42 protein-coding genes (1 of these 42 running past the window's edge) are annotated in these 57,671 nt (G+C 37.7%); 24 read left to right on the top strand and 18 right to left on the bottom strand.

The window, feature by feature from the left end; translation table 11 throughout:
• Window positions 1-915: PKD domain-containing protein (locus tag H4O18_RS18010; RefSeq protein ID WP_187587218.1), on the top strand; the 915-nt coding region annotated here is incomplete at its 5' end.
• 397 nt (window positions 916-1,312) lie between these two features.
• On the opposite strand, the gene H4O18_RS18015 is transcribed toward H4O18_RS18010, so the two are convergent.
• Together H4O18_RS18015 and H4O18_RS18020 are read right to left on the bottom strand one after the other, a co-directional pair.
• A complete protein-coding gene (locus H4O18_RS18015; protein ID WP_187587220.1) occupies window positions 1,313-2,053 on the bottom strand; it encodes a tyrosine-protein phosphatase in 741 nt (246 codons plus the stop codon).
• A 129-nt stretch (window positions 2,054-2,182) separates the two neighbouring features.
• On the bottom strand, window positions 2,183-2,911 hold the full coding sequence (locus H4O18_RS18020; protein WP_246474410.1) for a tyrosine-protein phosphatase: 729 nt from the start codon (window positions 2,909-2,911) through the stop codon (window positions 2,183-2,185).
• Between the two features lie 409 nt (window positions 2,912-3,320).
• On the opposite strand from H4O18_RS18020, the gene H4O18_RS18025 reads away from it, so the two are divergent.
• Window positions 3,321-4,631, top strand: a complete 1,311-nt coding sequence (locus tag H4O18_RS18025; RefSeq protein ID WP_246474412.1) for a phosphoribosylamine--glycine ligase — start codon at window positions 3,321-3,323, stop codon at window positions 4,629-4,631.
• 33 nt (window positions 4,632-4,664) lie between these two features.
• On the top strand, window positions 4,665-5,114 hold the full coding sequence (locus tag H4O18_RS18030; protein WP_187587224.1) for a GNAT family N-acetyltransferase: 450 nt from the start codon (window positions 4,665-4,667) through the stop codon (window positions 5,112-5,114).
• Between the two features lie 80 nt (window positions 5,115-5,194).
• Here H4O18_RS18030 and H4O18_RS18035 read toward each other — a convergent pair whose 3' ends face one another.
• Both H4O18_RS18035 and H4O18_RS18040 read right to left on the bottom strand, forming a co-directional pair.
• Entirely contained in the window at window positions 5,195-6,460 is a 1,266-nt protein-coding gene (locus tag H4O18_RS18035) for an MFS transporter (RefSeq protein WP_187587226.1), read from the bottom strand.
• Between the two features lie 101 nt (window positions 6,461-6,561).
• Entirely contained in the window at window positions 6,562-7,140 is a 579-nt protein-coding gene (locus H4O18_RS18040) for a PhnA domain-containing protein (RefSeq protein WP_187587228.1), read from the bottom strand.
• A gap of 191 nt (window positions 7,141-7,331) precedes the next feature.
• On the opposite strand from H4O18_RS18040, the gene H4O18_RS18045 reads away from it, so the two are divergent.
• A complete protein-coding gene (locus tag H4O18_RS18045) occupies window positions 7,332-7,736 on the top strand; it encodes a pyruvate kinase (RefSeq protein WP_187587230.1) in 405 nt (134 codons plus the stop codon).
• 133 nt (window positions 7,737-7,869) lie between these two features.
• Here the strand turns inward: H4O18_RS18045 and H4O18_RS18050 are convergent, their stop codons facing one another.
• The 4 genes from H4O18_RS18050 to H4O18_RS18065 all read right to left on the bottom strand — a co-directional run bounded on the left by H4O18_RS18050 (window position 7,870) and on the right by H4O18_RS18065 (window position 15,138).
• Complete coding sequence (locus tag H4O18_RS18050) at window positions 7,870-10,101, bottom strand: TonB-dependent receptor (protein WP_187587232.1); 2,232 nt, start codon at window positions 10,099-10,101, stop codon at window positions 7,870-7,872.
• A gap of 175 nt (window positions 10,102-10,276) precedes the next feature.
• Window positions 10,277-10,732 carry a hypothetical protein gene (locus H4O18_RS18055; protein WP_187587234.1) on the bottom strand — a complete coding sequence of 152 codons (456 nt, stop codon included), beginning with the start codon at window positions 10,730-10,732 and terminating at the stop codon, window positions 10,277-10,279.
• Window position 10,733: 1 nt separating this feature from the next.
• A complete protein-coding gene (locus H4O18_RS18060) occupies window positions 10,734-14,885 on the bottom strand; it encodes a non-ribosomal peptide synthetase (protein WP_187587236.1) in 4,152 nt (1,383 codons plus the stop codon).
• Window positions 14,886-14,901: 16 nt separating this feature from the next.
• Entirely contained in the window at window positions 14,902-15,138 is a 237-nt protein-coding gene (locus tag H4O18_RS18065; protein ID WP_187587238.1) for an acyl carrier protein, read from the bottom strand.
• Between the two features lie 494 nt (window positions 15,139-15,632).
• Between H4O18_RS18065 and H4O18_RS18070 the strand changes: the two genes are divergently transcribed.
• Genes H4O18_RS18070 through H4O18_RS18085 form a run of 4 tightly spaced genes read left to right on the top strand, consistent with a single transcriptional unit; the run spans window position 15,633 to window position 24,766 of the window.
• Window positions 15,633-16,907: a HupE/UreJ family protein gene (locus tag H4O18_RS18070; protein WP_187587240.1), complete on the top strand. Its 1,275-nt coding sequence runs from the start codon at window positions 15,633-15,635 to the stop codon at window positions 16,905-16,907.
• A gap of 27 nt (window positions 16,908-16,934) precedes the next feature.
• Window positions 16,935-21,581: a non-ribosomal peptide synthetase gene (locus H4O18_RS18075; RefSeq protein ID WP_187587242.1), complete on the top strand. Its 4,647-nt coding sequence runs from the start codon at window positions 16,935-16,937 to the stop codon at window positions 21,579-21,581.
• A gap of 6 nt (window positions 21,582-21,587) precedes the next feature.
• Window positions 21,588-23,993 (top strand): condensation domain-containing protein, encoded by a 2,406-nt coding sequence (locus H4O18_RS18080; RefSeq protein WP_187587244.1) that lies wholly within the window; start codon window positions 21,588-21,590, stop codon window positions 23,991-23,993.
• A 35-nt stretch (window positions 23,994-24,028) separates the two neighbouring features.
• Window positions 24,029-24,766: a 4'-phosphopantetheinyl transferase family protein gene (locus tag H4O18_RS18085; protein WP_187587246.1), complete on the top strand. Its 738-nt coding sequence runs from the start codon at window positions 24,029-24,031 to the stop codon at window positions 24,764-24,766.
• Between the two features lie 14 nt (window positions 24,767-24,780).
• Here H4O18_RS18085 and H4O18_RS18090 read toward each other — a convergent pair whose 3' ends face one another.
• A complete protein-coding gene (locus H4O18_RS18090; protein WP_187587248.1) occupies window positions 24,781-27,177 on the bottom strand; it encodes an alpha/beta hydrolase family protein in 2,397 nt (798 codons plus the stop codon).
• Between the two features lie 359 nt (window positions 27,178-27,536).
• Between H4O18_RS18090 and H4O18_RS18095 the strand changes: the two genes are divergently transcribed.
• Complete coding sequence (locus H4O18_RS18095) at window positions 27,537-27,836, top strand: hypothetical protein (RefSeq protein ID WP_187587250.1); 300 nt, start codon at window positions 27,537-27,539, stop codon at window positions 27,834-27,836.
• A gap of 90 nt (window positions 27,837-27,926) precedes the next feature.
• On the opposite strand, the gene H4O18_RS18100 is transcribed toward H4O18_RS18095, so the two are convergent.
• Complete coding sequence (locus H4O18_RS18100; RefSeq protein ID WP_187587252.1) at window positions 27,927-28,187, bottom strand: hypothetical protein; 261 nt, start codon at window positions 28,185-28,187, stop codon at window positions 27,927-27,929.
• A gap of 408 nt (window positions 28,188-28,595) precedes the next feature.
• Here H4O18_RS18100 and H4O18_RS18105 point away from each other — a divergent pair, with 408 nt between their 5' ends.
• The 4 genes from H4O18_RS18105 (at window position 28,596) to H4O18_RS18120 (ending at window position 34,986) form a co-directional block, all read left to right on the top strand.
• Window positions 28,596-30,389 carry an arylsulfatase gene (locus tag H4O18_RS18105; RefSeq protein WP_187587254.1) on the top strand — a complete coding sequence of 598 codons (1,794 nt, stop codon included), beginning with the start codon at window positions 28,596-28,598 and terminating at the stop codon, window positions 30,387-30,389.
• 69 nt (window positions 30,390-30,458) lie between these two features.
• Window positions 30,459-31,922 (top strand): sulfatase family protein, encoded by a 1,464-nt coding sequence (locus tag H4O18_RS18110; RefSeq protein WP_187587257.1) that lies wholly within the window; start codon window positions 30,459-30,461, stop codon window positions 31,920-31,922.
• Window positions 31,923-31,969: 47 nt separating this feature from the next.
• On the top strand, window positions 31,970-33,505 hold the full coding sequence (locus tag H4O18_RS18115; RefSeq protein WP_246474415.1) for a sulfatase family protein: 1,536 nt from the start codon (window positions 31,970-31,972) through the stop codon (window positions 33,503-33,505).
• A 20-nt stretch (window positions 33,506-33,525) separates the two neighbouring features.
• Window positions 33,526-34,986, top strand: a complete 1,461-nt coding sequence (locus H4O18_RS18120; RefSeq protein WP_187587259.1) for a sulfatase family protein — start codon at window positions 33,526-33,528, stop codon at window positions 34,984-34,986.
• Window positions 34,987-35,108: 122 nt separating this feature from the next.
• On the opposite strand, the gene H4O18_RS18125 is transcribed toward H4O18_RS18120, so the two are convergent.
• Window positions 35,109-37,307, bottom strand: a complete 2,199-nt coding sequence (locus H4O18_RS18125) for a xanthine dehydrogenase family protein molybdopterin-binding subunit (protein ID WP_187587261.1) — start codon at window positions 37,305-37,307, stop codon at window positions 35,109-35,111.
• A gap of 32 nt (window positions 37,308-37,339) precedes the next feature.
• The gene (locus H4O18_RS18130) at window positions 37,340-37,804 is read right to left on the bottom strand and encodes a (2Fe-2S)-binding protein (RefSeq protein ID WP_187587263.1); all 465 of its coding nucleotides are present in this window, start codon (window positions 37,802-37,804) and stop codon (window positions 37,340-37,342) included.
• 458 nt (window positions 37,805-38,262) lie between these two features.
• On the opposite strand from H4O18_RS18130, the gene H4O18_RS18135 reads away from it, so the two are divergent.
• Window positions 38,263-39,024, top strand: a complete 762-nt coding sequence (locus H4O18_RS18135) for a hypothetical protein (protein ID WP_187587265.1) — start codon at window positions 38,263-38,265, stop codon at window positions 39,022-39,024.
• Window positions 39,025-39,082: 58 nt separating this feature from the next.
• Window positions 39,083-39,631, top strand: coding sequence for a hypothetical protein (locus H4O18_RS18140; protein WP_187587267.1), 549 nt, complete (start codon window positions 39,083-39,085; stop codon window positions 39,629-39,631).
• Between the two features lie 250 nt (window positions 39,632-39,881).
• On the opposite strand, the gene H4O18_RS18145 is transcribed toward H4O18_RS18140, so the two are convergent.
• Window positions 39,882-40,481: an RNA polymerase sigma factor gene (locus H4O18_RS18145; RefSeq protein WP_187587269.1), complete on the bottom strand. Its 600-nt coding sequence runs from the start codon at window positions 40,479-40,481 to the stop codon at window positions 39,882-39,884.
• A 110-nt stretch (window positions 40,482-40,591) separates the two neighbouring features.
• Between H4O18_RS18145 and H4O18_RS18150 the strand changes: the two genes are divergently transcribed.
• From H4O18_RS18150 to H4O18_RS18175, 6 genes are all read left to right on the top strand, one after another.
• Window positions 40,592-41,758, top strand: coding sequence for a FecR family protein (locus H4O18_RS18150; protein WP_187587271.1), 1,167 nt, complete (start codon window positions 40,592-40,594; stop codon window positions 41,756-41,758).
• A 168-nt stretch (window positions 41,759-41,926) separates the two neighbouring features.
• The gene (locus H4O18_RS18155; RefSeq protein ID WP_246474418.1) at window positions 41,927-45,307 is read left to right on the top strand and encodes a SusC/RagA family TonB-linked outer membrane protein; all 3,381 of its coding nucleotides are present in this window, start codon (window positions 41,927-41,929) and stop codon (window positions 45,305-45,307) included.
• Window positions 45,308-45,354: 47 nt separating this feature from the next.
• Window positions 45,355-46,875 (top strand): RagB/SusD family nutrient uptake outer membrane protein, encoded by a 1,521-nt coding sequence (locus H4O18_RS18160; protein WP_187587273.1) that lies wholly within the window; start codon window positions 45,355-45,357, stop codon window positions 46,873-46,875.
• Window positions 46,876-46,976: 101 nt separating this feature from the next.
• Window positions 46,977-48,452, top strand: coding sequence for a sulfatase (locus H4O18_RS18165; protein ID WP_187587275.1), 1,476 nt, complete (start codon window positions 46,977-46,979; stop codon window positions 48,450-48,452).
• Window positions 48,439-49,917: an arylsulfatase gene (locus H4O18_RS18170; RefSeq protein ID WP_187587277.1), complete on the top strand. Its 1,479-nt coding sequence runs from the start codon at window positions 48,439-48,441 to the stop codon at window positions 49,915-49,917. Before H4O18_RS18165 ends, H4O18_RS18170 begins: the two co-directional genes overlap by 14 nt.
• A gap of 190 nt (window positions 49,918-50,107) precedes the next feature.
• Window positions 50,108-51,505, top strand: coding sequence for a sulfatase family protein (locus tag H4O18_RS18175; RefSeq protein WP_187587279.1), 1,398 nt, complete (start codon window positions 50,108-50,110; stop codon window positions 51,503-51,505).
• Window positions 51,506-51,887: 382 nt separating this feature from the next.
• On the opposite strand, the gene H4O18_RS18180 is transcribed toward H4O18_RS18175, so the two are convergent.
• Window positions 51,888-52,244: a hypothetical protein gene (locus H4O18_RS18180; RefSeq protein ID WP_187587281.1), complete on the bottom strand. Its 357-nt coding sequence runs from the start codon at window positions 52,242-52,244 to the stop codon at window positions 51,888-51,890.
• Between the two features lie 120 nt (window positions 52,245-52,364).
• Here H4O18_RS18180 and H4O18_RS18185 point away from each other — a divergent pair, with 120 nt between their 5' ends.
• Window positions 52,365-52,946: a MiaE family protein gene (locus H4O18_RS18185; RefSeq protein ID WP_187587283.1), complete on the top strand. Its 582-nt coding sequence runs from the start codon at window positions 52,365-52,367 to the stop codon at window positions 52,944-52,946.
• A gap of 752 nt (window positions 52,947-53,698) precedes the next feature.
• On the opposite strand, the gene H4O18_RS18190 is transcribed toward H4O18_RS18185, so the two are convergent.
• The 4 genes from H4O18_RS18190 to H4O18_RS18205 all read right to left on the bottom strand — a co-directional run bounded on the left by H4O18_RS18190 (window position 53,699) and on the right by H4O18_RS18205 (window position 55,984).
• Window positions 53,699-54,121, bottom strand: a complete 423-nt coding sequence (locus H4O18_RS18190; RefSeq protein ID WP_187587285.1) for a hypothetical protein — start codon at window positions 54,119-54,121, stop codon at window positions 53,699-53,701.
• A 262-nt stretch (window positions 54,122-54,383) separates the two neighbouring features.
• Window positions 54,384-54,884, bottom strand: coding sequence for a hypothetical protein (locus H4O18_RS18195; RefSeq protein WP_187587287.1), 501 nt, complete (start codon window positions 54,882-54,884; stop codon window positions 54,384-54,386).
• 88 nt (window positions 54,885-54,972) lie between these two features.
• Complete coding sequence (locus H4O18_RS18200; protein ID WP_187587289.1) at window positions 54,973-55,410, bottom strand: Hsp20/alpha crystallin family protein; 438 nt, start codon at window positions 55,408-55,410, stop codon at window positions 54,973-54,975.
• Between the two features lie 94 nt (window positions 55,411-55,504).
• Window positions 55,505-55,984, bottom strand: coding sequence for an Hsp20/alpha crystallin family protein (locus H4O18_RS18205; RefSeq protein ID WP_187587290.1), 480 nt, complete (start codon window positions 55,982-55,984; stop codon window positions 55,505-55,507).
• Between the two features lie 440 nt (window positions 55,985-56,424).
• Between H4O18_RS18205 and H4O18_RS18210 the strand changes: the two genes are divergently transcribed.
• Both H4O18_RS18210 and H4O18_RS18215 read left to right on the top strand, forming a co-directional pair.
• Window positions 56,425-57,183, top strand: coding sequence for an RNA polymerase sigma factor (locus tag H4O18_RS18210; protein WP_187587292.1), 759 nt, complete (start codon window positions 56,425-56,427; stop codon window positions 57,181-57,183).
• A 448-nt stretch (window positions 57,184-57,631) separates the two neighbouring features.
• Window positions 57,632-57,671: the 5' portion of a hypothetical protein gene (locus tag H4O18_RS18215; protein ID WP_187587294.1), read on the top strand. 119 nt of this gene lie beyond the right edge of the window; only the first 40 of its 159 coding nucleotides appear in the window; the start codon lies at window positions 57,632-57,634; its stop codon lies off the right edge, out of view.

Here is a 57,671-nt window from a genome sequence, read left to right on the forward strand (position 1 = left end):
TATGCTGTAGAGGTAACGGTAACGGACGACGGTACTCCTGCGGAGTCAACCACGGTCTCCTTTACCTGGAACGTAACGGATGTGCCTGTGAACCAGGCACCAGTGGTCACCAATCCAGGTGTACAGAACAGTCTTGTGGGTAATACGGTTTCCCTACAGGTTGTCGCCACCGATATGGAGGACGATGGTATGACCTATTCGGCCATTACATTGCCGACGGGGCTATCCATAGATACGGCAACAGGTCTTATCAGTGGTACTATAGTCACGGGTGCAGCCGCGAACAGTCCTTATGCTGTAGAGGTAACGGTAACGGACGACGGTACTCCTGCGGAGTCTACCACGGTCTCCTTTACTTGGAACGTAACGGTGGGTCCTAGCAACGGAGCTCCGGTAGCTGTTGCTACTGCTAATATAGATTCAGGTTCAGCACCTTTAACGGTGACCTTTACGGGCAGCAATTCTATGGACGATGTAGGTATAACGTCATATTTATGGGATTTTAAGGATGGTACACCTACGAGTTCTACGACCGATCCAGTTCACGTTTTTGAAGAACCTGGTATTTACAGAGTTGAACTAACGGTTTCCGATGGTTTCTTAACAGATACAGAGTTTATAACAATAACCGTTACGCAACCTGAGTCAGAGGAAGAATTGAAGGCGATTATCGCGCCGAATCCTACTAAGGAGAGCGCTAACGTCTTCGTAATCAATGCTCCTGATGACCAATCGGTAAAGGTAATATACGTACATGATTCTACTGGAAGATATATAGGGGTTATCCTGAATCCAGTATTAATGGACGATCACTACGTTGTTCCCATTTACTCATTGACAGATGGTGTTTATTATATCACGCTGGTAATGGACAATGATGTGTTGTTGCCTGTTAGGCTCGTGGTAAGGAATTAAAAGAAAATCAAATAAATTATGAAAAGGGAACGGACATTTTTATGTCTGTTCCCTTTTTTATATGATGGGTGTTCAAAGCCTTTTTATTCCAAAAAGATTAAAGCTTTATATCTATTTGAAAGATGCCAAATGTGATTGGCGAGAGATTTTTATTTGAACCTATAATTGGCACGTTAAATAACAAACGATTGCTCCTATAAAATTAACAAAAGTGTGCATTCGCAATTGGTCCTAATTGAAACAAAATAGGTTAATTTGAAATTGAGTAAGTATTGGTCAGTAGTTAATATAGGGTACTATGGTTGAAAATATAAGCAAGTATTAAATGCGTTAATTAGATAATAAGGAAGAAGTAAAGTCTCATATGAGGGTTAAGGAAAATTAAAACTTAATCGTATTAATCAAAATTAATATTAGTGTTTTCAATTAGAGGTAATAGCTGTGTCAGCAATTTATCTGTGATCTTAATGTTCTTTAGCAATGTGAGTTGATGTAAATTGTGTACGTCGGATGCTACAAAGTCAATTAATCCTTCCTCCATTAATCTTATAGCTGTTTTTTGAACTTCTTTACCATAATAATCACTTAAAGACAAAAGGTTCAACTGAAACAAAATGCCTTGTTTTTTGTATTTCTTATATTTTGAAAAATTATTATGAAGATAACCATAGCGTTCTGGGTGTGCCAATATTGGAAAATAGTGATGTTCTGCTATTTTCAATATGGCATCTTTAAAATTTATGGATGGCTGTAAATACGACATTTCTATTAATAAGTACTTCTTATTTAAAGGCATTATTGCTTCATTTTCCAAGAGATGCTCAAAGTTGGCATCTATCATATGTTCTGCGGAAGCGTTTATATTAAACTTATCCATACCGGTTTTAGTCAAAGCTTCCTTTAAGGAGCAGAAAGCTTTTTCAATGGTTTCAGGTGTATTGGGATAATAGTTATGTATAACGTGTGGAGTGAAAATAAATTTGTTAACCCCAAAATCTGAAAATCCCTTTATCAATATCAAAGAATCGTCAACATTTTTGGCACCATCGTCAATTCCAGGAAGAATGTGATTATGGATATCTATAAAATTTTCAAGGGAGTCAACTAGGAATTTTTTCTTTTGAAAAAAATGTAACATGAATGGTAATTTCCCGCAAAGGTAGGATTTAATTAATTAGTTTTTATGAATATCCATCACTGCATTAGTGTTTTTGACTACAAATTTAAATGAATGCCCATATGTTTTGATTTGCGGTCAAGAGAAAATTTAATAGAAGGTTTCCACGTTCCTATTTAGAATGGGAATTAGCCTATTTAAGGTACTATTACTAAGTTTTATATTTTTGAGTAATTCCAATTGTTGTACATTGTGTATATCCGTACCAGCAAAGTCTATATAATTGTCCAACAGAAGCTTTTCTGCAATTTTGAACACTTGCTTTCCATAATAGTTACTGAGTGACAATAAATTTAATTGCAGAAAAATTCCTTTGGATTTAAAGTCGTGGTATTTTCTGTAATCGGTATGGAGAAAGAAGTAGCGTTCTGGATGGGCCAATATAGGAAAGTACCCCCTAGCCGCAATTTTGAATATAGCTTGGTCAAAGTTGATTGGTGTTTGTAGAAAAGGTATTTCTACCAACAAAAATTTATTGCGAATTGGCATAAACATTTTTTGGTCCAATAAATTCTCAAAATTAGAATCGATCATATATTCTGAAGATGATTCCAATGCAATGTGCTTCATGCCTAAATTTAATAATTCGTTTTGAACCTTTTTATGTGCAGAATTTATAGATTCGGAGGTGTTTGGGTAGTAATTTTGACTTACATGTGGTGTAGTTATAATATGCGAAATTCCTATTTCATCAAAACCTTTTATTATGTTTAAGGAGTCCGTAGTGTTTTCTGCCCCATCATCTATTCCCGGTAAAATATGGTTATGGATATCTACGAAGTGTCCTAGATAGTCAACCAGAAATTTTCTCTTATTCAATATTTGGAACATTTGAAGAATTTGATATTTATGAAGTATATCAATAGGTTTAATAAAGTGGATGGTCAGATCTCACTATTTGGCTATACAAGTCCGCTATTGGACTAGTTTTGTGTATAATATTCTACCTTATATTTTAATTAGATATTTAATTTTCACATATATTTGTTTCAAAATTATATACTATTGGGCACTAGCTTAGTAAATTGAAACCTACACTTAAATTCGGGCATACTTTGGTTGTGCTAAACGGTCCAAAATATTGGACGCCGAATTACATTAACGAAGATTTATCAAAATTGTTTTGTTTTAGAGGGGAAATCGCTGGTAATCAGGCTGTTTTTTTACTATTAACTTGTATAAATTCGATTTATTTTCTAATTAACACTAAAAAAAATATCATAATAAATTGAAAAAAGAGAAATTAAAAAATCAAATAGAGATTAGTCGAAATTTCTTGATTGTCTCCCGTTGGGGAGAAACATTGGATATGGCCGTAGCCATACTGGGCGAAGGCCATGCTGTTAAAATGTACATTGAGGATAAACCCTCCAGGGAAATTGGGTATGGATTTGTTCAAAAGGTAAAAGATTGGAGAAGTCAGGTCGATTGGGCCGATGTTCTGATATTTGACTACACAGGATATGGTAAAATATGTTCGGAATTAAGGGCACAAGGTAAATTAGTAGTGGGAGGTACGGAATATTCCGATCTTTTGGAGTTAGACCGAAGTTTTGGTCAGGCAGAATTGAAAAAGCAGGGAATTAAAATATTACCATCCAAAGAGTTTTTTAATTTTCAGGATGCAATAGATTATGTCAAGACCCATCCAAATGCCTATGTGATAAAACCATCAGGCGAAACCCAGGAATACAAACAATTGCTTTTTGTGGGAAGTGATGATGAAGGGCTGGATGTAATTCGGGTTTTAAAGGCTTATGAGAAATCTTGGGGAAATGATTTTGGTAATTTTCAACTGCAGCGGAAGGTAAAAGGAGTGGAGGTATCGGCTTCTGCCTATTTCAATGGCAAGGAGTTTATTTATCCCATAAATATTACATTCGAACACAAAAAACTATTTCCAAAGGAATTGGGTGTATCTACAGGGGAAATGGGGTCCAGTATGTTTTGGACCAAAGATTCCCCTATTTTCGAGGCTACTTTGAAAAAGTTCGAAAGCAATTTGGCCAAGGGAGGTTTTATAGGTCAATTGGATATTAATTGTATAGTAAATGGCAACGGTATTTATCCCCTTGAATTTACCTCCAGATTTGGATATCCACAGATATTTATACAACGGGCCGGAATTTTGGAACCCCTAGGAAACATGTTTTATAAATTAGCTGCCGGACAGAATTTTAAGATTAACGTTAGAAAAGGATTTCAGGTCGGCGCATATATGGTGGTACCCCCTTTTCCCTTTGAGGATAAAAAAACCTTTGAACTATTTTCAAAAGATTCTGTAATCGTATTTAAGAAGGATATGAAAGAAGGCGTGCATCCAATGCACCTTAAGAAAATTAATGACGAATGGTTAATTACAGGTAATACGGGTATTGCCCTTTTGGTTACTGGTACTGGATTAACTATGAAGGATGCCCAAAAAATGATGCAGAATAGGATAAGCAATATTATTATAAATAACGTTTATTACAGAACGGATATTGGGGATAGATGGTCCGATGATTTTGACCGCCTTTGGTCATGGGGTCTGTTATAAGAGGGGGATATAAATGATGGCAAATCATTTTCTATGGAGTTGATAAATATTGGATCCGATGGTCGGGATTTTTTTAAAATTCTACCCAAAGATTGGCAGGATATAATTGTTCCCATATGGGAAGATTATAAAAGGGGTGCCCGTATCTATGTTTTTAAAAATGATGGGGAATTAGCGGCAGGAGGCATTGTCTTTAATGGGGCTCCTCCAAATATGACGGTTTTTGAAATTGAAGAGGGCCAAAAATACGTGGAATTGGGCTTTCAATATATCGGCTTTTTATTCGTAGATCCCAAATACAGAAATCAAGCTTTGGGCTCCAAATGGCTTATGGCGTTAAAAGTAAAATTTCCAAATCAATCTTATTGGCTCACTATTGAGGAGGAGGGTCTACGATCTTTCTACGAGAAAAATGGATTTAAATGTGTTACTGAAAGCAAGGATCCCAACAATCCGGAATGGATACTTATTTATAAACCATAATAGGCAATGTGTAAGTGCTGTTTGGAATACGAAATTATCTTCTCCCTCTAATCGTTTCTTACCAATGGAATCCAATACTACTAACTGCTTTCGTGTTCTTCCATATCCTTCCGCAGATCTAATTTTCTAAAAGTAGGGGAGATGGCTCCCGTGAAAAACACTGTAATTAAGGTCATACATCCACCAAAAACTACTGCTGTAACCGTTCCCATCAATTTAGCTGTAAGTCCACTCTCGAAGGCGCCCAATTCATTCGAGGACCCTACGAACATGGAATTCACTGAAGCTACCCTGCCACGCATATGATCTGGTGTCCTTAGTTGTAAAATAGTTTGTCTTATGATCATGGAAATTCCATCGGTAACTCCACTGAAAAAGAGCGCGATTACCGAAATCCAAAACCAGGTGGAAAGTCCGAATACAATTATGCAAAGCCCAAACCCAAAAATGGATCCCAGTAGTTTTAGACCAGCACGTTTATTCAAAGGAAAATAAGCGGAGGTAAACATAATAACCAATGCACCCACTGCCGGGGCAGCTCTTAGAATTCCAAACCCCTCTGGCCCAACTTTCAATATATCTTGGGCATAAATGGGCAAAAGTGCTACGGCTCCCCCAAAGAGCACAGCAACCATATCCAAGGTAATGGCTCCCAAAATAATCTTTGTTCCAAATACAAATTTTACACCCTCTTTTAAACTTTTCATGACGGGTTCGCCAATATTCGGATTTAAAATGGGTTTCTTTTCAATTTTGGTCAAAATTATAAGAGCCATTAAAGAAAAGGCAAAGATTAGACACATGGACCAATGTACCCCGATTAAATTTATGCTAAAACCCGCTAAAGCAGGCCCGAGAACAGCTGCCATTTGCCAAACAGAACTACTCCAAGTAGCTGCATTGGGATATACTTTTTTTGGAACTATCAATGCAAATAACGAAAATATGGTCGGCCCTAAAAAAGCCCTAACAATACCACCAAGAAATACCAAAAAATAGATGGAATACAAAACACTGTTCTTGGACCAATCACTTACTATTTGGGGCCAGGTAAGAAGAAACAACCCCAAGCTTATTATGGAAAAGCCTAAAATACATTTAACAAGTAAACCTTTTTTTTCTTTTTGATCAACAATGTGACCGGCGAACAAAGCCAAGGATACTGCTGGAATTACCTCCATAAGTCCTATTAGCCCTAGGGAAAGGGGATTTTTGGTCAAAGAATATACTTCCCATTCTATGACGACAAATTGCATGGACCAGGCAAAAACCATAGCAAAACGGACAAGTAAAAAAACGTTGAACTCCTTATATCTAAGCGCAGCATATGGGTCTTTTCGTGCCATGAACTATTTGATATTAACCTTGACCATAAAAAATATTTTAGTGGTCGACATTAATTAATATTATTGCTCTCTATGCTTAAGAATGTAAAAGTAAAAAGGCATTACAATTTCTTAACAAATTTCGTCAGGATAACAATTTGTTGTCCGTCTACCTTGCCTTCAATATATTCCGCATTTTCATGGTCTAAGGAAACACGCCTTACAGCAGTACCTCTTTTAGCTACCATGCTTGATCCCTTTACTGGTAAGTCTTTGATAAGAACAACGCTATCGCCGGCTTCGATAACGGCACCGTTACTGTCCCGATGAATAATTTGATTTTCGGACGGAGCACCTTCTCCTGTTGCCTTGGCCCATTCCAATATATCTTCCTCCAAATACATCATATCCAATAAATCTTGAGGCCAACCTTCCTGTCTTCGTCTGCTCAACATGCGCCAAGCGATTACCTTCACTGGAGTATGCTCGCTCCACATGCTATCATTTAAACATCGCCAGTGATTGGGGTCTGTATTGTCCGGATTTTCTATTTGATCCCTACAGATTTCACAAACTAATAGATTGTCTTCTAAATCGCGATTTCTAGGGGGTTGAACTTCCAATACGCTTAATTTTTCGGGACTTGCACATAACTCACATTGGTGATTACTCCTTTTTCCCAATTCTCGCTCAATATTCATTATAATAGTTTTTATAAGGACAAATGTAAACGAATTGAATTAATGGTAACCATGGAAATGTTAAAAATGGGTTGGCAATTTAAAGGAAAAATCTGTTTTTGCTTCATACTATGATTAGGTATTGTTTATAAGTTATGGGCGATAAGGTTTATATTACCTTAATGGAGTTTTATTTTTGTTTCCTTTTTTAGATGGAAGAATTAAAAGTAGGAGACAAATTATATAATGTAAGTCAAAACGGATTTGGCGATTTTTTCAGGTATTCTTTTTCTGAGGTGGTTCGACTTACCAAAACTTTGGCTGTTTTGGACAACGGGGAGAGATTAAGAAACAAACCTGTAAGGTCTCTTATCAATGGTGATATTGGTTTTGCACTGGCCAGCAACAGGTGGGTGTATTGGCACATTGTTTCAGGTGAAATAGAGCAATTGGCCCATGAGGAGAACGAGAAGATCGTAATAAATGATTGGTTTAAGGATCGTACTTTTAGTGCATCAGAGAAAAAAATGATTTTCAATTTATTTAAGGAAAAGGGTATTTTAAAAGGGTCTGATAAGAACTTGGATCAGACCATAGAGCTATTTAAAAAGTTATAGACCTTATGTTGATGGATATGTATTATTTAAATTGATTTAAAATCATTTATACACACCAACTAGGTCTATTTACTTTTTAAAGTATTTTAGTAACCCAATTTTGAGCATTCTAACTACTGGCATCTAGTAATCTCTAAAAATTCACAGTTACCTTTCCTCTAAGATAAAATGGACTCCCAGGTGTGAAGTGAATTTCTTCCACTGAAGATGGCTCATTTTGCAACCTACTTTCCGTTGCAAACTGTGTTTCATTCCATTCCGTGTCAAATAGATTCTCAACAATTAGACCTATAGTCCAATTTTTAATAGTGTAATTGACATTCATATCTGTAACCGTATATCCTTTGGCCACAATAGAGTTATCTTCGTTGGCCGGTCTATTTTTTATCAATCTATAATTGATACTACCTGAAAAATCACCAATATTCCTAAATGAAATGCCACCAGAAGAAGTTAAATCTGGAGATAAAGGTATATAATCTGCACCTTCGGGTTCTTCGGTACTCCTTGCATAAGTGTAATTGATATCACCGTTGAGGTATAACCAATCTGTAAATTGGTACCGCAGACCAAAATCTATACCGAAGCGTTTAGTTTTACCACTAGGCTCTACTATTCCCGCATCTCCAACATAAACAAATTCCTGCTCCAAAAAGAGTGTCCAAAGTGCTGCATTCAACATTAATTTGCCGATAGGTTTTATGATGGCCCCAATATCTGCAGAATAGGCGGCAGGAAGAATTTCTTTGCCATTATTTGCTGTTACCACCCTAGTGTCATTGGAATGAAATCCTATCCCTGTTTTCCCAAACATTTGTAACCCTTGTGATACAGCATAAATAATATTTAGCTTGGGTCCCAAAAAAAGTTTATGCTCACTTTTGTTATTATAGGTTTCGGATAATAGGTTTTCATAATCGAATTTAAAATAATCCAATCTTAGGCCTGGATTAAAAGTCCATTTGTTTTTTTTATAGGTTAAGTTGAAAAAACTGTAGCCGTTCAATTCATCTATATTTCCGTATGCCAACCTTTGCAATAATTCTTGCCTATTCTTGGTTTTGGATAATTGAACTTCATTTACGTCATCATATCTGAAACCAATGCCCGTTTCATATTTTAATTGGGAGTCGTGATCGCCTACATGGATGGAATGCTCATATTTGGTTTCTGCACCAATGATTGTTCTTTCTTCCATTTGGTGTATTTGATCCCCGTTAATAGGGTCTTCCAAGAAAAAGGTGAAGTTGGAAAACAATTCAAAATCATATTTTGATATATATGCTTTTGATAATACATTGGAATGCTCGTTAATCAGTTTTTTGTGGTTGGCTAGAAAGTTAGATCTGCTGGTATTGCCTCCTTCGGTATCGTCAATAGCTCCAAATCTCCCGATAACACCTTGGTCAATTGAACGCTGTGGTATTTGGCCAGAAGCATCCCATTTACTTTGAAAATGTGATAATGTAAGACTTAATTCCTGATTCTCCCTATTGTTGAAATTATAGCGCGCCATCATATTAATGCGATTGAAATTTTGGGGGGAATCAAATGCACCATCTGAAAGCACCAGTTCGGAAGCCACATACCCATGGCTAAAATCATCTTCCACAATTTTAAACATACCCAGGGTTCGGATAGTATTGAACATTCCGGTCTCAAGTGATAATAGGTTGTCATCTATTCTTTTTTTTGTTTTAATGTCAACATATCCAGCGGTATTAAAATTTCCCTGGTCTGCGTAATATGCCCCTTTTCCAAAATCAATATTATCAATAGTTTCTGGAATTATAAAATGCATATCGGCATAGCCCTGACCATGGGCATGGGAAACCATATTTACAGGAAGTCCATCTACATTAATGCTAATATCTGTTCCGTGATCAATATCAAATCCCCTTAAGAATATTTGCTCCGCTTTGCCACCACCGGCGTGTTGGCCAATGATTAGTCCTGGTACTTTTCTCAATATCTCCTGTGATGATTTAACGGGGTTTGCTTTAACATCTACATTTACAAATTGACTTAACGCATTGACTTTGGAAACCAAAATTACTTGATCTAGTGATACAGCTGATTCTTTAAGTATTACATCAATGGTGCCATCCAATTGATTTTCACTTATTGTAATTTGATAGTTTTGATATCCAAGACTGTAGAAGAAGATGATGTCGCCAAGCGAAATATCGTCCAATTCGAAATATCCTGAAACATTTGAATAGGTATATCCCCCAGTAGTCTTGTTATAAACACCTACCCCGTCTAAAGGTACATTGTCCTCCGAGACTATAGAGCCGTTTAGTTCATGTGCTTTTACACCTATGAAGGGAATAAAGAACACAAAAAAGATTATATAATTTTTCATAGTTTTTTATTTAGTTTACATTAGATTCAAACCATATTTTCAATGGATGATTTTACCCTGTATTTATGGGTAGTTAATTCTAATAAAGACAATGCTCTATAGGCTACCAAAAAAGCCTGTGAAATCAAATTCAATAAATTGGGAAAAGTATGAAGCCCTATTAGCATTGGCCAATTTAATGCAAGGGAGGTTTAACCGATTTTGGGAAGAAACCCTTTTGGGTATTTTTTTCGGCCATATTATAATAATTATCGGTTATAACAATATGTATGTCATATTTTAACGGCAAATTACAGAACAGGTGCTTATCTAGTTCAGTAGTAAAAAAAAATGAATTGTCGGAGCGGTTATCCTCATTGGACGCTTCGAAAAAAGAACTCACCAAATCTAGGAGTACATGATCGTGAAAAGTTTGTTCATAAAAGTGGTAGTGATTGCCGTGCAACTGTTGATGGTCAGACGGAGTTGCGTGTGGTATAACGAAATTTGGAAAATCAAGTCCATGTGAAATTTTATGAAAAACTGTAATAAATTGTTGGTGTAATGGATTCATTAAATAGCATATGCCCATTAAAATGGCCAAGAATTTAACAATAGACGGCTTAAAGCCTTTTCTGAATCCATTTTGCATATTATTCTTCCATAAGTGTTATTAAGGTTTCTTCAATATATTTAGCGTATTCGGAAATGGTTGGTAATTCAAATATTTTGTTCAAAGGAAAATTCATTTCAACTTCTTCATTTATGCGCGCCGTAACCCGAATTGCAGCCAATGAATGTCCTCCCAAGTCAATGAAATTATCGTGCATCCCTATTTTATCCAATAGTAGCACTTCCCTCCAAATTTCCTCCAATAGAACCTCGATCTCGTTTTTTGGTTCAACGTAAGGTGTGTCCATTTGGAGTTGAACAAGGTTAAGGCTTCGTAAAGCTTTCTTATCTACTTTTCCATTGCTGGTTAAGGGCAATGTTTCCATATATTTAAATGTGTTGGGCAACATATAGCTTGGAAGCTTTTTCAAGAGGTGCTGTGTTAATTCTTGATGGGGAATTTTCGTCTTTGCCGTATAATATCCCACAAGCTGTGGTCTTTTAATATCATTGTAATTAGATTCTACATATCCAATTTCTTTCATAATGCGCTTAACTTCATTCTCATCGATATATTCATTTATTTCCTCCAAAGTTTCAGTTCTAGTCTTATGTCCCATGCGCACATCCCAACTATAGGGAAAGGAATAATTGCTATATCCCCGCTGTTTTTTATGAACATAGATGCCTAATTGATTGATCAAACAATTGGTGGATCTACCCGTATCGGTTGGTCGCACCCATCCCACTTTTTCTTTGAGATAGCCAAGCATTTCCTCCAGACTAACATCGCTATACCTATAAAAGTCAACGAATTGGACTTTTTTAAACGTCTCCTCATCCTTAAACATGGATACATCCAAAAGTTGATTTACAGCATCGTTCTCTTGGTGGTACAATTTACGAGCCTCCAAAATGGTTCGGTCTATTGTAGTAGTATCGGCATCATCATTCCAGAAAAGCTCTTCTGTTAACCGTGTCTCAAAAAATTGACCCCTTGAAAGTCCTGTAATCACAAATGGAATTTTCTTGTCAAGTGCAACCTTGGTGCTCAGCGTATATATGGTCTTAAAGCATCCATTACAGACGTTATGGTGTCTATCCAGGCTGTCCACAAAAATTTTGTTCATATGGGTTGTACTACCATAAATATGGTCTACACCAAGTTTCTGAACAATTCTATCTACGTTTGCCTTGGCTTGATCTGATATGTAGCCATTATCCAAGGTAAATGCCAATACTCTTAGGCCCATATTGATTAGTCTAGCCAAAACATAGGTACTGTCCTTCCCCCCACTAAGGAGCGATAAACAATCATAGCTTGCAATTGATCCTTTCCGCGAAAAAAGCAATTGTTGCAAATCCTTTTCTGTTTTAAAATATTTATCTGTTTTTTCTTTATAATTTTTAAACGCATTACAAAGATGACAAACTCCGTCATCGTCAAAATCAGATTTAGGATAGTTACTGGGCAGTCCACATTCCGCACAGTTTAGTATTTCATTTTCCGGTAACCGTTCTTGTCCATCAATAAGGACTACCGAAGCATTATCAATTTCTTTATGTTTCAATAAATTGGCCTCAATGTCGGCCAACTCTATTCTGAATCCGTTTAATTTAATCTGTTCGTCATTACGACCTAGAAATTCCATTTCACCATCACGATTTATTCTGGCGAGATCTCCAGTTCGGTACATTTTCTTTCCAGGCCTGATAGTATCATCTATGAATTTTTGTTTTGTAAGTTCTTCCAAATTGGCATATCCTTCTGCCAGGCTGGCTCCGCTCAAGAAAAGTTCGCCTACGACTCCTTTGGGAACTAAATTTTTGTGGTTATCAAGTATATAGGCATTCATGTTGGCTATTACCTTACCAATGGGCACAGATACCTGCTGATGCTTTTTTAATTTGAATTTACTTACAATACAGCCTACGGTGGCTTCTGTTGGCCCGTATTCATTAAAAATATTGACATCCCTCCCTAAATAGTGATAAATATTTTTAGCTACGTTGACCTTAAAGTCCTCTCCTCCAACAATCATGGTCTTTATTAGTGAATCTTGTATGTTGCTTCCGTGCATAAGGTTAACATGAGCAGGGGTAAGTTTAATTGAATTAACTTTATTTTCGGACAGTACCTGAATTAAAGATATGTCGGGCCCTAACATTCCTTCTCGGTAAACTACAACCTTACCTCCATTCATTAAAGGCAAAAAAGTGGAGGATATTGTTAGATCAAAACCTATAGAAGTGAACAAAGGGAAAACGGAATTTTCATCTATTTCATAGTAGGTAGAGGCCCATTGTAAATAGTTGTTTAAGGCCTTGTGAGAAACCATAACCCCCTTGGGCATGCCGGTAGATCCTGAAGTGTATATGTAATAGGCTATACAGGACTTTTTTAATTGATGCCCAGTAGATATTTTAGGTTCAGAACTTATCCTTACCCTTTCCTCTCTTAAGTCCAATATTTTTGTTTCTCCAGTGATATTTTTCTTTAAGTCTGTTTCGGTTATTACCAATGAGCAATCAGAGTTTGAGATAAGAAATCCTATTCTACCTGCAGGCTGATCGGAAGCTATTGGAATAAATGTAGCTCCAATTTTCATTAAGGCCAAGGCACTAATAATGTAATCAGGACTTCTATATAGGTGTAGGCCTACTTTTTCATTTTCCTTAATACCGTTTTTGATAAGAAAGTTCGCCAACTGATTTGCTCTATTGTTAAGGTCCAAATAGCTTATCAAATCTTCACCATTCTCCAAAGCTATTCTTTTGGGATAATTGAGAACCGTTTTTTCGAAATGCTTCAAAAAGGTTCCCTTAAAATGGCTTGTTTCAGCGGTATTCGAAACCCCTATTAGTTCTTTTATTTCTTTTCTGGTAACCAAGGCTGGGCGTATTATAGGTTGATCCAAATCCGTTAGGAGAGCATCCAGTAGATTTAAGAAATGTTGCGGCACAAATTCAATTTCGCTTTCATCGAAGATATCCAGATTCAGGTCAAATATTATTTCCAAATTGTCCTTGGAATCAAAGTCTATAATATGACATCGTAACTGGTGTGATGGGTCGCAATGATTAGGGTGTATCCATACCGACTTAGTAGGGAGACCATTAAAACTCGGAAAAGTTGTATTAATGTAATTTAGAACAGTGTTAAAACTTCGACTAAGCTCTGCCGAAGAAGAGCCGATTTGAGCGTTTCGCAGATATTCGTTTGTCTCGGCCTTCATTTTCCCAATTACTGAGGCAAAGCTATCGTCGTCATTGAGCTCCAAGCATAGGGGGAATAGTTCAACAAATAGTCCGGGTATTATTTTAAAATCCCGTGAGACGCGATTGTTTATGGGAGAACCGATTGACAATTTTGATTGGCCACTAATGCGATATAGAAAAATAAAAAGAAGGGTGGAAAAAAGAGTATATAGACCCATATCTGTTGTCAATGAACCAATCTTTGGATTTCGTGTCAATTCTTTAAGCTTATGTGTCCGTGTTGCGCCCAGAGCTAGGTTCACTCTTTTTGTACGGGTGGTTTCAACTTTTTGCCTTGACCCGTAGAGTTGTGGGGTAGTAGGGATATCCTTAACCTTATTTTTCCAATAATTGGTAGTTTTTATATGTTCAGGAGAGATTCTTTTTTTTGCTTCGAATGCTATGAAATCACTATACGGAGGGGGAGTAGGGATGGCTGAGAGATTTTTATCCAACACTCCTTGGTATAAATTTGCCATTGAAGAAAAAAGAAGTGCAGTTGTAGTGGCGTCAGTAATTAGGTGATGTAGATTAAGGTACCAGATGTATTTGTCCTTTTCTACTTTTAAAAGTGCCGTGTCAAATAAAGGTTTGGTAAAATCAAAAGGGAATTCACTTTTTTTCTGTAGCCAGTCTTGTACCGAGGGCAAGGCCACATTCCGGGTAAAATCGAATTTTTCCAAACTGAAGGCAAATTCTGATAATATATTTTGAGTAACGGTTGTATTTTTCTCATTAAAAACAGTACGTAATATCTCCGTTCGATCAATTAGTGCTTGAATTGCTAATTCAAAAGCTTTATCTGAAATATTCCCACAGATTTCAAAAGCGTAGGGTACATTATATAAAGGAACATTAGGATTTAATTTTTGCCCAATCCAAATGAGTTGCTGGCTTTTAGTGAGTGGTAGGCTTTTTGTGGTTTTAATTGGCATGATCTATCCTTTTTAATTAGACCCGGTGACGGGACATGTAAGCAACAATTCTATCAACAGTGCTAAAGTTTTCTATGGTTAAATCTTGAAAGGGAACTTTTATTTGGCTTCTATCTTCAATAAAACCTATAAGTCGCATAATACCTAAAGAATCAAGTATCCCCAAATCGAACAACATATCGTCTCCATTAATGGTTTCGAGCCTTTTATTGGATATTTCATTTTTTATGAATTCAATTATTGATTCTTTCATTATCAATGTAAATTTAGGTGATGTATATAATAGGCATTACTGCCAGCATTTTCGAAGAATTAAAAGTTAAAGTATAGGTTTTACTATATAGTAATTTCAATGTGTTGGTTGCATTGCCTTAAAATGGAGTTCGGCATATACATTTATATTTGCCTAACTACTAAACGCTTCCTTTTTTAGGATTACGAATTAACGGTTTATTAGATGTCAGTTAAGGGGAGTAATTCATTTTCCGAATTTCAGGGAACAAGTTGTTTTATACTGTGTTCATTGGTTTAAATAGTTGAATACTCCTATTAATGTAAAGTTAATTTATTTCTAAGCGCATTACCAAATAATCTAAAGGTATGTTGTCTGATTATTTGATAAATTCATCGAAAAATTACATCTCACTTAAAAAGTTATAACAAATAATGTCATATTTATAAGTAATTTGTTAATTTACTGTGTTTTATGATATAGTATTTCCTGATTAAATAACTGCTCTACCGATTATGAAAAATATTAACTTTCCTTTAGCTTTAATTTTCTTTTTTATTTTAACAGTAAGTGGTTTTGCCCATCAACCCAACCATAGTTTTATCTATTTGAGGGTATATGAAAACCAAAATGTAGAGGGTAGATTTGAAATAGATGTCAAAGATTTGAACAAATATTTTGGTTTGCAACTTAAGGAAAACCCGAAAGCGGAAGATGTTCAGCCTTATTTGAATCAAATGAAGGATTATTTACTTGAAAACACGAGATTTTCATCTGGAAATGATGAATATAAAATCGTTTTTACAGATGAAATAAGTATAATGTCTGTAGTTAAAACCTCTTTTGCACGTTTTCATTTTTACCTGGAGAATTCGCTGGAACTTCCTGAGGAGATAGAGGTTACCTATACGGTTCTTTTTGATGAAGACCCCGATCATATAAATATGTTGGCCTTCGAATACAACTGGAAGGCCGGTTTAATTAATAATGAATCAATTATCGCCCTGGATTTTACCCCGAAAGAGAGTACAAAAATTCTGTCCCTTACTGATTCTTCCATTTGGAAGGGGTTTGTGGCCATGGTTAAACAAGGGGTATGGCATATTTGGATAGGTTTGGATCATATTCTATTCTTGCTGGCATTGATCCTTCCATCAGTTGTCCGTAGAAAAAAGAAATTAATTGAGGTTGAACCGGGGATAACCGAATCTAAATATTACATATGGGGATGGGAGCCAGTTCAGAAATTTAAACCGGCTTTCATATATATTATCAAGGTCATAACATTTTTCACCATTGCACATACCATAACTTTAACATTGGCTTCATTGGAAATCGTTAGTTTGCCTTCCCGAGTCGTGGAATCCATTATAGCTTTATCTATAGGCCTTGCCGCTTATCACAATATCACCCCAATATTTAAAGGTAGGGATTGGATAATTGCTTTTGTTTTTGGTCTGTTTCACGGTTTTGGATTTGCAAGTGTTCTTGGCGATCTTGGAATAAAAGGCGAGTTCCTCACTTTAACCTTGTTTGGTTTTAATTTAGGAGTTGAAATTGGACAAGTCGCAATCATTGCCCTCATATTTCCAATTCTATTTTTTATACGAAAAATAAAGTTTTATCCTCGTTTTCTTGTTTATTTATCTGTATTGCTGATTGTTATTTCATTATACTGGTTTGTGGAGCGCGCCTTTGATTACGATATGGTGTTGGATGAGAAAATCAGAAGATTTGGGGGGGACGTACTAAGGGCTCTTGGGCTCAGGGAAGACTATTATAAATCTTAATGTCGTAAATTTAACGGAAAAGGTACTATGTCAATTTTAAGAAGATGGAAGAATAAGGAGAAAGGGAAATTGGCCAATGACATTATAGGCAAGGTGCCCTATGGAGCAACCATTCCGCTTACTGGAGGACAACAAAGACTTTTTTTTCTCGAATCTTTATATCCCAAAAATCCGGTTTATAATTCTTCTGAAATTTATACTTTCAGAGGCCGACTTGTCATAGAAAATCTAAAAAAAAGTCTACAGACCATATTTGACCTGAACGAGGTTTTTAGGTGTTCTTTTCATTTTAAGGATGGGGTTCCATTTCAAAATGTCGAGGATTCGGTTAAAGTGAATTTGGTACAATATGATATAAGCGATCTTTTGGCCTCAGAAAAAGATTTGCGAATAGAGGAAATTATGTCTTCCGATGCGCTAAATCCTTTTGATTTGAATAATCCACCGCTAATAAGAACAACCCTTATTAAGAGACATTCCAACGAGCATATTTTGTTTATTACCATGCACCATATTATCGTTGATAAATGGTCTATGGGACTGTTGCGGGAACAATTGGCCAAATATTATAGGTCTTTACCCTCAAATTCTGAAATTTTCGAAATTCAGTCCAGAATTCAATTTCCAGACTTTGCATATTGGCAACAGAGTAGGGATAGTGACAAGAATCAATTAGAATATTGGAAAAATAAACTTTCAGGAAAAATTCCCAAGCTTGAGCTGCCAATAGATTATCCTCATCCGGCCCATCCTACCTTTAAAGGTGATTCCAACGTACAGCTTTTATCAAAATCCTTGTCCAACAAAATTTTAGAACTATCAAAAGAAGCGGAATGTACACCTTTTATATTATTGTTATCCGTTTACTATGTTTTATTGTTTCGATATAGTCGCCAAAATGATATAGTTATTGGCTCTCCGATTTCTATTCGCAATTCAAAAACGCTTGAAAATGTAATCGGTTTTTTCGATGAAACCATTGTATTAAGAACGGATTTTTCACTACCAATATCATTTCTTGATTTAGTAAAGCTCGTACGCCAAACCGTACTTGAGGCGTTTAGTAATAAAGATATTTCTTTTGATGTCTTGGTCAGAGAAGTGAAACCAGAGAGGGTAGCCGGAATCAATCCATTTTTACGGACAATGTTTATTTATCATGATGTTCTTCCTATGCCATTTTTTGGTGAAGATTTAGAACTCTCATATGATTTCTATAATACCGGTGTCTCGAAATTTGATTTAACACTTTATGTAGCAAACGAAAATGGACAGCTGTTAACAGAGTTTGAATATTCAACGGATTTGTTTGATGAAACTACCATTGAACAATTACAGGATCACTTTAGGTTAGTATTAATTGGAGTTACAGACAATCCGAAGTTTGATATTTCCGCTATTCCTATGATGACAGAAAGGGAGAAAGAAATTCTTTTACCAGAGAAAGCGACTTGCCCTGGGCCCTTTGACTCATATAAATCTATTCACGAAATTATACGTCATTCAGCATCTGATAAGAAGGATGCCATTGCATTGGTCTATGGGCCGGAACATTTAACATACGGCGAACTTGATGATTTATCAGATACTATAGCTCAACATATACTGGCATATAGCAATAATGATAGACAGATCATAGGATTGTGTATGGAACGATCAACCACCTTGATCGCTGGTTTGTTAGGTATTTTAAAAGCTGGGTGTGCTTACTTGCCTTTAGATCCAGATTACCCTTTGGGCCGTATTTCATTTATGCTGGAGGATTCCAAAGTCCCAATAGTTCTTACCCAGGCGAATTTATCGTCTAAATTTAATTCTTTTAAAGGAACCCAACTTTTAATAAATGAGATAATCAATTCCAATGAATCCCATTCAATTGCATTTCCAGATGTGAAAAGTTTCGATTTGGCATACGTGATTTATACATCTGGAAGTACAGGTAAGCCAAAAGGTGTTCCCATTACACACTCTAATATAATAAATTCTACAGAAGGCCGGCTTTCGTTTTATCCCGAAAACCCTACAGCATTTTTATTAATGTCATCCGTGGCTTTTGATAGTTCCAAGGCGGGAATTTTTTGGACACTATGCACCGGGGGCACTTTGGTAATATCCGAGAAGAGATTGGAACAGGATGTGGCCAAAATGAATGATATTATTAATGATAAAAAAATCAGCCATACGCTGATGCTGCCTTCTCTTTACAAAGTTCTTTTAGAATATAGTGACTTGTCTAAGCTAGAGTCTCTTACTACCGTTATGGTCGCAGGAGAGGCCTGTTCTGCAGCATTGTGCACCACACATTTCAGTAAGTTGCCGAATGTAGGCCTTTACAATGAATACGGCCCGACCGAAGCATCTGTTTGGTGTATGGCTTATAGGATAACAAATGAAAATTTAGGTTACATAACCCCAATCGGGAGTGCGGTCGCAAATGCCGAAATATACCTTCTTGATTCCAATCTAAATTTGGTTCCTTTTGGAGCGGTCGGTGAAATTTATGTAGGCGGACCTGGTCTGGCCAATACTTATTTGAACAGACCTGACTTAACGGATTTGGCTTACATTAATAATCCATTTTCGGAGGTAGTTGGAGATAAATTGTACAAAACCGGGGATTTGGGTAGGTACCGTAATGACGGTGAAATGCTATTCTTGGGAAGGGCGGACCAACAGGTTAAAATTCGTGGATTCCGGGTGGAGTTAAATGAAATTGAGGAGGTTATTCGCAAGAATCCAACGGTTGATAAGGCCTTAGTTGTGGTATCCGAATCTAATAAATCTGATGCCGCTAGCGGAGCTGATAATGCAGGTTATTTAATTGCTTATGTGGAATGCCAAGAAAATCTTGACATAGAGCAGCTCAAAAAAGAATTGGCAATAAGTTTACCGAATTATATGGTCCCTTCTGTAATCATCCCTATTGACAATTTTCCTCTTTTGCCAAACGGGAAAATTGATAGAAAAAGCTTGCCGAAACCTGAAAAAAATAATGTAACGACGTTATCATCTAAATTTCAAGGCCCTAGAAATGAATTGGAAATTGCATTAACCGAAATTTGGCAAGAGGTATTGAATATGACACCAATCGGTGTATACGATAATTTTTTTGAAATAGGTGGTGATTCTATATTGAGTATTCAAATTGTTGCCAAGGCGAGAAGTAAAAATATAATGTTAAAGGCCAATCAAATATTTGAGAACCAAACAATAGCAGATCTTGCGCTCTTTTCAAATATTGGAACACTTGATATAATTGAAGAGCAAAGTGTTGAAGGTAACGTTAGTTTGACGCCTATTCAACATTGGTTTTTTAATACGCACCAAAATGCCCCACATTATTGGAATCAAATGGTCCGATTGTTGAATGTGGGGAAACTAGATTGGAGTATCATTCAATTGGCAATTGAAGAATTGGTTTATTACCATGATGCTCTTCGACTCAAGTTTGTAAAGACGGAATATTGGAAAGCCATAGTAAATTCCAAAGATGAAATAAAAGTCTTTCGTTTAGAGGATGTTAGCTTCATTAGCGATACCGGTGAACAGGATATAAAAATTCAAGAACTATTAGTAGCTGTTCAAGAGTCGGCCAAATTGTCCGATGGTCAACTTTTTAAATGTATATATTTCAATTGTGGAGAAACACAGGAGAATCAAGTGTTTCTAATAGCCCATCACTTGGTAATAGACGTAGTTTCATGGAATATTCTATTTAATGATCTTAATGTTGCCATCAACCAGATTCAAGACAATAAACCATTATTATTTACGGGTAAGACAGCATCGATTGAAAAATGGGGAGAATATCTAAAAGAACTTTCCAAATCCAAACACCTCAAGGAAGAACTTTCATTTTGGAAGTCTCAGAAGAACGATATTCAAATGTTTCCTTCAGATTTTGTTTGTGAAAAGAATTATTATAAAGAGAGTACAATAGAAATAAACCAAGCTTCGCTTGGATCGGAGGATACTCTTAAGCTTCAGAAAGATGCAAATTGGGTTTATAACACGAAGATTGAGGAGTTGTTGGTAACTGCACTTCTTTCCGTCCTTCATGAATGGAGCCACTTAGATCGGATTTGTCTTGGAATGGAAAAACACGGTCGGAGTGCAGAAATTTTGGATTTGGACGTATCGGGCACCATTGGTTGGTTTACCTCGTATTTCCCAGTTGCGTTGAATGTAATAAAGCAGAGGGATATAGGCGATCAAATCAAATCTGTAAAAGAACAACTTAGAAAGGTTCCGAATAATGGTGTAGGGTATGGAATACTCAAATATCTTAACCAAGAACAAATAAATATAGAAGAACTTGATCAACAACCCCAGGTGATATTTAATTATCTGGGTAATCGAATGGTTAACGAAAACACGTCGAATATAGGGTATGACTTATTGTGGGAGGGCAGTCGTGATTCCAGAAGTGAACGAAGTTATGGATTGGAGATTAACGCATATATCCTAAATGGGCAATTGTATTCTAACTGGAGTTACAGTACTGACTTATATAAGACAACTACCATTGAAAAATTGGTTTCTGAATATAATGCCGTTTTGCATCAAATAATTTTGCACTGCAAAAACAAGGAGGTTCGAGAATATACGCCCTCAGATTTTCCTGAAGCCGATATTAGTCAAGACGATTTGGACAACCTTCTAGAGAATTTATAACCAGTTATGGACACCGGAAAAAGATCAAATATTGAAGCTATATTACCCCTAACGGAATTGCAGCAAGGTATGCTCATCCATCATTTATCCAATCCATTGCAAGATGAAGGATTTTTACATGTAGGTTTTAGATTGAAAGGGTCATTGAATACCCATTTTTTTAAGAAGGCATGGGGGCTTGCCATTGAAAGACATCAGGTTCTAAGGTCATCGGTACATTGGGAAAATATCCGTGCTCCAGTACAGTTAATACGTGGGGTAAGTGAAACAAATTGGACAACTTTGGATTGGACGGACATTAATTTAGCTGAACAATCAATTAGGCTTGAAGCGTTGAAATCGACCCAAAAAGGATTGGGTATGGATTTTAAGCAAAATCCTCTGCTTAATTTTCATCTTATCAAAATGGGCCAAGTTGAGTTTTTTTTTCTTTGGCCATGCCATCACCTTCTATTAGATGGTTGGTCTAGTAGTAACATTGTCAAAGACGTATGCACATTTTACGAAGCATTATGTAAAGGCACCAGCACGGAATTGAAAACACTCCCATCGTTAAAAACCTATTATGCTTGGCTTAAAAATAAAGAGCAAAAGGGAGCAGCTTCATTTTGGTCCAATTATTTTGAAGGTTATTCCAAATCCCACCTTTTTAAGAGGGCCAATGTTTCAACCAGGGCGAATGGGAGCATTATGGAGTGTATATCTTTATCAGAAACTGAATCAAAAAACATCACAGAGAAGGCAAGGGCCAATTTAATAAGTGTCAATACATTGATTCAAGGAGCATGGAGTTTACTTTTAAGTGCTTATTTCAATGCGGGAAATGTTGTATTTGGAACGTCGGTGTCCGGTCGTTCAAATGATTTCCCCAATATGGACCTACTTACTGGAATGTTTATGAATATCCTACCGGTAAGTAGTATAATTGATAAGCAGTGTTCCTTAAAGGTATGGTTGCAATCGTTTCAAAAACGGCAGGTAGCATGCCTGCAATATGAGGAAACCACGGCCACCGAAATTTGGTCCGAATTGAGTGAAAATAAGGGTGGTACCATGTTCGACAGCCTGTTGGTTTTTGAAAATTTCCCATGGAAAGACCTCAAATGCGGTGATGTGGAAATTAGTGACTATGGGAGTGGTATTACATCCAATTATCCGATATCCTTAATTATTGTGCCCCAAGCGCAAATGAAATTTAAATTTGTATTCAACAACGATCAATTAGATGAAAGAACTAAAAATTGGATTATAGATAATTGGGAACGTGTTCTGAAACTCATATTATCCGATGAGGTAACGCAGGTTCATGAAGTTTTAGATGGTGTTGGAATTTATCATTATGATGGTTCTGAGCAAAAAGGAATTAAAATTCCTAAAATTGAAGCTTTGTCGGCTAATTACGTTGCCCCTAGAAATGAGATTGAAGACCAGCTGGTTGATATTTGGGAAAAGCTTTTAGGAGTAGACAAAGTTGGCGTAAAGGACAATTATTTTGAACTTGGAGGTAAATCCATAATGGCAATTCAGATGTTTGCTTTGATCGAGAGTAAATTAGGAGCAAGATTACCCCTTACAACCCTACTTTTTAGCCCCACAATAGAACAAATAGCGGTGTTGCTTACTAAAAATAACAAATCGGAATTGCGGAATTGGAATTTTATTGTTCCGCTTAGGAGAACCGGAGGTGCAAAACCTCTTTTTTGTGTACACGGGGGTGAAGGGCATGTATTATTTTATAAATTGCTCCCTAAATATTTGAAGGAAGATAGACCTATTTATCTGTTGCAGCCAAAAGGAATAGACGGGGAAGGAACTATGCATGCGAGCATAGAAGCAATGAGCAAGGATTATCTTTCCGAAATTTTAGAGATTCAGGGAGATGGTCCTTACAATATTATGTTTTTTTGCTATAGTGCCCTTGCTATTGAAATGGCTTTGCTTCTCCAAGGCTTGGGCAAACAAGTAAACCTTATAATTGTGGATAGTACGGCACAGTCTCCAGCCAAAGTAAGCCAACGAAGTTTTAGGCTAAGAGTTAAAAATTATTTATTGAAAATGCGGCATGCTCCTATAATGACTTTGAAAAGTTCAATAGTATACAGATATAGACAATTATTGGAGCCTATCTATATCACTTTGACCCAGGATAAGTCAACTATTGCCCTTACTAAAATTCGGAAACATTTGGATTATGTTCATGGACAGTATGTATGGAAAAAAATAGCTAGTCCAATTACCCTTGTTTTAACCGAAAAAGAACCCACAGAAAACAGGGAAGAAAAAATACGATTATGGGAATACTGGACCAATTCAAAAGTGGAAGTATATTACAATACCGGGAACCATTTAAATCTTTTTGAAGAACCTCATGTGCGCTTATTGGCTAAAACAGTTGATGAAGCTTGTGTTTGAATACATAAGTAACATTGTAAACAATAACTAATAGAATGGGTGCTGCGCTAACTAATTATTACGATTTAGAACCAGAAACCCTACACCTATGGCATGTTGATGTAGGGACCGATTTAGATAGTCGTTATTTTAACCTTCTAAGCGAAGATGAAAAAATTAGGGCGGGGAAATATAGGTTTACCCAAGATCAACATATGTTTATTAAAGCCCGGGCGGTTTTGAGAATATTATCTGGACATTATTTACAAAAAGATCCCATCCATATTCGGTTTAAGTATGGAGCGTATGGCAGACCATACTTTCAGGATGAAAATAGTTTGCTTTTCAACGTTTCCCATTCAGAAGGCAAGGCTATTATAGGATTTGGCAAGTTTACTGAAATGGGGACGGATATTGAAAAGATCAAGAGCGATTTTAATGTACTCGATATAGCGGGTAAGTTTTTTTCCCAAAGTGAAATCAAATCGCTAACAGAAATTCCTAAGGAAGAACAGAATAGGGCGTTTTTTCGCTGTTGGACTCGAAAGGAATCGTTTATTAAAGCAAAGGGTGATGGTCTTTCCTTACCCTTGGATTCCTTTTCTGTTACGCTTGATGACGATATTAAGGCTAGACTTATTGAAACAAAATGGAACCCCTGTGAAAAGGAAAATTGGAAAATATTTTCTTACGTACAAAATGATAATTACATAGTCGCAGTTTCGGTTCAGGGAAACGTTCAAAAAATTAAATATAGGAATTGGGATGAGGTTTATAAACGCTATAATCTTTAGTTAAGAATGTCTTGTTATTCGTCCAAAGCTTGCATGAAACCGATATTATCTATTATAATTAGTCCGTTTTCAGTGCGGTCAAATAAGAAATGGATACTTGTAATATGTGTAGGGTCAAAACTGGGATTTTTCTCAAGCATTTCCTTTACTGGAAAAGCGAACAGTTGAAAAACTTTCTCCGACTGAAACTTTCCTTCCAAGTGGTCTATTTTACTGAGACTTGTTTGAATTTCTCTTTGTAAACCGGCAAAATCGCTTAGATGGAAACTAACTTGCGTTCCTATACTATCCTTTATATTGATCGAAAAATCGATAGGCGTTTTTGTATTTGTTTTTTTGTTATGGTAAGTATGTTTCCAGTCTTTGTCATTAATTAAAGTATTAACATCGGAGTTGTCAGAATTGGACTTTTTTTTCAATATTTTAACATAGTCGCCCCCTGATTCCGCTATTGAGAAGACTAGTACTGAGGAGGAGTCAACGCGGATTATTTTTGGTGGAATTTGAATGGAGTATTGTGGAATTGGGCAGCCGACAGGATGCTGCTCCTCCATATCCCCGAATTCAACTAGTGCGGTTTGTTCGCCAGCCTTGCCTTTTGATGAAATGTTTAAACAAGTGTGTTCCCAACCAATGAATACCCCTCTACTTCCTTTAAGTTCATTTTTTAGCTCAATTTCCCTTTCTTGCCAGATTGTCAAATTTTCCGAAGAAATGGCGTTTTTGCTTAAAGCTGAGGAAGTACGGTCTGCATCTTCATCAAAGGTACAGATAAAGCTTGTCCTTGAATCTTCAAATTGATTCAAATAAATAGTATTCGGCAACCAATTCCTACCTTTTCGATAATCGGCAAATAGTGGCAAAAATGTTTTGTTATCTTTAAGTGTGGTTTCTAGGAAGGCACTTATGTAAACTTTTGTAATATTCCGTTGTTCTTCGGCGGGAATTAAATCGGCTAAATTTAAAAAACCTTTATAAAAAGGGGAAAATGCATCATTTTCTCCCCATGTTGTATTGAACTGCCCATGATTGGCTCCCTTAATGTAAAGTCCCGATTTGAAATAATAAGCACTATCTGAAAAAGTGATTCGCTCAAATTGCTTTGCCCCCAAAAATGAAGGTACTTCTCCATCCAGGGATCCATGGATCGTTAGGTAGTTGATGTCCTGAAGAGCGGATTTCTTACCTCCTGGTTTATAGTTCCCGTCCACTGGGGCTATGCCAACCAGCGATTTTATAGTGTAGTTGTGATCAAGTTTTAAGTTTTCGTCATCTGGGTGCTGCTTAAGGTGGTTCATCAATGCGGCGTGCACCACCGATTCGCCGCCCTTGGAATGACCAATTAGCGCAATATTTGTTGTATCTACCTTTTTGAAAAATAGGTGATTTTCCTTTGCGTTCCAAGTGTGCCAAATTTTTAGATGTTCCAATAATAGTAATGCTCTGGCGTTGTTATCATTTTTAATTCTTCCCCTATAATCAGACCATGAATAATTAAGAAAGTTTTGGGCTACCGAAACTAGGATGAATCCGCGAGAGGCGAGTAGGTTTCCTAAATAAGCATAACCATTTTCGGAAAAATCTTTCATATCGTGATCGCCATGAACTATCAAAACTAATGGAAAAGGTCCACTTCCTTCAGGGTACCAGACATGGGCATTTAAGGGTAGGGCAGAGGTGTTGAACCCCCAATATTTTTCTCTGAACCAACCACCAAAACCGGTCCATTTCTCTATAAAATTAGTGCCATCTATAGTAGGTGTAATTATATCTGTCTCCAATCCAAACGCGGGTCTGTGTTTGTCCTTTCCACTGCCATAGCTCAAATGTTTAACTCTATGATGGCCATTCTCAGCTGGAGATGAGGTGTTAATATGGATTACATTTTCCGCCGAGGAGGCGGCTGCGTTGACTATAGGATCCATTTCCAAACCTCGAATGGAATATAGTACCAAAGTTGCCATACATATGGAAAGCCCGAAAGTAACGATTGTAAGAACAATTATTTGTTTTATAAAATGTAATGATCGCAACCCTGGTTTCCATAAATTGGAAAGCCCTGCTCCCAAAAGGGATAGTACGACCACCATGAAAATGGTAGACCTTAATTCGAAATAAAAGACTTTCAAAAAAATTGGGATGGTAATCAGAATTGCGGAAAGGTATGTTTTTGAAAAGATGTAGATTAGATGGGTCAATCTGAGCAAAACAAAAGTGAAGATTAAAATGGCCGTGATACGTGCCAGATAGTTCAAAAGAATCCAGGGGTCATTGTAGGCGAAAACGGCACTTATTGAGGAATGTAACACGAGTAGGGCGGTAGATACATATAATGCATAAGTGGCCCCGTGAATTTCAAGTTTTGTTGGCCTTAAGCTTTTTACGAATGATTGTAATTGTTTGAAAATCATGTACTGTTTTAATCTAAATGTTTTGCCTATTATAACAGAAATCCAGTTGGTAAAGGCACAAAATTTACCTCAAATTAAGATATCAAAAATTAGTCATCAAGGTTGCAAAACTTAGAGTTTAGCTAAGGAAGATACTACATTTTGCCCATTAATGGTGCTCCAAATAATGAAGGGAAAAAGTTTTTATTTCGGAATCAGAGGAAATTAAAGCTAGTCATTGTTATACTGGACTCTTTGCTAACTTAACCTTTAAAATTTTTTGGGTTTGGAAGGCACTTCGCTCCTTATAGTGGTTAAGTTATTGAACCTACTTATATTCTTTTTCTGAGGTGGTTCGACTTACCAAAACTTTGGCTGTTTTGGACAACGGGGAGAGATTAAGAAACAAACCTGTAAGGTCTCTTATCAATGGTGATATTGGTTTTGCACTGGGCAGCAACAGGTGGGTGTATTGGCACATTGTTTCAGGTGAAATAGAGCAATTGGCCCATGAGGAGAACGAGAAGATCGTAATAAATGATTGGTTTAAGGATCGAAACTTTAACATGGGGGATAAAATAATGATTTATCAATATTTTAAGGACCACGGGAGACTCGAGGGCGAAACCTTAGAGCAAATCGAACCTGGGATTTCACTTTGGGACAAATCTCTTGAATGAATTATGCGTTAATTGGGATACTATTTATGTATGTTATGCAAATTACCGTTACACCTGAATATTCATATGTCAGAAGTAAAGTAGATACTATTATTCCATTGATTTAAAATGGGCATTTTCATAATCATGAATATGAATCCAATGATGATCGCTATTATTGGCAATATGTTGCTCTACCCTGTAAAGGCTAGTTCCTTCCAATGTAGTATACATATCTATTAAAACCCGGCACATAAAAGTTTCTTCATCAACCGTTATTCCGACATTTTCACTATCCCTCTCATTTATTTTAATAATATCTCCTTGTTGAACCTTTTCTTCCAAAAACTTAATTTTCAAAATATCTTTCATAATAATCTTTTTTATAAAATTAATGTAAATTATAAGTTGATTTTCATCCCAATACAATTAAAATTAACCCAGTCGCATAGGATAATTGGAATACAGATTTATGTGATAATTTGAGTTTCATACATTAATAGTTGTGGATTTCCTCTAACATCACAAAGTATTGAGAGTTAAACAATATTGTTGTCCATTTTTTTACCTATTTAAGAATAGTTCCGGTACGATCTATATATGGCTTAACTTAATTATTTTGAGCAAAGGTTTAATATGGCTTATGGACATATATACACAAGATTTCTTTTGAATAAAGAATGGACGTAAATGACGAAACCAATATTCTTTGTGATAATTAATTTATTTTTAGCAACCTTTAGCCAATGCCTATATTTTTAAAACAATTAATAAAACCAAATGAGAATTATTAAAAAACCAGTAAAAATCATTTTCGGATTACCTTTTTTATTACTTCATCTAGTTGCTTTTTCTCAGACCCCTACGAAAGCTAAACCCAACGTCATCATTGTAATTACTGACGACCAAGGGATGGGCGATTTGGGATGTTATGGTAATCCCTATATTAAAACTCCCAACATCGATGCTTTTTATAAAGAGTCGGTCCGACTTAATAATTTTCATGTTTCCACCACATGTGCTCCTACTCGAGGTGCTATTATGACCGGGAGACACACGAATAGGATAAATGTATTCCACACTATAACAGGTAGGTCCTTGCTCTTTGAGGATGAGGTTATTTTACCTCAGATATTGGCTCAAAACGGATATACAAATGGGATGTTCGGAAAATGGCATTTGGGAGATAATTATCCATACCGCCCCGAAGATAGGGGGTTTCATGAGGTTGTCCGCCATGGTGGGGGAGGAATCACCCAAGGCCCGGATTATTGGGGTAACGATTATTTTGATGATACGTATTGGCATAATAGTGAACCTAAGAAATACAACGGTTACTGTACCGACGTCTTCTTTTCCGAAGCCATGGACTTTATAGAGGAAAACAAGGACGATCCTTTTTTCTGTTATATCGCCACCAATGCACCCCATGGCCCTTTGAACCTTCCCAAGGAATATTTGGATATGTATAAAGGTATTAAAGGCCTAGAGGAGCCCCAGCAACGTTTTTACGGGATGATCACTAACATTGATGATAATTTTAAGTTGTTGCAAAAGAAATTGGACGAATTGAAGATAGCGGACAATACCATCCTTATTTTTATGACAGACAATGGTACCGCTGGAGGAAATAAGGTTTTTGATGCGGGATTAAGGGGTCAGAAAGGAAGTGAGTATGAAGGTGGACATAGGGTTCCCCTTTTTATTCGTTGGCCCGATGGACAACTTACAGGAGGAAAAGACATTAATAAATTGGCCGCAGCATATGATTTGCTACCGACCTTTGTGGATCTCTTGGGGCTAGATTTTAATCCGGTAAAACCCTTGGATGGTAAAAGCTTGAAACCTTTGCTTTATGACCAGGCTCAGGATTGGCCTAATCGGGTGCTATATATAGATACCCAGAGACTTCAAAATTTGGTTAAATACAGGAAATACTCGGTTATGGATGACAATTGGCGGTTTGTAAACGGGACTGAACTTTATAGCATGAACAGTGATCGAAGTCAGACTAAAAATGTTATTGCACAACATCCAGAGGTGGTAGAAAAACTGGCCGAAGGTTATGAAAAATGGTGGCAGTCATTTATGGATGAAGGAGTCAACGAACGATATGCTTATATTAAAGTAGGTTCACCTAAGGAAAACCCCAGCCGTATTTCCGCCCATGATATGTTAACAGGTAAATTTGGGGATATGTGGCATCAATATGGAGCTGTAAGTGCTACCCAGGCTACCGGAAGATGGAAAGTTGAATTCGTAGAAGATGGGGAATATAAAATTAGCCTCTGCCGATTTCCAAGGGAAAGCGGATTGGCAATTAACGCAACTTTCCCGGCACAGGAAAAAATTGTGGAGTTGGACAGGACTATGCCTGCAAGTGTAAAAAATGATTTTGAAAAGGCATACTTATATGTTGCGGACGTAAATGAAACTGCTAAAATTGAAAAGGGACAAAAGGAAGTGTCCTTTACCGCCAAAATTTCGGCAGGAAGATATGATATGGAAGCACAGCTCATAGATAAGGATGACAGGGTGCACCCTGCTTACTATGTCTATATCGAAAAACTATAAAAGAAAAACTTGCCTTAGATCTTATATTGTCAGTGGTTTAATAAAAAAAATGGTAAATCGGTCTTGAATATGATTAAAAATATTACGTTTAATTACTGTTGGTTACTAATAGCGGTTTCTTTGGTAAGTTGTTTAGAAAGTCCAAATAAAGCGGCACCTGATACGACTGAAGTTGAACATCCCAATATTATCTTGTTGATGGCCGATGATCAAGGCTGGGGAGATACTGGATACAACGGTCACCCACATCTAAAGACCCCTAATTTGGATGCCATGGCCGCCAACGGAGCAGTTTTCGAACGTTTCTATGCCGCTTCGGCCGTATGTTCCCCAACCCGTGGAAGTGTAATGACCGGCAGACATCCGCTGCGCTATGGAATTTGTACGGCCAATTGTGGACATATAAAGGAACAGGAGATAACCTTAGGTGAAATGGTAAAGGCCGAAGGGTATGTTACTGGCCATTTTGGGAAATGGCATTTGGGCACCCTCACACGTGATACCTTGGATGCCAATAGGGGAGGTAAAAAAGAAAATGACCAACATTATGCCCCACCTTTGAAGCATGGTTTTGATGTAAGTTTTGTAACGGAGTCCAAAGTTCCCACTTGGAATCCCATGGTTACACCTCCAAAATCTTCGGGAGATGTAAATGGTTCTCTGGTTGAAGGACAGCCATTTGGGACTTATTACTGGAATGGTCCAGGAAAGATAGAAACCGAAAATTTGGAAGGGGACGATTCACGTGTCATTATGGATAGGGCAATTCCGTTTATTGAAAATGCCATAAAAAGTGATAAACCATTTATGAGTATTATTTGGTTTCATACTCCCCATTTACCGGTTTTGGCAGGGGAGGATGACCGAATGGCCTATGCCGAGCTTTCCGAAGATCAACAGCATTATTATGGCGTTATCACCGCCTTGGACAAGCAGGTGGGACGATTACGCGATAAACTGAAGGAATTGGGCATAGCTGAAAATACCATACTTTTCTACACCAGTGATAATGGCCCAGAAGGAAAATCGGTCACCGGTAGAACACAAGGACTTACCAAGGGATTAAAGGGTAGAAAAAGGAGCCTTTATGAAGGAGGTATTAGGGTCCCCGGCATTATGGAATGGCAGGGAAAAATTAAACCTGGTACAAAGGTGCAAATACCTTGTTTTACTTCGGATTATTTTCCTACTATAGCCAATATTTTAGGGACCGACCTAAAAAACAACCTTCGCCCTTATGATGGTATGGACCTGCTTCCCTTTGTAATTGGTAGTGTAAAAGAGAGATTAAAACCTTTGGCGTTTGAGTTTCAAGGTCAAGGGGCATTGATAGATAATGAATTCAAAATCTATAGTAAGGACAAAGGGGAAAATTTTGAATTGTACAATATTTTGGACGATGCATCCGAAAGTTATAATTTGGCGATTGAAAGACCGGAAAAACTAAAAGAAATGGTAGTCGAATGGCGAAAATGGAAAACTTCAGTGGAGAACAGTGCAGAAGGTAACGATTATGGAAATATCCCTTTATAAATAATTGACCGATCACGGATTAAGAATAAAAATTGAAAATAACTATTATGAGAATGACCAAAAGTTTAATAGCACTGTTGCTAATATTAACAGCTGCGTGTAAACCAGCTCCGAAAGACAAGGAAGCACAGGGACAAAATCCAGAAAAACCAAATATTGTTTTCCTTTTCGCTGACGACCAGACCTTTGAAAGTATTAGGGCCCTAGGCTTTGATGAAGTCCATACCCCTAATTTGGATCGCTTGGTTAATGAGGGTACTTCTTTTACCCATGCCTACAATATGGGAGGTTGGAACGGTGCCATCTGCGTGGCATCTCGAGCTATGATTATATCCGGTTCCTATATTTGGAATGCCCAAGATAAAAGTGAATTATGGTCCAAGGGAGACTCAACCGCATTGAACCAGACTTGGAGCAGATTAATGGAAAAGCAGGGTTATGACACCTATATGACCGGAAAATGGCATGTGCAGGCACCTGCGGGCACTATCTTTAATGATGCCCAACATATTCGTCCCGGTATGCCAAAAGATCATGCCAATAAATTGGGCGCATCCATAAAGAAGTGGAAAGAGGAATCGGGCGATATGAAGGATTGGAACAACTATATGCCGTTGGGCTATGGTCGGCCTACGGGCCCGGATGATACCGAATGGTCACCTACGGACACTTTGCAAGGTGGCTTTTGGGAGGGTGGAAAACATTGGAGCGAAGTGGTGCGTGACGATGCCCTGTCTTTCATAGAAACGGCCAAGCAAAAAGACGATCCGTTCTTTATGTACCTAGCCTTTAACGCCACCCATGATCCAAGACAGGCTCCCCAAAGGTTTTTGGATATGTATCCACTGGAAAGTATTAAAGTACCTGAAAATTTCTTGCCAGAATACCCATGGAAAGATGATATGGGCAACCAACCAAGCCTTAGGGACGAGGCACTGGCCCCATATCCAAGAACGGAATATGCCGTTAAAGTACACCGTCAGGAATATTATGCCCTTTTAAGCCATATGGACGAGCAGATCGGTATAATATTGGACTCTTTGGAGGCCACCGGCAAAATGGACAATACCTATATCTTTTTTGGAGCGGATCACGGACTTTCCGTTGGTCACCACGGACTGATAGGAAAACAAAGTATGTTCGACCACAGCATTCGTATTCCAATGATGGTAATGGGACCAGGTATTCCCAAGGGCAAACGTTTATCCCAAGATGTGTATTTGCAGGATATTATGGCTACGAGCTTGGAGTTGGCAAACATAGAAAAGCCGAATTATGTTCAGTTCAACAGTTTTATGGATATAATTAAAGGAGAAACCCAGGAAAGTCATTACAATGGCATTTATGGGGCCTATATCGATGTTCAGCGCATGATACGCAAAGACGGATTTAAACTTTTGGTGTATCCAAAAATAGAAAAGGTGCTTTTGTTCGATTTGGAAAAAGATCCGAATGAAATGAGTGACCTGGCTGATAATCCAGAATATAAGGAAAAGGTAAAAACACTTTTTACCGACCTATTGGAACTTCAGAAAACTATGGGCGACAAACTAGATCTACAGGATATCTATAAGAAAATATAAAAAGATATTAAATAAATATCATGTACAAAGTTTGTTTGTTATTTATATCCCTGCTTTTACTAAGTTGCGGTGGCACGGTCAATACTAAAGTCGAAGGTGAACGTTCTCCAAATATATTGTTTATTCTAGTCGATGATTTGGGAAAGGAATGGATCAGCAGCTATGGTGCCGAAGATATCATTACTCCAAATATAGACGCACTGGCCAAATCTGGAATGCAGTTCAACAACGTGTATTCCATGCCGCAATGTACCCCTACAAGGATTGCCCTCTTAACGGGGCAGTATCCTTTTAGGAACGGTTGGGTAAATCATTGGGATGTTCCCAGGTGGGGTGGTGGAGCCCATTTTGATGAGACAGTGAATCCTTCATTGGTCAAGGAACTTCAAAGAGCTGGTTATGCCACCTGTATTGCAGGAAAATGGCAAATTGATGATTTTCGGGTAGAACCCGATGCCCTTGCCAAAAGTGGATTCGATGAATTTTGTATGTGGACCGGTTATGAGGGCGGTATTGAAGCTAGTGCCGAGAGATACCAAGATCCCTATATTTATACCAAGGAGGGGAGCAAGACCTATACCGGTAGTTTTGGGCCAGACATATTTCGTGACTTTATAATAGATTTTACAACGGACAAAAAAGAGGTTCCATTTTTTGTTTACTATCCAATGGTATTGACACATACCCCATTTGTGAATACACCAGATGAATCCGCGGAGGATAACCTAGGGAAGCATAAGGCTATGGTGCGTTATACCGATAAGATTGTAGGGGAGTTATTGGGAGCATTGAAACAAAATGGATTATTGGACAATACCATCGTAGTTTTTACTACGGACAATGGTACTACTAAAGCAATTACTGGATCATATAGGGGCCAAAGTATAGTTGGTGGCAAAGCCAGTACTACCGAACCAGGAATTGCAGCACCTTTTATAGTAAGTTGGCCAGGGCATGTAAAATCCAATAAGGAATCCAATGCTCTGATCGATTTTACGGACATTTTGCCCACCTTCTTGGATATAGCGGGGGTTGCTGAAAAAAGTGAATGGACTTCTGCCAACGCCGATCATTATATAGATGGGAAATCCTTTAAAAAAGTTCTTTATAGTAACTCGGATAAATCGGATAGGGAATGGATATTAGGAATGGGTGGTGGTAACAATGCCCGTCTAACGGAGAATGGTGTGGAAAATCAATATATTTACAGGGATAGGGTGATAAGAAACGAACAATATAAATTATATATAGGGTCTAATAAAGAACCTGAAAAATTCTTCGACCTTAAGAACGATCCCTACGAACGGCATAATATTTTGGATAGTCTAAACACTTCAGAGGAAAGAGAGAATTTTGATAGGCTCCTAAAAGTTGTTAATTCGTTCCCACAAAAGGACAATGACCCGAAATACGTACCGAATCCAGCCCAACCATGGGATGTTGAAATAACGGCAAAAAGTCAGGAATGGAAAATTGAATAATTAATAGGTCCTTTTTTCAATTCATTTAAATAATTCCCCGATGGTTAGACCTCGGGAATATTCTTTTTGTATAGTACCAATCGATAGAGGGAAATAGGGAGTTCCGTCGAGTTCAATTTTCCTTATCCCACCACCTGTTTTTCGGTCATAAAGGGTTGATGATAATGTCGCTGTCCAGTAGCTTTATAAAGCGCATTGGCCAAGGCTCCAATAGCAGGAGGCAGACCTGGTTCTCCCAATCCGGTTGGATCTATTTCATTTTCAACGAAGAAAACTTCAATTTCCTTAGGGGCTTGTGAATGTCGGATCAACTGATATTTGTCAAAATTCATTTGGTTGGGTGCACCATTTTCAAAGGTTAGCTGGCTATACATGGAATGACCAACACCATCGATTACACCACCTTGAATCATATTCTCTGCGGCATCCCTATTGACTACAATTCCACAATCAACGGCACACCAGACCTTTTCGACAATTGGTTGCCCTTTTTCCATAATTATGTCGAACACTTCAGCAACATAGGTCGAATGACAAAAATAGGCAGCTACCCCACGATGAACATTGGGTTTTGTTGTTCCCCAATTCGCTTTTTCCTTAACCAGTTTCAATACTCCGGCATACCTCTCTGCTTCGTATTCATGTTTCTCGCCAACAGGGTCTTTTATGGCGCGATCAAACAATTCCAAACGGAAATCAATCGGGTCTTTTCCCGCTGCTTCTGCAACCTCGTCAAGAAATGCTTGCTCGGCACCTGCTGTGAAATTAGATCTTGGTGCACGCCATGCACCTGTGGTAACATTGGTTGGCGCTTTAATTTTTTCAGCTAAATAATTTTCAACGGCTCCGGCAGGAAATCGATTTGGAAAAACAGGACCTTCGGGCAATCCGGCTCCTTTTACGCTGAAAGAAATCAGATTATTATTTTCATCTAGACCAGCCTTATAAACCGAACGATAGGTAGGGCGATAGGTTCCTTGGGTCATATCATCCTCTCGGGAATAGATAAGTTTGACGGGACCTCCAATTTTTTTTGAAATGGCGGCCGCTTCAACACCAAAATGTACATAGAGTCTTCTGCCAAAACCTCCTCCAATTCGGGTCATATTTACGGTTACTTTTTCCAGTGGTAGGTTTAATAATTTGGCAACCGACCCTTCCAATGCCTCAGGAGTTTGGGTGGGACCAATAAGTTCTGCCGAATCCTCTGTGACATTGGCAAAGAAGTTCATAGGTTCCAAGGTATTATGGGCTATGAAAGGGGCACTATATGTTCTTTCGATGATTTTGGCCGCTTTTTTAAAGGCAGCCTCTGGATTGCCATCCCTTCTACTTTCCTGTACCTCCCCGGACACCAACGCTTTTTCCAGTCTTTTCACGTGTAATTCGGAACTCTCTAATTCCCCGGTAGTTTCCCAGTTAGCTTTTAGTGCCTTTTTGGCTTGCATTAATTGCCAAGTAGATTCGCCAACGATGGCAATTAATTGTTTAAAACCTTTTTCGTCGAACCCACCGGGTTCTTCAACAGTAGTATCAACAATAAATGCATCCTTCACTCCGGGCATACTTTTTATCTCCGCTTCGTTAAAATCCTTTACTGTCATTCCAAAAGCGGGAGGATGCTGAATCATGGCCAGTTGCATGCCATCCCTATGGAAATCCAGACCAAATAAGGGTTTACCGGTAACTATTTTTTCGCCGTCTACATTCTTGACACTTGTGCCTATTAATTTGAAATCCTTAACACCCTTTAGTTCAATTTCTTTAGGTACTTCGATGCCTACTGCCTTTGAGGCTACCTCTCCATAAGTAATTGATCGTTCGCCATTAATTTCCTTGATGACTCCTTCACTGGCTGTCACATCCGTCACTTTTAAACCCCATTCCTTCGCGGCCGCTTCCATTAGCATTCTTCTGCCTGTTGCACCGGCCATCCGTAAAGCATTCCAGCTTAAACGAATGGATAGACTTCCACCAGCGAATTGGTTCTGGTACCAACCAGTATTTAGGGGCGCCTGTTCCACTACAACGTTTTCCCAAGGTACATCCAGCTCCTCAGCCACAATCATGGGCATTGAGGTACGAACGTTTTGTCCAATTTCCGGATTGGGCGAGTATATGGTAACCATACCCGTATCCCCGATTTTGATATAGCCGTTGATTTCGAACCATTCTTTTGGCACTGCTACTCCCGCTTCTGGTTCAGGTGTATTTGACTTACATCCGTTAAGCCAGCTAAACCCGATTAGCATACCACCACCAGCAGCGGCTGAAACCTTTATAAATGAACGACGATTATAATGTGTAACTATCTTTGTCATGATGTTTCTTTTTTTGATGTACCTATCAATGTTTAAACGGTTTTGGAATTTGCAGCGGTTTTAATAGCCTTTTTGATTCGTATGTAAGTACCACAGCGACAAATATTGCCGTTCATAGCTCCTTCGATTTCTTCATCGGTCGGATTGGGATTCTTTTTGAGAAATGCACTCGCGTTCATAATCTGGCCAGCCTGACAATATCCACACTGATACACATCTTCCTCCAACCATGCTTTTTGCACGGGATGATCTCCGTTTTCAGATAGTCCTTCGATGGTCGTAATCTCTTGATTACCAACAGCCGACACAGGCAATTGGCAGGAACGTACGGCATTATCGCCAAGGTGTATGGTACAGGCACCGCATTGCGAAATACCACAACCGTATTTTGTGCCCACCAATTTTAGATGGTCCCTTAAGACCCAAAGAATGGGGGTAGTGGGATCTACATCCAATTGCTGAGTTTTTCCGTTGATTTTTAGATTGAAGTTTGCCATGATTCTAGTGTAAGTAAATGAACTGGTATAAGTTACAAAATTAATTGAATGTTAAATAGGGGCATCTCAAATTATTTATCAAGAATGTATCCATGAATGTGTTAAATTTCCATGGAAGACCTTAAACCAATCTTTTGGTTTCGCGGCCAAAATATAAGTTTCCTTTAAAAATCAGCATTTATTAATACTTTGAGCCGATAAAAATGTATAATCGGCTCAATTATTAATTATATATGAGCTAATTATTATGTTCTAACATTATAAGTACCATTCATAGGGGAGAGATCAAGAAATATATTTGGATTGATATATGACTTATTTTAAAGAGGCAAAACATTTATTTTGTCGATAAAATGACACAGTTAGTCTAAAAAAATAAACCCTAAAGGTAATTTTAGTTGTTCTTAAAGGTTTTAGTTTTAAATATTTTTTTAAACCAACCAATATTTAACCAACCAATGCACAAACTAAAATTTTCTTTCATTTTCGTTTTTTTAATAGGCTATCAGGTATTTTCCCAAAATGAAACAGCCTTGGGCAAGAATATGGTAAAGTTCAACTTGGCGGGCGTAACTTCCAGGAATTATCAAATTGGAGCGGAACGGGTTTTGTTCAAACCTATTTCCGTGGCCGTATGGTATAGTACCGTTCCCATGGGCAAAGGCCCTTCTATCTATTCAACCAAATACGTATTAGGCATTGATGCACTGGCCGATTTGGTTGAAGAATCCGAAGTGGAATATAATGCGTTTACTGCAGAAATCAGGGTTTATTTGGGCAAGGGGAATGCAAAAGGGTTTTATTTCGCGCCATTTTATCAAACTTCAAAATACAATCTTAAGGATTTCCCTTTTAAATATGAATCCGATAGTGGTACAACCGACCAACTGCAGGATGGAAAGGGAGCTATTTATAGGGATAACTATGGTCTTATGTTAGGCGTGCAATTCAACATAGGCAAACACTTTGTTATAGATGTCTTTCTTGGTCCGCAGCTCGCATCGGCAACGGGTCATTTAACAGCATTGGCGCCAAACCTAATATCAAATGATGAGCAAAATTCTTTGGCGTCTAATCTTGAGGAAGTTTTTCGGGGAGAAACGGATTTGGTCTCCGAAATAGGTATGATAGTGACAAGTAGAACAGGAGCACATGTGGAAATGTATCCTGATAGTTGGATTGATTTTAGGGGTGGACTGAACCTTGGTTTTAGGTTTTAAAGTATGTCCTAAGCATAAATGGTACAACCTTTAATTACAAAATATTAAACATATGACAATGAAAACAAGAGTTAAAAATAATTTTAAGCATGTACTCTATATAGCGCTCATCTTTATTCTTTCAGCTTGCTCAAAGGAAGATATGCATAGTGGAGCTTATGCCACCAGATACAAAGTAAAAGTTACTATGACCGGAGATTTACATGCATTCCAACAAACATTGGAAGTAAGAGGTACTGACTTTCAAGGAAATTATGGGGCAGGCCTGAATTCCTCCCCAGTTGCAATTTCTGAAGCACAAGATCCTGAAAGTGAATTTGGTTTTAGCAATACGCATTTGGAGGGATATTATAATGAAGATTTAGGTAGTCAAGAGAAATTTTTGCTATTTGGAGATCATAAACACACCTTTTACGTTTCATATAGCAATATTCCAAAGCAAGATATCGGTTCGTACTCAATGACCATTAATATTGTGGTCTATAAAAGTGATGATGATATTGTGCTTACTTCTACATACCCAGAGATAGAGAACGTTACCAAAACCTTTACTACACAAAGTGAAAACACCAAATTAGAATGGTTCTACAGTTATGAGGATGAATGAAATTCGCTCATACAGCCACAACGTTTAATGAATACAGTGAAGTGGCTGATCGTAAATTTTCAGTAAATGTATCTAGAGACCAACATACAAGAATTTTTGCCTCTGTACTTAAAGTAATGAAAGAACAAAAAAGCAATTTTTGGGTAAATTTTTGGCACCTTCCTAATGGTTTTTCTTAAAAAATTGAGGAACGATAAGGCACAAAATTCCACGGGATTTAGCATAGATTGAAACTCAATATTCTAGATTATTACCTCAAATGTTTTTTTGTATGGGTGCTAAAAATAAGCATCAATATCATCTCATATTTCTTGCCCAATTTTTCTCTAAGGATTCCAAAGGCTTTGGTAATTTGCCCCTCAACTGTCTTCTTGGAAACGTTAAGGTATTCCGATATTTCGATATTGGTTAGGCCTTCTTTTTTACTCATTAGAAAAATCTGCTTGCATTTGGGAGGTAATTCCTGAATAGCATCGAAAAGTATGTTTAATATTTTTTGCTCTTGAATTTCATCCTTTTCTTCAATGGCTAATTCCAAAGCTGCTATATATTTTTTCTCCAAAGCCATTACGGCCTTGCCTTTACGGTACTGGTCAATAAATTTATTATGTACGGATTTGTACAAATAATTTTCCAAGGAAAAGTCATGTTTCAGTTTGTTTCGCTTTTCCCAGATCTGAACAAAGACATTTTGTACAATATCTTCGGCCATAAGATCATCCCTAATAAGACTGTTGGCATAAACACATAGTCGATTGTGATAGTGTTCCACCAAATATCCATAGGCACCTTCATTGCCTTTTTTTAAACCTTCGATTAGAGCGGATTGGTTCTCAAAATTCCACCTCATTTTACGATTTGGATTTTTTTTATTTATAATTCTGGTAAATATGAAAAAAAAATGTGAAAAAAGTAAGGGTTTCTTAAAATGGCTTCGTATAAATGTGAATTGTATAACGAATGAAACCAAAAAAGGTACATAGATTAATAGTAAAATATATTACGTCTTCAATTTCAGGTGCGGAGTTGGATCAATTGGAAATTGAACTGAAAAAGCCTTCAAACGATCAAATTTTTAACGATTATACAAGATTAAATTATAGAATTGACCGTAAAATGAAAAGCTACGATACCGAGAAATCAAAACAACTTTTACTGGATAAAATTAAGAAGGACAAGGGGAATCTTGAAAAGCTCAAATATAGAAATGTCCTCAAGTATGCTGCCATTATTATTTTTTCCATGACTTTGGGGTACTTTGTCAATGACAAACTTTCCAATGAGGCCACTACTGAAGAATTCGCACCTAAAGAGAATTTTATTACCCTGGAACGTGAAGATGGAAATATCCAAGTTATTTCAGAAGATGGCACTTCGGAAGTAATTGACTCGGAAGGCAATGTAGTTGGCTCCCAAGTGGGAAATCAACTTGTATATGCCAATGGCAGCATTTCCATTTCGGAAGAACCTGTCTACAATACACTTCATGTGCCTTACGGGAAACATTTTAAATTGAAATTATCAGATGGCTCCTTAGCTTACTTGAACGCGGGTTCTTCCATTAAGTATCCAGTAGAGTTTATAAAAGGTAAAGATCGTACTGTATTCTTAACAGGGGAGGCATTTTTGGAAGTGGCGGAAGATAAAGAACATCCATTTATTGTAAAGGCAGCTAATTTGGATATTAGGGTTTTCGGAACAAAGTTCAATGTATCGGCGTATCCGGAGGATATAGTTAAAGACGTTGTGTTGGTAGAGGGATCTGTTGGGTTGTATTCAGGAACCGATATGAGCATAGGCAATGAAGGAACAGTTCTTACACCTGGCCTCAAGGGCAGCTATGACAATACAAAGGGAAATATTACTACCGAACCAGTTGTTACCAGTATATACACTTCGTGGGTTCAGGGTGTATTGGTATTTAGAAATATGACGTTCGAAAATATTCTTAAAAAATTGGAACGGCATTACAATGTCAAGATCGTCAATAAAAATTCGAAACTGGCTTCGGCTAAATTCAACGCCAGTTTTGATGATATGCCTATCGATAAAATTTTGGAATACTTTAAAGGGGAATACAATATTGATTACTCGGTAATTAATGACAACGAAATAATTGTAAACTAAATAACTAAAACTCAAATAAAAACTGCCAATGAAAAACTAAAAACAATAAAAAACTCACTTTGTTTCTCCCCAAGAAGGGAATAAAAAAATCGGAAAATGTCTCACCATTTCCCGATCAGTAGAAGTGATTAACCACAATGTATAACCACAATCAAACATTATAAAAGTATGAAAAAAATTCTTGACCAAAAGAGAAGGTCGTACCCATTGCTTAAACTCAGTTTAAAGATGAAGATCAGTATGTTATTCATGTTTTTGGTACTGTTTACCATGCAGGCCAATTCATCCTATGCACAGCGTACAAAGATAACATTGGACCTTAACAACGTAACGGTAGAAAGGCTTATTGATGAAATTGAAAGTCAAACCGATTTTCATTTTGTATACCAAATAAAGGAAGTTGATCTAAATCGTTTAGTAAGTGTAAAAGCCAATAAGGAGCTTGTTACCAGTATTCTGAAAAGGATATTTGGGAATACAAGAACCACGCACAATGTTGTGGATAAGCAAATATTTCTAAAAGAACGTGGTGTTTCAGGGAGTACTGACAATTCAAAGTTCTTGTCCAGTTTCTATAAATTTCAATCCACGGTTTCTGGACAAATTGTAGATGACAATGGCGCCCCTTTATCCGGTGCAAACATCGTTGAAAAAGGAACAACCAACGGTGTTACAGCCGATTTTGACGGAAATTTCACTATAGAAGTTACTGGTGAAAATGCCGTTTTGGTTGTATCCTATATCGGGTTTGCCACCAAGGAGGTACAGGTAAACGGACAGACCAGTCTTAGTGTAGTTTTAGTGGAAAGTGCGGCTGGCTTGGACGAGGTAGTATTAATAGGTTACGGTGAAGTTCGCAGAAAGGATTTGACTGGTTCCGTGAGTAAAGTTGGTGGGGCGGATTTGGAAAACCTTCCGGTAGCTAGGATAGACCAATCTTTGCAGGGAAGGGCTTCCGGTGTTCAAGTTTCACAAATTAGCGGTGAGCCCGGTACGGCTACGACTATAAGGATACGTGGCGGTAATTCTATCCAAGGAAACAATGAACCACTTTGGGTAATAGATGGAATTATCGTAGGAACCGATTATAATTTGAGCAACCTGAATACAAACGATATTCAATCCATAGATATTCTGAAAGATGCCGTTGCCGTTTCTATATATGGTACTAGAGGTGCCAATGGAGTTATATTGGTCACAACAAAAAGTGGAGCCGGTGCCACGCCTGGAAAACCGAATGTGTCGATTAATGCATACACCGGGCTTCAGTCCATGGTTACCCAGGTAGATTTCCTTGATGGTCCCCAACATGCGGCCTATGCCAATGAGGATGCCACATTTAGAAATGCTGCTTTGCCTTTTCCCGATCTTTCCAGTGTTCCCAATGTAGATTGGATTGATCAGGTAACGCATACGGCCCCGGTTCAAAATATAGATGTTTCGGTATCAGGTGTTTCCGAGAGTAGAAATGTCAATTATTATGTATCCGGAAATTATTTTGAACAGGATGGTCTTGTTAGGGCTACAGGAATCAATAAATATATTTTCAGGACCAATTTGGATATTAAACTTTCTGAAATGTTCAAAGTAGGTTTCAGGGTGAATATTTCCAAACTGAAAAAGGAAAATAACAAATTTAGCTTAGATGATCTTTTTCTATTCACTACTCCTACAAGAGCAATTTATGACGAAAATGGGAATTATACCGCTTTAGATCCAATTACGGACGGAATAGCATCAAATTATGAAGCCGATATCCAACTAAAACAGAACCATAATTTGGAAACCAATATATTGGGTAATCTGTATATGGAGTTCAGACCCATTTTAAATTTGGTATTCAAATCGACTTTTAGCCCCGAATTGAACAACTTTAAAAGGAATATTTTTAATCCCGGTGCACTACCTAACAATTTAATTGTACAAAATGGAGGGAATGCCGAGGTGCGCAATTCAGTGAGAACGGGATATATCAATGAGAACACCTTAACGTATAATAGGACCATTGGTCAAGACGATTATTTAACTGTTTTGGCAGGGTTTACCATCCAAAAAACGGAACTTGAGGAAAGCGTGGCCCGGGCTTATCAAATATCAAACGATGTTACTGGATATAATAATCTTGGTTTTGGATCTAATCCTACACGTAACGAAGTAGTTTCGGGTTATGATTCTTTTCAACTGGCTTCATGGCTAGGGAGGGTAAATTATTCCTTGAAGGATAAATACCTTTTCACTATAGTGGGGAGGGTAGATGGTTCCTCTCGTTTTGCCCCTGGCAACAAGTATGCATTTTTTCCTTCTGGAGCTTTTGCCTGGAAGTTAAGTGAGGAGGAATTTATTCAAAATCTCAATGTTTTCAGTGAACTTAAGTTTCGTACCAGTTATGGGAGATCGGGAAGCCAGGCAATACCTTCTTATAGGACATTGGCTATTTTAAATGGAGCCAATACCACATTTAATGGGATAGAACAACCAGGTGTTGTTTTGGGGAGACCTGAAAATCCAGAATTAAAATGGGAGACTACCAAGCAGTTGGATATAGGTCTAGAGATGGGATTTTTTAATAATAGACTATCCGTTGAGTTTGATTATTACAAAAAAAACACAGAAGATCTCTTGCTCGATGCCCGATTGCCTAGGCAAACGGGCTTTGTAAGCAAATTGCAAAATATTGGCAAGGTGGAAAATAAAGGTGTGGAGTTTATGGTCAATAGTGTAAACGTTACAAATGACAGTTTTAAGTGGACTTCATCTCTGTCTCTATCTAGTAATAATAACAAGGTTGTAGACTTGGGGGGTGTCGATTTCATTAATCTTGCTACGCCTGCACAACAGGGAGGAACCGGAGCACGTCTTATAGTTGGCGAAAGTGCTCCTGTATTTACAGGGGTTCGTTATTTGGGAACATGGAAGTCGCAAGAAGAGATCGATGCTGCTGGATTGGGAGGTAGTCAAGATGTAGGTGGTCCCCACTTTGATGATACCAATGGTGATGGAGAGGTTAATGAAGAAGACTTTGTGGTATTAGGCAGTCCTCAACCCGATTTCTATTTTGGTCTTGGCAATACATTGTCATATAAAAACCTTGACTTGGATTTTTTCTTTCAGGGTACCTATGGCAATGAAGTTTTTAATAGTCTTACCCAAACCGCATTTTTTGGCCGTTCGGAAACAACAAAATATGCCGAAACACTCAACAGGTGGACACCTGACAATCCAACATCGGATATTCCTAGAGCAGGTGCTGTAGCAGCACTTTCGGAAATATACAACAACTCGGCCATGATCGAAGATGGTTCACATATTCGTCTTAAAAGCTTGAGATTGGGCTATAATATCCCTGTGGATAAATTAGGTTTGAAAGAGTTTAAAGCAATCAATGTATATGTTACTGGCACCAATCTTTTTATTATTTCTGATTTTAGATTAAAAGATCCAGAAACCAGCCAGTTTGATAGGGATCAGGAAAATCTTTCCATGGGATTCTCAAGAGGACAATATCCTACCTCCAGAACAATTTCCGCAGGGGTCAAAGTTAATTTCTAAAACAACAAGCTATGCATTATTTAGAAACAACATATAAGATTAAGAAAATGAAACAATATATTAATATTTTACTACTAATAACCGTCATTACTTTGCTTTTTGGCTGTGATAAATTTTTGGAGGAGGAACCTAGGGATCTTGCCTCGCCTTCCAATTTTTTTAATACACCTACGGAATTTGATTTGGCCATAGTGGGATTGTACAATATTTACAAAGGCAATTCCCTGCATGGAAAAATTGGGTTGGACAGATATTATGAGAACGGGGCCGATATTATTGGACCAAATAGAATTTTTGGTCAGGTAGAACCTACTCAGGCTTACACCTTGAGTGAAAGCAATATTGGTGCAATCGATCAAGGTGCAGGCGCACCTTTAACTTGGCAAAATTTATATGCCATTATTCTTAATGCAAATACAATTTTAGAACAATTGGATATAAATCAAACATTGACGCAGGACGAAAGGAGCCTTTTTGAAGGCCAAACTTTGTTCCTAAGGTCCTATGCCTATTACCATTTAACTAATCTTTGGGGTAACGTGCCATATTACAGGGACAATCTCCCCATAAGTGAAATACAGGTGTTACCAAGAACGGACAAAACCTTGATTAGGGACGAAATACTTGTTGACCTTCGAAGGGCGCAAGACTTAATGCCTAATTCGCTATCTGAAACAGACCAGGGAAAAGCCACCAAATGGGCTGCTGCCACAGTTATGGTAAAAATATTACTTACTCAGAAAAAATGGGAACAGGCACGGGACAAAGCATTGGACATAATCAATAGCTCCCCTCACGATTTATTGGATGATTACGCTGCGGTATTCGATCCCAATAACGAATACAATGATGAAAATATTTGGGAAATAGATTTTGTCAGAGATGTAAGAAGTAATGATTGGGTGGATCATTTTACCCCACGGATAAGGGACGAACCTAAGGACCCTACTCAGCAAAATGCCTTAAGTGCGGCTTTGGGAGAAAGAAGTGAAGGTTTTACCGGTTATGGCCTATCGATACCGTTACCGGGTTATGTCAATGATTTTCCATTGGACGACCTTAGAAGGTCACAAAATATTGTTACCGAATATCTTGGGTTTGAACTTAATTTTCCATATATGCCCAAAATGTGGAATCTAGACCAGGTAAATTCGCCTAGGGGTAACCATGGGGACAATAAGATTATATTTAGGTTAGCTGACGTGTACCTTATGGTAGCGGAAGCGGAAAATGAACTTAACGGTCCTGCAAGCGCCTACCAGTATATTAATAAGGTTCGGGAAAGGGCCTATGAGCCAGATCAGCCATTGGCAGGTCTTACCCAGGAAACTTTCCGTCAGGCTATTTATGACGAAAGACGATGGGAGCTCGGGGGCGAAGGACATAGGCGAATGGACTTGATTAGATGGGGTATACTTTTGGACGTGGTGAAAACTACGGAGTATCGTATTTATAACCCTGCAGCTAATATACAGCCACATCATATATTGCTTCCTATCCCCCCAGAAGAGTTTTCTTTGAATCCAGCTCTATTGGAATCGGACCCAACGAACAACGGATATAGATAAAAATTTTTTTATAAGCTGGTTCGGGAAACCGAGCCAGCTTATAATTATTGAATCTAAAAAAATCGGATAATTACAACTATTTCAGTTTTTATACATACAGTATGAAGCAAAATTCTACGGTTCCAAGGCTGCTTATTTTGACATTTTGTACGATTCTTATTTCTTGTCAGGAAGAAACGAAATCCAAGGTAAACGAGATAGATTTAGTAAAGCCCAATGTCATTTTTATTAATGTTGACGATTTGGGATGGAAAGATATTGGTTTCATGGGAGATGAATTTTTTGAAACCCCTAATATAGATCAACTTGCTTCGGAAAGTATGGTTTTCACAAGAAGCTATTCGGCCGCCGCCAATTGTGCACCTAGTAGGGCGTCTTTAATGACAGGCTTAAATACTCCCAGGCATGGGGTTTATACCGTTAGTCCATCGGCCCGAGGGAACAAAGAATCCCGAAAATTAATTCCCATTAAAAATACCGATTCCCTGTTATTGAAAGATGTAACTATGGCAGAGCTCTTTAAAATGGCAGGATATACCACGGGCGTTTTTGGTAAATGGCATTTAGGAATAAACCCTGTTGAACAAGGGTTTGATGTTAACAAGGGTGGAGACCTTAGGGGCAATCCTGGACTAGATGGCTATTTCAGCCCTTATAATAATTTACCCCATTTGGAAGACGGACCCGAGGGAGAGAACCTTACGGACCGACTCACCCGGGAGGGGATACAATTTATTAAAGGTAATAAGGATCGACCCTTTTTTCTATATCTTCCTTTTTATGCGGTACACACTCCTTTGCAAGCAAAACAAGGGCTTGTATTAAAATATGACAACAAATTCAACTCTAGAAAAATATCGCCAGTCTATGCAGCCATGGTGGAAACCGTAGATCAAAATGTAGGAAAGATAATGAAAAGTTTAACTGACCTCGGTTTGGAAGAAAATACTATTCTAATATTTACATCGGATAACGGTGGAATAAGAAGCATTTCAACTCAAGATCCATTAAGGGCAGGTAAAGGGTCTTACTATGAGGGAGGAATTAGGGTGCCTTGTCTAATAAAATGGCCAGGAACTACTATTGCCGAAAAAAAGATAGAAGAGCCCATCACCAATCTAGATTTTTTTCCGACTTTCATGGAGATTTTAAAGGTAGACCTTCCCGATTATAAGTCAGATGGGAACAGTTTGATACCTGTACTAAAGGGAGGGGCAATAGGGGAGAGACCTTTATTTTGGCATTTCCCCATATATTTGGAAGCCTATGACTCTATGTTGGATGATGGCCGTGATCCATTGTTTAGAACTCGCCCAGGATCGGTAGTAATGCTAGGGGATTGGAAACTACATTACTATTATGAAGATCAGGGAATGGAATTGTACAATCTAAGGGAGGATATTGGTGAACGCAATAATTTAACAGCCACCAAACCAGCTAAAACATCTGAGCTGTTGAACCTTCTAAAAGACTGGGTAGAAGAGACGGGGGCGCCAATACCCAAAGTATTAAATCCGGATTATGTTTCCGAAAGAAATTATATCAATCATAAAAAGCTAAATAATGATTATTACTAAACTAAAATCCAATTTTTTTGTTACGCTTGGTATTGTAATGTTGTTCATGGCATGCAAGGAAGAAGTAAAAACCAAAGATTTCCAAAATACTGAAGAAAAGAAGCCCAATATAATTTATATTTTGGCCGATGATCTTGGTTATGGAGACCTTAGTGTATACGGGCAGGAAAAGTTTTCTACTCCCAATATTGATCGTTTGGCATCACAGGGTATGATGTTTACCCAACATTATTCTGGAAGTACGGTATGTGCTCCTTCACGATCGGCCTTAATGACCGGGATGCATACAGGGCATACAGTGGTAAGAGGAAACAAGGAAATACAACCAGAAGGACAATATCCTATACCAGATAATACTTATACCCTAGCGGAGGCCTTAAAAAAAGCTGGTTACACTACAGGGGCTTTCGGGAAATGGGGACTAGGTTTTCCAGGTTCAGAAGGAGATCCGGTAAATCAGGGATTTGATACTTTTTTTGGATACAATTGCCAGCGTTTAGGGCATAACTATTATCCTTTTCGTCTATGGTCCAATAGGGACTCAATTGTTCTAACAGAAAATTCTGGTAAAGGCGATGCCATATATGCCCCAGAACTTATACATACCCAAACCCTAAAATTTTTGGAGGATAACAAGGAGAAACCATTTTTTCTATATGTGCCCTCAATTATTCCGCATGCGGAACTGGCAGCTCCCGAAGGCTATATGGAAAAACATAGAGGGAAATATCCACCTGAAAAAACTTATAATGGTACTGATGATGGACCTGAATTTAACCTAGGTCCTTATAGATCTCAAAAGGATTCCCATGCCGCTTTCGCAGCAATGGTTGATTTACTGGACGCTCAGGTGGGGGAAATTATGGATAAGGTTGAGGAATTGGGTCTAGCTAGTAAGACCATAATCGTATTTGCATCCGATAATGGGCCACATGAAGAAGGTGGGGCAGATCCAGAATATTTTAATAGCAACGGACCCTTAAAAGGAGTTAAACGGGATCTTTATGAAGGTGGTATTAGGGTGCCAATGATCGTTAGCTGGCCTGGAAAGATAACACCCAAAAGCAAAACGGACCACGTATCAGCATTTTGGGATATATTCCCCACCTTATCTGAAATTGTTGGAGTACCTGTTCCAGAAAATTTGGACGGGATTTCATTTCTTCCAACACTTATACAGAGCGGAAATCAATTGGAACATGATTATCTATATTGGGAATTTCATGAAAAAGGAGGTCGTCAGGCGCTAAGAAAAGGAGATTGGAAGGCAGTTAAATACGACGTTTTAAAAAATCCTGATTCCCCTATGGAACTTTACAATTTATCGGAGGATATAGGGGAAGAAAACAATTTGGCCGAATCCTACCCAGAGGTAGTGAAGGAAATGCAATCAATTTTTGAGACTGCACGCACGGATTCGGATGTTTTTACATTTTCTTCCGAAACCTATCTCTCCAAGCAATAAGGTTAGTTGAGTTTGTTTAGTTGGTAAAGGAACAATGGGAAACTGTTGTTCCTTTTTTATTTGTGCTAGTTTTCAAGAAGTATTTATAACTCTAATAAGTACTTTAACTAATCATCATTTCTTGTGGAAATTTATATATTTTTTATAACCTTTATCCAAAGACTATATTTTAAATAATTAATTAAACCAAATGAGAGTATTTAAGAAACCAACAGGCATTAATTTAGGACTGCTTTTTTTATTTTTTTCCCCAGCAGTTTTTCCCCAGGTATCGGTTAAGGGCAAACCTAACGTCATTGTAATTATGACAGATGACCAAGGTTCCATAGATCTTAATTCTTACGGGGCAACTGACCTATATACGCCTAATATGGATAGGTTGGCAAAAGAGGGGGTAAGGTTTACACAGTTCTATGCAGGAGCTCCCGTTTGTTCCCCGTCCCGTGCAGCACTTATGACGGGAAAGACCAATTTACGTGCAGGATTGGCAGGAAATGTCCCAATACCTGAACGCGCCGAAAAGAGCGGGGAACACGGACTTCCAACCGATCAGATTACCATGGCGGAGATGCTTAAACCCAATGGCTATTATACCGCCTTGATCGGTAAATGGCATTTGGGTCATCGAGAGCAGAATTTGCCCAACGGGCAGGGGTTCGATTATTTTTTTGGGCATCAGCGCGGTTGCATTGATAATTATTCACATACCTTTTATTGGGATGGTCCAAATAAGCACGATCTGTATAGAAATTCAGAGGAAGTTTATTATGATGGGGAACATTTTACGGATTTAATGGCCGAAGAGGTAAAGCAGGTGATCAATCACAGAAGGAACGAGCCATTTTTTATTTATTGGGCGTTCAATGCTCCACATTATCCCTATCAAGGAACTACCAAGTGGTTGGACTATTACAAGGACCTTCCAACACCCAGAAAGGAATATGCCGCTTTTGTATCCAATACGGATGAAAAAATAGGAAAAGTTCTTGACTATTTGGACGAGACGGGACTAGCGGAGAACACCATAGTTATTTTTCAATCGGACCATGGACATTCTTTGGAAGAACGTGCTTTTTGGGGTGGTGGAAATGCAGGTCCGTATCGAGGTAGTAAATTCAGTTTATTCGAAGGTGGAATCCGTGTACCGGCCATTATTCGTTATCCTAGGGTAATTCCTGCCAATCAGGTTCGTGATCAAGTTGTTATGGAGATGGATTGGTTTAGTACTATTGGGGAATTGACCAATTCAGAAGTGGCCGATAATCTAGATGGAAAAAGCCTTATGCCCGTTATTTTGGATGACACAAAGGAATCCCCTCATGAGGTGGTATATTGGCAGTTGGGCAATTATGATGATACCAATGCACAATGGGCAGTCCGAAAGGGTCCATGGAAGCTTATTGGCAATGTAAATGAACCCTCTGGACAAGGAGAAAAGAAGGATTTGGAGAAATTGTTCCTGGTCAATTTGGATAATGATATCGGCGAAAAAAACAATTTGGCGAAATCCAATCCAAAAAAAATGAACGAACTTTTACAGTTGCACAATTCTTGGTTAAAAACGGTTCGTACAGAAATGAAGCAGTAACTAATTTTAATATTTGGTTTTAGCTAATAATTCAATAATTTGAGTTCAATAAGTTGCAAAAGGAACAATGGAGAAACTATTGTTCCTTTTTTTGTTCTAGCACGTTGGAGTCTGATTCTGAAATGTCAACCACAGGCTAACCACACCTTATCCACACAAAAGTTATAAAGTGATAACACATTATCTAATTGTAAATCAATAAATTAATTAAAATTAAATACATGGGAATTAGGGGGAAGATAACAATATTAACTACAGCCTACCCACAAGCTAACCACAGAGCATAACCATAGCGAAATTACAATGTTAAACATGTTGCTTTTTTATGATGATTGGCGGCAAAGGAAAGCTAATCATATAATCCTTTGTTTGAACTCTGGTTTTAGCTAAGTTCTTTATTACCAATAATATTCTGCCTATTCAGTAACTTATCCGAAACCTTGTAAGTGGCTGAATATTGAAGGTTAGGTTGTTGTTTTTTGAATTCAGAAAAGGCCTTTTTATACCATTTGGGATCAGTCGCTTTTTTCCTATAGTCTTCATTTAGTTTTACATCTAAGGATTCCCCTTCCAGACGAGGTGTAATACCATGGATTCCAATTCCTAACTTCTCTATTCGCTCTAGGATTATCTCAAAATCTGATTCGGAAAAATAGAGTGTTGAATCAGTGTCAATTTCGTTATTAAGGTTTTTTAAGTTTAGAAAGATATTTTTTTCAAGAAATTCTGTTTTTTCCATATCATATATTGTTAACTATTGAATATCATCATGGATGATAAACCACTTATCTAGCGAAGTTAGTAATACTTTATTGATTTCTTTTACTGCTAATTCCTACTTTTACAAAAACATTAGGCCATGCTGCATTTAAAATTAGCAACAGACCCACGTTGGGTTAATATTGTTGAAAAAAACATAGAAGAAATTCTAACAGACCATGCTTGGTGTGAACAAAAGGCCGCTACTAATGCGATTACTATTATTACACTTAATTCTGAATACCCCGATCTGGTTACCGATTTACTCCTTTTGGCGCAAGAAGAGTTAGAACATTTTCAAATGGTACATGATATCATTAAAAAGCGCGGTTACACCTTGGGCAGAGAGCGCAAAGACAGCTATGTCAACGAGCTTTATAAGTTTATGAACAAAGGTGGTAGTAGACTTGAATCGATGGTGGATAGACTCTTATTTTCCGCTATGATTGAAGCGAGAAGCTGTGAACGTTTTAAACTACTTTCAAAAGAAATAAAGGACCCGGAACTTTCTAAATTCTACCACGATCTAATGATTAGTGAAGCAGGCCATTATACCACTTTTATTGGCTTTGCTCGCAAATACGGTCAAAATATAAATGTAGACAAACGCTGGCAAGAGCTTGTTGAATTTGAAGCTGAAGTGATAAAAAACTACGGAAAAAATGAAACAATACACGGATAAAAATTATGTTGCGCTGCGAAATTTACAACTTCATTTTGTTTGACCTACTATTGCGTGGCATACGTCACAGGTAATCGCCAGCTGGGGAATTCCCAAGACTTATACAAAATAAGAAAATTGCTATTTGTAGGGTGTAATCGAGCCAAGGAACACCTGACAGTTCTTATACAAGCCTATATTTAGGGCATCTATTCGGTTCCAATATCACTACTAAGCAGAAATAGGAGATGGTTTACTATTTACAAATGCAGAAATATGATATACCTATGTTCATTGGGTGAAAATTGAGGTACAAAAAGTCCAGGAAAGTACACGGAAATTAACCAAACTCAGTAAATAGATAATTGTGGTAAAAAGTCATTAACCCCATCCTTTAATTTCACTACCGAAGAAAATAAACATTATCATATTTCTTACCGAGCTTTTCTCTCACTTTCAGGATTCCAAATGCCTTTGAGATTTGAGCTTCAACTGTTTTTATAGTAACGTTTGGTTGTTCCGATATTTCAACGTTGGTATGGCCTTCTTATCTACTTAAAATAAAGAGCTGTTGGCATTTTGGGGGTAGTTCAGTAATCATTAAAAGATTTTTTAATAGTTCAGTTCCTAAAAACGGTCCTTATAAAAGACTCCTTTTTTTCACCATCCAAAATATTCGGAATTGGGAGACTAATTCATATTGACCTAATTAGAACTAAAATATCACAAAATGTAAAACTTGTGATGCTATCCTGCGATCAATCTATTCTAACTTACTCCCGAGCAATTAGATTTTCTTCGTACTCGAATGTTTCAGGTATAGGTTGAATCTGTGCCTTAATTCGTATATACTCCTGCCAACGATACGATTCAAGAACATCGACCATGTCTGAAGTCTCCAGACTTGATAGGCGTTTTAGTAAATCATACTTCGCTTTGGGCGATAAATTGGAATCCTGCTCTACGGCCCGCTTTTTTACCAAATACTTAGCCACTGTTGATTGGAACTCCAAGGCTTGGTCGACACCCATTACGAGGCGTGGCTGATATTGGGCTGTAATTTCCTTGGCCTCAAGACGGATGTTTCGGTCTATTTTCAAGGCGTACAAGGTTTGTCCCCTTAAGTTGGAAAAGACACATATGATCATTGCCAATACTAAGTACTTGAATTGGGAAATTGAAACGTTTTTTATCATAATTATATATTTTTATTTTTTACGGATTTTAGTCAGTTTGCTACGAATTCGTTTTATAGTTTAGGATACGGGCGAGTACCTACTAATAATTACCAAAAAAGAACCGCCAAAAAAATATGGATGCCATGTATAATAAGGAAAAGACCAGCAGCCAAATAATACCAAACAAGCCAGCGAATACGGCGACCAGTCTTTTCTTGAAAAATCGATTTATTTTGAACCCCATGGCATTTCATTTTGGAATTTTTTATATAACGACCAACTAATCTTGACTTACCGTATCTTTTTCTGCCTCGATAAGCGGTTGGTACCTATCCAAAAATTGTTTTTGCATGGCCACCATACGTTCGTGCATCTTTTCTATATCCATAAAGTCTTTTCCGAAATCGTTCTCAAAAAAATCATTATTGAAGAACCGTTTGGTAAAAAGTGAGTCCTCGGCAAACAAATCGCCTATTCCTTCCTTGTCAAAGTCGAATTGGGAGAAGTTTCTGTAAAACTTGGATTGCAACGATTTCAGGGTACTATCGCGATCAAGGGTCGCCAGATTCTCTAGATCACTACCCGAAGACCAGGTGTAGATCGAATCGTAACGTATCATGTTCCCAGCTTCATCGAATTCCTTGTTTACCTTCCAACTGCCCTTGGGTGCTTGGGCCATTTCGTCGCTCTTACCGATATCTACTTCCTTATCTTTATTATCATTACTGTTACAGCCAGTACTTAATAGCACCGATAATATGAGAATTGCATATTTTTTCATAACATTTGTTTTAGATTCAACTATGTAAACATTTAGGGTTGAACAAATTTTAATTCGCACTTTGTCATTGCGTATTATAGTTTATGATTCATTTGACTTCGATAATTCTGTTTTTCTTTTCAGGTCTATTAGCCTTACCCACTCTAATATCCAATCTGCCGTTCTTCATTTTGGCCTGTATTTTTTCAGGATCGGCATTGGAGGGCAAACCGAAGGCTCTGTAGAACGAATTGCTTACAAACTCCGTGCGTACCCAGTTTTTATGCTTTTCCTCGTGGCTCTGTTCTTTTTGGGCACTTACGATAATATAATCGTCCTGTATTTCTATGTTGACATCGTTCTTGTCCAATCCAGGCAGTGCGAGCGAGAGTTCAAATACCTTCTCTTCATCACTGATATTGGTGGAGGGAATTGTTACCAGTTCCTCGTTATCAGTATTTTTGTTCGGTAACAGCTTCCCGAAAAAGTTGTCTATAAAGGGTGGGATTTTAATATCCTTTCCTATTTCTTTTCCAAATACTTTCATTTTCAATATAATTTAAAGTTCCTATTCGATAAAGACGTATACACGATTGAATTTATAAAAAGGCCGGCAGTACCGGCCTTTTAAAACTCAATCCTTATGAAATCTTGATAGTTCTGGCGGGTTTTTGGATCGCCTCTTCTTTTTTGGGAAGGTGAATGCTCAGTACCCCATCGGTATACTCCGCATTGATATCATCCTCGTTCACCGTTTCCGGTAGCGAGAACGAACGCTTGAAAGAAGAATAGCCAAACTCCCTGCGGGTAAAATTGTCTTCTTTCTGTTCGTTGCTTTCTTCCATCTGTGTGCTAATGGAAAGCACCTGATTATCCAAGTCGATCTGGAAATCGGATTTTTTCAACCCTGGTACCGCCATATCTACAAAATAGGCATCCTTGGTCTCCCTGATATTTACTTTGGGCAGGGTCATGCCCGTATTAAAGTTTGAAGTAAAAACCGAAGGTATCTCCCTATTGAACACTTCATCTATCCAAGAGGACCAGGTTGGGTAGTTAAGGCCATTCGAATTTGTGTTTGCCATACTCCCGTTTTTTCTTGTTGTTACTAGATTGCTCATAACTACAAAAATTTTTAGGTTAAACATTAATTCAAATAATCTGTAAAAAAATGGACAAATAAAATGCCAAAATTGGAGACACTGTTCTATGGAGAATTTTTTAAAAATCCTTTAAGAAATTTAGAAAAAAATTATTAAAAAAGTTTTAAAATAAATGTCGATTTGACATTGTGGGATTGAGTAATAATGACAATTTTTCAGAATCAACTACCTGTATGTCATGTTCTTATAAATATTATTATAAAGAAGTAATACCCAAAATAATATGGGATTACTAAATATGAAAATTTCAAATTAAGTTATTTTTTCATGGAATTTGGCATGGCATTTGAAAATTTCATAATACATATTAAATGATATCATTGTACGGTACTATAATGAATCGTTTGTTCTTTAATAACTCATGTAAAACGGATTTAAATTACAAAATTTAGTTAGCCATGAAAAAAAGCGAAAAAGAAAACACAGCGTATAACCCACGAGGTCTTCATGGACTTGCGGCCCTCTCCTTCCAGGGGTTGATTCGCCTAAAGGAAGATAATGATCAAATAGAGTTCAACAAGGCAGTACAACAGTTATTGCCCGATGTAAACAGCTATATCGCCCGTCGACTAAGCGCCGCAGTCAGAAACGGTCATCTACCCTCTGGGAAATATAAGGTCGAAGATTTTACCGACGAACTCTATCTCAAGGCGTATGACCAAATCAAGGAAGTGGAGGATGAAAGAGATTTGCTCCCTTGGTTGTTCAAAAAAGCCGATGAGCTTTTACAGAATATCATTGTCGATGAGGAGTTTAACGAAACCTTTTTTGAGAATATCGACAACTACTCCCAGAGTGAATGGAAACAGATGCAAGCTGATTTTAGCACCGATGGCGATGGCGACCTGATACTGCTCGAAGAGTTCGATGATCCCTCTTACCCCGATTATGAATATACATTAAAAGATGTTTTCGTAGAAGAAAGCCCTGAAAATGAATGGTTGGAAAAACTGAATTCCGAACTTGGCGATGGGCAGATTCACGCCTATATCGATATGGTATTGCACCACTTGCCCACTCCCATGCGCTCGATTTATGACTTAGTTGTAAACCAACGTTTCGAGCCCTATGAAATCGCTAAGATCAAGCAAATCTCGGTCTATCAGGTCGAACAATATTTGAAACAAGCGAGAAGAAGCATTCGGGTAAGTTTGTAAAAAAGATTTACCGTTGAACCTAAAATTAAGGCGGAATGGAACAGGACGGATTAGCATATGAAGTATCGTGGGAAGAAGAAATTCCAGGGAACAATGGAAAAAAAATAATGGATTAAATCCAATCAATCCATATTTAGAAATATAGAATTTTTTAATCCATTTTCAGATTAAAAAAGCAAGTTGCGGCTGCCCATCTCTTTCATCAGTATTTTGGGTTGTAGCAGCACAGGTATGGGTACTTCTGTCGACCTTATCGTAAACTATATTTATATGGGGCATACCTGGCAAAAGGTTCGCCTTTTTTGAGTTTTCGTGGCTAGTACAAAGAGTTGGATTACCGAGCTTATACTTTTAAACTTTTAGAAAAAATTAGCATTTTCATCGCTTTTTTTGGCACAAGATTTGTCCGTAAACGTTTAGTTATTAAGTTCTTAAAAGTTTTTTTGATATGGAAAAATTAGCGTATGGTCTATCTTTTTTGACCGTCC

Origin of the sequence: Arenibacter arenosicollis, assembly GCF_014397245.1 — a bacterium.
GTDB classification, from domain to species: Bacteria; Bacteroidota; Bacteroidia; order Flavobacteriales; family Flavobacteriaceae; genus Arenibacter; species Arenibacter arenosicollis.

What these genes read in the sequence shown, in the direction of transcription:
- H4O18_RS18015 (WP_187587220.1), bottom strand. Translation starts at nt 2,053, where the DNA reads ATGTTACATTTTTTTCAAAAGAAAAAATTCCTAGTTGACTCCCTTGAA.
- H4O18_RS18030 (WP_187587224.1), top strand. Translation starts at nt 4,665, where the DNA reads ATGGAGTTGATAAATATTGGATCCGATGGTCGGGATTTTTTTAAAATT.
- H4O18_RS18035 (WP_187587226.1), bottom strand. Translation starts at nt 6,460, where the DNA reads ATGGCACGAAAAGACCCATATGCTGCGCTTAGATATAAGGAGTTCAAC.
- H4O18_RS18040 (WP_187587228.1), bottom strand. Translation starts at nt 7,140, where the DNA reads ATGAATATTGAGCGAGAATTGGGAAAAAGGAGTAATCACCAATGTGAG.
- H4O18_RS18045 (WP_187587230.1), top strand. Translation starts at nt 7,332, where the DNA reads ATGGAAGAATTAAAAGTAGGAGACAAATTATATAATGTAAGTCAAAAC.
- H4O18_RS18050 (WP_187587232.1), bottom strand. Translation starts at nt 10,101, where the DNA reads ATGAAAAATTATATAATCTTTTTTGTGTTCTTTATTCCCTTCATAGGT.
- H4O18_RS18055 (WP_187587234.1), bottom strand. Translation starts at nt 10,732, where the DNA reads ATGCAAAATGGATTCAGAAAAGGCTTTAAGCCGTCTATTGTTAAATTC.
- H4O18_RS18060 (WP_187587236.1), bottom strand. Translation starts at nt 14,885, where the DNA reads ATGCCAATTAAAACCACAAAAAGCCTACCACTCACTAAAAGCCAGCAA.
- H4O18_RS18065 (WP_187587238.1), bottom strand. Translation starts at nt 15,138, where the DNA reads ATGAAAGAATCAATAATTGAATTCATAAAAAATGAAATATCCAATAAA.
- H4O18_RS18070 (WP_187587240.1), top strand. Translation starts at nt 15,633, where the DNA reads ATGAAAAATATTAACTTTCCTTTAGCTTTAATTTTCTTTTTTATTTTA.
- H4O18_RS18075 (WP_187587242.1), top strand. Translation starts at nt 16,935, where the DNA reads ATGTCAATTTTAAGAAGATGGAAGAATAAGGAGAAAGGGAAATTGGCC.
- H4O18_RS18080 (WP_187587244.1), top strand. Translation starts at nt 21,588, where the DNA reads ATGGACACCGGAAAAAGATCAAATATTGAAGCTATATTACCCCTAACG.
- H4O18_RS18085 (WP_187587246.1), top strand. Translation starts at nt 24,029, where the DNA reads ATGGGTGCTGCGCTAACTAATTATTACGATTTAGAACCAGAAACCCTA.
- H4O18_RS18090 (WP_187587248.1), bottom strand. Translation starts at nt 27,177, where the DNA reads ATGATTTTCAAACAATTACAATCATTCGTAAAAAGCTTAAGGCCAACA.
- H4O18_RS18100 (WP_187587252.1), bottom strand. Translation starts at nt 28,187, where the DNA reads ATGAAAGATATTTTGAAAATTAAGTTTTTGGAAGAAAAGGTTCAACAA.
- H4O18_RS18105 (WP_187587254.1), top strand. Translation starts at nt 28,596, where the DNA reads ATGAGAATTATTAAAAAACCAGTAAAAATCATTTTCGGATTACCTTTT.
- H4O18_RS18110 (WP_187587257.1), top strand. Translation starts at nt 30,459, where the DNA reads ATGATTAAAAATATTACGTTTAATTACTGTTGGTTACTAATAGCGGTT.
- H4O18_RS18115 (WP_246474415.1), top strand. Translation starts at nt 31,970, where the DNA reads ATGAGAATGACCAAAAGTTTAATAGCACTGTTGCTAATATTAACAGCT.
- H4O18_RS18120 (WP_187587259.1), top strand. Translation starts at nt 33,526, where the DNA reads ATGTACAAAGTTTGTTTGTTATTTATATCCCTGCTTTTACTAAGTTGC.
- H4O18_RS18125 (WP_187587261.1), bottom strand. Translation starts at nt 37,307, where the DNA reads ATGACAAAGATAGTTACACATTATAATCGTCGTTCATTTATAAAGGTT.
- H4O18_RS18130 (WP_187587263.1), bottom strand. Translation starts at nt 37,804, where the DNA reads ATGGCAAACTTCAATCTAAAAATCAACGGAAAAACTCAGCAATTGGAT.
- H4O18_RS18135 (WP_187587265.1), top strand. Translation starts at nt 38,263, where the DNA reads ATGCACAAACTAAAATTTTCTTTCATTTTCGTTTTTTTAATAGGCTAT.
- H4O18_RS18140 (WP_187587267.1), top strand. Translation starts at nt 39,083, where the DNA reads ATGAAAACAAGAGTTAAAAATAATTTTAAGCATGTACTCTATATAGCG.
- H4O18_RS18145 (WP_187587269.1), bottom strand. Translation starts at nt 40,481, where the DNA reads ATGAGGTGGAATTTTGAGAACCAATCCGCTCTAATCGAAGGTTTAAAA.
- H4O18_RS18150 (WP_187587271.1), top strand. Translation starts at nt 40,592, where the DNA reads ATGAAACCAAAAAAGGTACATAGATTAATAGTAAAATATATTACGTCT.
- H4O18_RS18155 (WP_246474418.1), top strand. Translation starts at nt 41,927, where the DNA reads ATGAAAAAAATTCTTGACCAAAAGAGAAGGTCGTACCCATTGCTTAAA.
- H4O18_RS18160 (WP_187587273.1), top strand. Translation starts at nt 45,355, where the DNA reads ATGAAACAATATATTAATATTTTACTACTAATAACCGTCATTACTTTG.
- H4O18_RS18165 (WP_187587275.1), top strand. Translation starts at nt 46,977, where the DNA reads ATGAAGCAAAATTCTACGGTTCCAAGGCTGCTTATTTTGACATTTTGT.
- H4O18_RS18170 (WP_187587277.1), top strand. Translation starts at nt 48,439, where the DNA reads ATGATTATTACTAAACTAAAATCCAATTTTTTTGTTACGCTTGGTATT.
- H4O18_RS18175 (WP_187587279.1), top strand. Translation starts at nt 50,108, where the DNA reads ATGAGAGTATTTAAGAAACCAACAGGCATTAATTTAGGACTGCTTTTT.
- H4O18_RS18180 (WP_187587281.1), bottom strand. Translation starts at nt 52,244, where the DNA reads ATGGAAAAAACAGAATTTCTTGAAAAAAATATCTTTCTAAACTTAAAA.
- H4O18_RS18185 (WP_187587283.1), top strand. Translation starts at nt 52,365, where the DNA reads ATGCTGCATTTAAAATTAGCAACAGACCCACGTTGGGTTAATATTGTT.
- H4O18_RS18190 (WP_187587285.1), bottom strand. Translation starts at nt 54,121, where the DNA reads ATGATAAAAAACGTTTCAATTTCCCAATTCAAGTACTTAGTATTGGCA.
- H4O18_RS18195 (WP_187587287.1), bottom strand. Translation starts at nt 54,884, where the DNA reads ATGAAAAAATATGCAATTCTCATATTATCGGTGCTATTAAGTACTGGC.
- H4O18_RS18200 (WP_187587289.1), bottom strand. Translation starts at nt 55,410, where the DNA reads ATGAAAGTATTTGGAAAAGAAATAGGAAAGGATATTAAAATCCCACCC.
- H4O18_RS18205 (WP_187587290.1), bottom strand. Translation starts at nt 55,984, where the DNA reads ATGAGCAATCTAGTAACAACAAGAAAAAACGGGAGTATGGCAAACACA.
- H4O18_RS18210 (WP_187587292.1), top strand. Translation starts at nt 56,425, where the DNA reads ATGAAAAAAAGCGAAAAAGAAAACACAGCGTATAACCCACGAGGTCTT.